Annotated in this window: 47 protein-coding genes and 2 pseudogenes; 29 read left to right on the top strand and 20 right to left on the bottom strand. The window is 68.9% G+C overall.

All coding sequences use genetic code 11. The annotated features are described in order from the left end of the window. The first annotated feature begins 194 nt into the window (after window positions 1-194). Window positions 195-581, top strand: a complete 387-nt coding sequence (locus ACFP2V_RS08085; protein WP_381207663.1) for a hypothetical protein — start codon at window positions 195-197, stop codon at window positions 579-581. A 224-nt stretch (window positions 582-805) separates the two neighbouring features. Here ACFP2V_RS08085 and ACFP2V_RS08090 read toward each other — a convergent pair whose 3' ends face one another. The 4 genes from ACFP2V_RS08090 to ACFP2V_RS08105 all read right to left on the bottom strand — a co-directional run bounded on the left by ACFP2V_RS08090 (window position 806) and on the right by ACFP2V_RS08105 (window position 4,359). Further along, window positions 806-2,188: an MmgE/PrpD family protein gene (locus ACFP2V_RS08090; RefSeq protein WP_381207666.1), complete on the bottom strand. Its 1,383-nt coding sequence runs from the start codon at window positions 2,186-2,188 to the stop codon at window positions 806-808. A gap of 34 nt (window positions 2,189-2,222) precedes the next feature. Then, window positions 2,223-3,653, bottom strand: coding sequence for an MFS transporter (locus ACFP2V_RS08095; RefSeq protein ID WP_381207669.1), 1,431 nt, complete (start codon window positions 3,651-3,653; stop codon window positions 2,223-2,225). Between the two features lie 170 nt (window positions 3,654-3,823). After that, complete coding sequence (locus ACFP2V_RS08100; RefSeq protein ID WP_381207672.1) at window positions 3,824-3,964, bottom strand: hypothetical protein; 141 nt, start codon at window positions 3,962-3,964, stop codon at window positions 3,824-3,826. Beyond that, window positions 3,961-4,359, bottom strand: a complete 399-nt coding sequence (locus ACFP2V_RS08105; RefSeq protein WP_381207675.1) for a hypothetical protein — start codon at window positions 4,357-4,359, stop codon at window positions 3,961-3,963. Before ACFP2V_RS08105 ends, ACFP2V_RS08100 begins: the two co-directional genes overlap by 4 nt. Before the next feature lie 258 nt (window positions 4,360-4,617). Between ACFP2V_RS08105 and ACFP2V_RS08110 the strand changes: the two genes are divergently transcribed. The 3 genes from ACFP2V_RS08110 (at window position 4,618) to ACFP2V_RS08120 (ending at window position 5,765) form a co-directional block, all read left to right on the top strand. After that, complete coding sequence (locus tag ACFP2V_RS08110) at window positions 4,618-4,845, top strand: hypothetical protein (protein ID WP_206188794.1); 228 nt, start codon at window positions 4,618-4,620, stop codon at window positions 4,843-4,845. A 257-nt stretch (window positions 4,846-5,102) separates the two neighbouring features. Further along, window positions 5,103-5,291 (top strand): hypothetical protein, encoded by a 189-nt coding sequence (locus ACFP2V_RS08115; protein WP_381207678.1) that lies wholly within the window; start codon window positions 5,103-5,105, stop codon window positions 5,289-5,291. Between the two features lie 6 nt (window positions 5,292-5,297). Further along, the gene (locus tag ACFP2V_RS08120; RefSeq protein WP_381207681.1) at window positions 5,298-5,765 is read left to right on the top strand and encodes a hypothetical protein; all 468 of its coding nucleotides are present in this window, start codon (window positions 5,298-5,300) and stop codon (window positions 5,763-5,765) included. A gap of 9 nt (window positions 5,766-5,774) precedes the next feature. On the opposite strand, the gene ACFP2V_RS08125 is transcribed toward ACFP2V_RS08120, so the two are convergent. The 10 genes from ACFP2V_RS08125 to ACFP2V_RS08170 form a co-directional block, all read right to left on the bottom strand. Then, window positions 5,775-6,344 carry a flavin reductase family protein gene (locus ACFP2V_RS08125; RefSeq protein WP_381207684.1) on the bottom strand — a complete coding sequence of 190 codons (570 nt, stop codon included), beginning with the start codon at window positions 6,342-6,344 and terminating at the stop codon, window positions 5,775-5,777. A gap of 82 nt (window positions 6,345-6,426) precedes the next feature. Next, entirely contained in the window at window positions 6,427-7,437 is a 1,011-nt protein-coding gene (locus ACFP2V_RS08130) for an alpha/beta fold hydrolase (RefSeq protein ID WP_381207686.1), read from the bottom strand. 10 nt (window positions 7,438-7,447) lie between these two features. Continuing rightward, window positions 7,448-8,509, bottom strand: coding sequence for an LLM class flavin-dependent oxidoreductase (locus tag ACFP2V_RS08135; protein WP_381207689.1), 1,062 nt, complete (start codon window positions 8,507-8,509; stop codon window positions 7,448-7,450). Between the two features lie 307 nt (window positions 8,510-8,816). Further along, on the bottom strand, window positions 8,817-9,830 hold the full coding sequence (locus ACFP2V_RS08140) for an AraC family transcriptional regulator (RefSeq protein WP_381207692.1): 1,014 nt from the start codon (window positions 9,828-9,830) through the stop codon (window positions 8,817-8,819). Window positions 9,831-10,304: 474 nt separating this feature from the next. Then, window positions 10,305-11,261: an intradiol ring-cleavage dioxygenase gene (locus ACFP2V_RS08145; protein ID WP_145768032.1), complete on the bottom strand. Its 957-nt coding sequence runs from the start codon at window positions 11,259-11,261 to the stop codon at window positions 10,305-10,307. Beyond that, the gene (locus ACFP2V_RS08150) at window positions 11,258-12,313 is read right to left on the bottom strand and encodes a maleylacetate reductase (RefSeq protein ID WP_381207696.1); all 1,056 of its coding nucleotides are present in this window, start codon (window positions 12,311-12,313) and stop codon (window positions 11,258-11,260) included. Before ACFP2V_RS08150 ends, ACFP2V_RS08145 begins: the two co-directional genes overlap by 4 nt. Window positions 12,314-12,372: 59 nt before the next feature. Then, window positions 12,373-14,022 (bottom strand): FAD-dependent monooxygenase, encoded by a 1,650-nt coding sequence (locus ACFP2V_RS08155; RefSeq protein WP_381207699.1) that lies wholly within the window; start codon window positions 14,020-14,022, stop codon window positions 12,373-12,375. A 15-nt stretch (window positions 14,023-14,037) separates the two neighbouring features. After that, window positions 14,038-14,997 (bottom strand): MBL fold metallo-hydrolase, encoded by a 960-nt coding sequence (locus tag ACFP2V_RS08160; RefSeq protein WP_381207702.1) that lies wholly within the window; start codon window positions 14,995-14,997, stop codon window positions 14,038-14,040. Window positions 14,998-15,156: 159 nt separating this feature from the next. After that, the gene (locus tag ACFP2V_RS08165) at window positions 15,157-15,705 is read right to left on the bottom strand and encodes a MarR family winged helix-turn-helix transcriptional regulator (RefSeq protein ID WP_381207704.1); all 549 of its coding nucleotides are present in this window, start codon (window positions 15,703-15,705) and stop codon (window positions 15,157-15,159) included. A 104-nt stretch (window positions 15,706-15,809) separates the two neighbouring features. Next, window positions 15,810-17,135 (bottom strand): winged helix-turn-helix domain-containing protein, encoded by a 1,326-nt coding sequence (locus ACFP2V_RS08170; protein WP_381207707.1) that lies wholly within the window; start codon window positions 17,133-17,135, stop codon window positions 15,810-15,812. 309 nt (window positions 17,136-17,444) lie between these two features. Here ACFP2V_RS08170 and ACFP2V_RS08175 point away from each other — a divergent pair, with 309 nt between their 5' ends. From ACFP2V_RS08175 to ACFP2V_RS08205, 7 genes and pseudogenes are all read left to right on the top strand, one after another. After that, window positions 17,445-18,644: a homogentisate 1,2-dioxygenase gene (locus ACFP2V_RS08175; RefSeq protein WP_145768036.1), complete on the top strand. Its 1,200-nt coding sequence runs from the start codon at window positions 17,445-17,447 to the stop codon at window positions 18,642-18,644. Beyond that, window positions 18,641-19,522: a hypothetical protein gene (locus tag ACFP2V_RS08180; RefSeq protein ID WP_381207710.1), complete on the top strand. Its 882-nt coding sequence runs from the start codon at window positions 18,641-18,643 to the stop codon at window positions 19,520-19,522. Before ACFP2V_RS08175 ends, ACFP2V_RS08180 begins: the two co-directional genes overlap by 4 nt. Next, on the top strand, window positions 19,519-20,760 hold the full coding sequence (locus ACFP2V_RS08185) for a fumarylacetoacetate hydrolase family protein (protein WP_381207713.1): 1,242 nt from the start codon (window positions 19,519-19,521) through the stop codon (window positions 20,758-20,760). The genes ACFP2V_RS08180 and ACFP2V_RS08185 overlap by 4 nt, the downstream gene beginning before the upstream one ends. Window positions 20,761-20,870: 110 nt before the next feature. After that, window positions 20,871-21,593, top strand: a complete 723-nt coding sequence (locus ACFP2V_RS08190) for a CoA transferase subunit A (protein WP_381207716.1) — start codon at window positions 20,871-20,873, stop codon at window positions 21,591-21,593. A 24-nt stretch (window positions 21,594-21,617) separates the two neighbouring features. Next, complete coding sequence (locus ACFP2V_RS08195) at window positions 21,618-22,277, top strand: CoA transferase subunit B (protein ID WP_381207718.1); 660 nt, start codon at window positions 21,618-21,620, stop codon at window positions 22,275-22,277. Then, window positions 22,274-23,461, top strand: coding sequence for an acetyl-CoA acetyltransferase (locus ACFP2V_RS08200; protein WP_381207721.1), 1,188 nt, complete (start codon window positions 22,274-22,276; stop codon window positions 23,459-23,461). Before ACFP2V_RS08195 ends, ACFP2V_RS08200 begins: the two co-directional genes overlap by 4 nt. An 84-nt stretch (window positions 23,462-23,545) precedes the next feature. After that, window positions 23,546-23,787, top strand: a pseudogene (locus ACFP2V_RS08205) (transposase family protein); the annotation flags it as partial. A gap of 19 nt (window positions 23,788-23,806) precedes the next feature. Here ACFP2V_RS08205 and ACFP2V_RS08210 read toward each other — a convergent pair. Beyond that, a pseudogene (locus ACFP2V_RS08210) lies at window positions 23,807-24,253 on the bottom strand (rhomboid family intramembrane serine protease); the annotation flags it as partial. Window positions 24,254-24,616: 363 nt separating this feature from the next. Further along, window positions 24,617-26,056 (bottom strand): aldehyde dehydrogenase, encoded by a 1,440-nt coding sequence (locus tag ACFP2V_RS08215; protein ID WP_381207724.1) that lies wholly within the window; start codon window positions 26,054-26,056, stop codon window positions 24,617-24,619. 995 nt (window positions 26,057-27,051) lie between these two features. Here ACFP2V_RS08215 and ACFP2V_RS08220 point away from each other — a divergent pair. Both ACFP2V_RS08220 and ACFP2V_RS08225 read left to right on the top strand, forming a co-directional pair. After that, window positions 27,052-28,707: an MFS transporter gene (locus ACFP2V_RS08220; RefSeq protein WP_381207727.1), complete on the top strand. Its 1,656-nt coding sequence runs from the start codon at window positions 27,052-27,054 to the stop codon at window positions 28,705-28,707. Window positions 28,708-29,078: 371 nt separating this feature from the next. Beyond that, entirely contained in the window at window positions 29,079-30,014 is a 936-nt protein-coding gene (locus tag ACFP2V_RS08225; RefSeq protein ID WP_381207730.1) for a LysR family transcriptional regulator, read from the top strand. A gap of 218 nt (window positions 30,015-30,232) precedes the next feature. Here ACFP2V_RS08225 and ACFP2V_RS08230 read toward each other — a convergent pair whose 3' ends face one another. Next, on the bottom strand, window positions 30,233-30,760 hold the full coding sequence (locus tag ACFP2V_RS08230) for a flavin reductase family protein (RefSeq protein WP_381207732.1): 528 nt from the start codon (window positions 30,758-30,760) through the stop codon (window positions 30,233-30,235). A 10-nt stretch (window positions 30,761-30,770) separates the two neighbouring features. Then, entirely contained in the window at window positions 30,771-31,973 is a 1,203-nt protein-coding gene (locus ACFP2V_RS08235) for an acyl-CoA dehydrogenase family protein (RefSeq protein WP_381207735.1), read from the bottom strand. Window positions 31,974-32,273: 300 nt separating this feature from the next. On the opposite strand from ACFP2V_RS08235, the gene ACFP2V_RS08240 reads away from it, so the two are divergent. The 12 genes from ACFP2V_RS08240 (at window position 32,274) to ACFP2V_RS08295 (ending at window position 44,199) form a co-directional block, all read left to right on the top strand. Continuing rightward, entirely contained in the window at window positions 32,274-33,071 is a 798-nt protein-coding gene (locus tag ACFP2V_RS08240; protein WP_381207738.1) for an SDR family NAD(P)-dependent oxidoreductase, read from the top strand. 16 nt (window positions 33,072-33,087) lie between these two features. Beyond that, window positions 33,088-33,783: an alpha/beta fold hydrolase gene (locus ACFP2V_RS08245; protein ID WP_381207740.1), complete on the top strand. Its 696-nt coding sequence runs from the start codon at window positions 33,088-33,090 to the stop codon at window positions 33,781-33,783. Between the two features lie 7 nt (window positions 33,784-33,790). Next, the gene (locus tag ACFP2V_RS08250) at window positions 33,791-34,846 is read left to right on the top strand and encodes a maleylacetate reductase (protein WP_381207743.1); all 1,056 of its coding nucleotides are present in this window, start codon (window positions 33,791-33,793) and stop codon (window positions 34,844-34,846) included. Next, window positions 34,843-35,754, top strand: a complete 912-nt coding sequence (locus ACFP2V_RS08255; protein WP_381207746.1) for an intradiol ring-cleavage dioxygenase — start codon at window positions 34,843-34,845, stop codon at window positions 35,752-35,754. Before ACFP2V_RS08250 ends, ACFP2V_RS08255 begins: the two co-directional genes overlap by 4 nt. Before the next feature lie 63 nt (window positions 35,755-35,817). After that, complete coding sequence (locus ACFP2V_RS08260) at window positions 35,818-36,009, top strand: ferredoxin (protein WP_381207749.1); 192 nt, start codon at window positions 35,818-35,820, stop codon at window positions 36,007-36,009. Window positions 36,010-36,023: 14 nt separating this feature from the next. Continuing rightward, window positions 36,024-37,199 (top strand): cytochrome P450, encoded by a 1,176-nt coding sequence (locus ACFP2V_RS08265; RefSeq protein WP_381207752.1) that lies wholly within the window; start codon window positions 36,024-36,026, stop codon window positions 37,197-37,199. Window positions 37,200-37,212: 13 nt separating this feature from the next. Next, on the top strand, window positions 37,213-38,592 hold the full coding sequence (locus tag ACFP2V_RS08270; protein WP_381207755.1) for an MmgE/PrpD family protein: 1,380 nt from the start codon (window positions 37,213-37,215) through the stop codon (window positions 38,590-38,592). Window positions 38,593-38,626: 34 nt separating this feature from the next. Further along, window positions 38,627-39,439, top strand: coding sequence for an HTD2 family dehydratase (locus tag ACFP2V_RS08275; protein WP_381207757.1), 813 nt, complete (start codon window positions 38,627-38,629; stop codon window positions 39,437-39,439). A 4-nt stretch (window positions 39,440-39,443) separates the two neighbouring features. After that, window positions 39,444-40,664, top strand: a complete 1,221-nt coding sequence (locus ACFP2V_RS08280) for an NAD(P)/FAD-dependent oxidoreductase (RefSeq protein WP_381207760.1) — start codon at window positions 39,444-39,446, stop codon at window positions 40,662-40,664. A 281-nt stretch (window positions 40,665-40,945) separates the two neighbouring features. Continuing rightward, on the top strand, window positions 40,946-42,151 hold the full coding sequence (locus ACFP2V_RS08285) for an FAD-dependent oxidoreductase (RefSeq protein ID WP_381207763.1): 1,206 nt from the start codon (window positions 40,946-40,948) through the stop codon (window positions 42,149-42,151). Window positions 42,152-42,181: 30 nt separating this feature from the next. After that, window positions 42,182-43,345, top strand: a complete 1,164-nt coding sequence (locus tag ACFP2V_RS08290; RefSeq protein ID WP_381207766.1) for a CaiB/BaiF CoA transferase family protein — start codon at window positions 42,182-42,184, stop codon at window positions 43,343-43,345. Window positions 43,346-43,356: 11 nt separating this feature from the next. Continuing rightward, the gene (locus tag ACFP2V_RS08295; protein WP_381207769.1) at window positions 43,357-44,199 is read left to right on the top strand and encodes an HpcH/HpaI aldolase/citrate lyase family protein; all 843 of its coding nucleotides are present in this window, start codon (window positions 43,357-43,359) and stop codon (window positions 44,197-44,199) included. On the opposite strand, the gene ACFP2V_RS08300 is transcribed toward ACFP2V_RS08295, so the two are convergent. After that, window positions 44,186-44,344, bottom strand: a complete 159-nt coding sequence (locus ACFP2V_RS08300; RefSeq protein WP_145766198.1) for a DUF1059 domain-containing protein — start codon at window positions 44,342-44,344, stop codon at window positions 44,186-44,188. The two genes, ACFP2V_RS08295 and ACFP2V_RS08300, sit on opposite strands and share 14 nt — an antisense overlap. Window positions 44,345-44,637: 293 nt before the next feature. On the opposite strand from ACFP2V_RS08300, the gene ACFP2V_RS08305 reads away from it, so the two are divergent. From ACFP2V_RS08305 to ACFP2V_RS08315, 3 genes are all read left to right on the top strand, one after another. Beyond that, window positions 44,638-45,009, top strand: coding sequence for a nuclear transport factor 2 family protein (locus tag ACFP2V_RS08305; protein ID WP_381207773.1), 372 nt, complete (start codon window positions 44,638-44,640; stop codon window positions 45,007-45,009). 100 nt (window positions 45,010-45,109) lie between these two features. Further along, window positions 45,110-46,063 (top strand): fumarylacetoacetate hydrolase family protein, encoded by a 954-nt coding sequence (locus ACFP2V_RS08310; protein WP_381207775.1) that lies wholly within the window; start codon window positions 45,110-45,112, stop codon window positions 46,061-46,063. A 13-nt stretch (window positions 46,064-46,076) separates the two neighbouring features. Further along, window positions 46,077-47,282 carry a VOC family protein gene (locus tag ACFP2V_RS08315; protein WP_381207778.1) on the top strand — a complete coding sequence of 402 codons (1,206 nt, stop codon included), beginning with the start codon at window positions 46,077-46,079 and terminating at the stop codon, window positions 47,280-47,282. Window positions 47,283-47,598: 316 nt separating this feature from the next. Here ACFP2V_RS08315 and ACFP2V_RS08320 read toward each other — a convergent pair whose 3' ends face one another. Then, window positions 47,599-48,423 carry a rhomboid family intramembrane serine protease gene (locus ACFP2V_RS08320; RefSeq protein WP_381207781.1) on the bottom strand — a complete coding sequence of 275 codons (825 nt, stop codon included), beginning with the start codon at window positions 48,421-48,423 and terminating at the stop codon, window positions 47,599-47,601. A 132-nt stretch (window positions 48,424-48,555) separates the two neighbouring features. Between ACFP2V_RS08320 and ACFP2V_RS08325 the strand changes: the two genes are divergently transcribed. Continuing rightward, on the top strand, window positions 48,556-48,794 hold a 239-nt coding region (locus ACFP2V_RS08325), incomplete at its 3' end, for a hypothetical protein (RefSeq protein WP_381207787.1).

Here is a 48,794-nt window from a genome sequence, read left to right on the forward strand (position 1 = left end):
GCGCGGTCTGCGCGATCGTGAGATCCGGGTCCGAGTGGAACAGGGCCACGGCGTCGGCCTTGAACTCGGGCGAATAGACCTTCATCACCATAATCGGTCACCCTCTCCCGGCCCCCACCGGGGCCGGAGGTCAGGGTGTCCACCACCCGGGGGGAGGTCCCGTACTGCCTTGCTGACGTCTGCACGCTCGTGGCATGGGCTCCTTCTTCGAGCCCTGTGGCTGCTCCAGGCCCAGCCGGTGCCCGCACGCCTGCACCATCCGGTTTCGCGACGCCCGGGGAAGACAGCGAGAGGAAACCGGGTATCGGACCCAGGACGCGGCGGTCGAAAGGCTGACGGAGCCGTACGCCGACCGGAAGAGGGTTTCCCTCTCGGTGGCGGAGGCGCGCCGGGACCTGGGGCAGCAGACGATGGAGGAGTACGCCCGGACGTGGTTGCCCCGGCAGCGCCAGATGACCGAGTACTCGACCGCAAAAACCCTGGCGAGCCGCTTCAGGGCACAGAGCAACCCGGTGATCGGATCGCGGAAGCCGAATGCGGTGACACTGAACCGCTCCGGGGCACATCAAAGCCTCCACTGATCCCGGAGCGGTTCACCGTGGGCTGCCCCGAGTTACCTGACGTCCGGTCCTGGCCGGGCAGGCGGCTGAGGGGCTGCCCTCCACGTCCGTCAGAAGTCGCGTCACACTCGGCGGATCTTCTACGAAATCAAGGACTGACAGTACCTCGGTCCCGGTACCATGCCCCGGCCGATTCATCGGCCGGGGCATGGTACCGGAGACGACGACTCAAGGAACTTCCGTGCTCAGGCCGTTCTGTCGGCGTCGGCTTCCGGGCTGATCAGGTCCGCGACCAGATCCGTGACGTCGTCGAGTTCCTCGAGGGTCCGCAGAGACCCCATGAGCTTGTCGATCCGACTGTCCGGCAGGGGGGATGCCGCGGCTGCCAGGCAGTCCTGCAACCTGCGGTCGTGATCTTCCTGGGAAAGGGCGTTCTCGGGGAAGCCCGGCGCGATGTCGAGTCGGAAGTGCTGCTCGGAGTCGCCGCTGACGACGATGAGGTCGGCCGCGCTGTGGCCGCGCTCGTCGAGCGCGGAGTCCGCGGTGACGTGTACTCGGGCGGCAAGGTCACCGACCGCCTTCCCGGTCACGGCCGCCGGAGCGAAATGCTCCAGCCGGGAGGAGCCGTTGAGGAATGCGTTGGCGACACAGAATCGAGCGCTGAACTGGCCATTGACCCTCGGGTTGGTGCCGGGTGCGAACGGATGCCCGACCAGCCGGTAGGCGTACGGCGGGAGCACCACGTCGACCCGGTCGATCTGCTCGGCGGAAATTCCCGACCGGCGAGCCTGCAGGGCCAGCTCGGTCACCCCTTGTGTGAGGCCGCAACTGGGGTATTTCTTGAACATCGTCCCCGTCAGCGCATAGTGATCGCCCAGCTCCTCGACGAAGGTGGTTGCGTCGACCTGGCCCCGCCCGTACAGGTGGGTGTACCCGTAGACGCCGTCCAGGAAGTTGTGGGGGCCGGTGAGCCCTCGCAGGGCCCAGAGCGCGCAGGTCACGCCTGCCTCGGCGGCCCAGCCTTGGATGAGTCGCACGGCGAGGGAGCCGTCCACGTTGCTCTGGAAGCTCCCGCCGGCGCGATTGAAGGCCAGGCCGAGGGCCGCCCGTAGCTGGTCTGTCGACAGCCCGAGGATGCGGCCGACCGTTGCGGTGGCGGCGAGCGGGGCGACGACGCCGGTCGGGTCCAAACCGTCGTACAGGGCCTCGGTCAGGTTGAGCCGCGATCCCAGCTCGGCGCCGACCGCGACGGCTGTGACGAACTCCTCTCCGCTGACCCCGCCGCGGAACTCGGCGGCGGCCAAGGCGGCGGGGACCAGTGAGGAGCCGAGGTGGAGGCCTGGTTCCATGGCGTCGCAGTAGTCGAGCGCACGAGCCATGACTCCGTTGAGCAGCGCTGCCGAGGCGGCCGGCAGGCGGTCTCCGTGGACGAGTGAGGTGGCTTGTGGGGCACCACCGTTCTCGAGCAGGAGTCCTCTCAGTTCTCGGCACCCGTCTTCACCGGCTCCGGCCACCGTGGTGCCGAGCACAGTGGTGATCATGGTGCGGACGACGCGTCGGGCTTCGAGGTCGATCTCGTCAAGCCGCGTCGACCGCACGAAGTCGATCAGCTGTTCCGTAGGGGACACCAGGACTCCTCGCTGTGGAGAGTTTGTCGGGCGGTCAGGCCACCGTCGCGACGGACGGCGAACTCGGCCTGTGTTCCTCGGTGATCTCCTCCAGGGACTTGCCTGTGGTCTTGGGGCCGAAGATCCAGACCAGGACGGCCGTGACGACGTAGAGGGTGACGGACAGCAGGACGACGCCTGTGCCTCCGAAGGTGTCCAGGATCGCGATGCCGAGGTAGGGGATCGCGACGGCGCAGAGGCGTCCGGTGCCGTAGCAGAGCCCGATCGCGGTGGTGCGCAGTCTGGTGGGAAAGACCTCCGAGCCGTACATGTTGATGGAACTGGTCTGCACGTTGGAGAGGAACCCGATCGCGAAGCCCGCAGCCATGATCACCAGGCTGCCGATCCCGAAGCCGAAGAAGAGGCCGGCTGCGGCTGTGCCCAAACCGGTGGCGATGCAGACGGTCCGCCTTTCGTACCGCTCGGCGATGAGTGCGGCGGTGAACGCTCCGAGCGGGTATCCGATCGCCATGACAGCCGTGTAGAGCAGGGAGCTCTTCAGGTCGTAGCCCTTGTCGGCCAGCAGGAGCGGGGTGAGCGAGCTGAAGCCGTAGTAGGCGAGAACGTTGAGCGTCCACAGTGCGCCGGCGGCGATCATGGCTCTGCGAGCGCCGCGTTTGAAGAGGTCGGAGACCCGTGCTCGGTCCTCGCCCTGGTGCGCGGGTGCCTGGGACACGGTGACCGGCACGGGCGGAAGCGGCTTTCCGGTGCTCTCGGCGATCTCCTTCTCGATTTTGGTGATCAGCGCGTCGGCCTCGTCGAGGCGACCGACCGAGGCGAGCCAGCGGGGCGACTCGGGCAGACCACGGCGGAACCAGAGCAGGGCGAGGACGCCGCTGGAACCGATCACCAGCAGCCAGCGCCACCCGTCGATGAGGAAGTGACTCCCCGCAAGGGGGGCTCCGATGAGGGTGATCACCGGGTAGGCGAGGAAGGCCATGGTGAAGGCGTAGCCGATGTGGCGGCCTCGACGCTTCGGCGGGATGAACTCCGCGAGGTACGCCGGGATGAGGGCGGCCTCCGCGCCGGCGCCGATGCCGGCGATGAAGCGGCAGGCGACCAGCACCCAGAGGTTGGGGGCGAACGCGGCGACCAGGCTGAAGAACAGGTAGATGGTCAGGTTGATGAGGAACATGCGCCGTCGGCCGATTCGGTCGGCGAGGCGCCCCAGGGTCAGGGCGCCGAAGAACATGCCCAGGAACACCGAAGCGATGAGGCTGGCGGTTTCGAAGCTGTTGAGCTGCCACAGCGGGCCGAGGACCGCGGCGAGCACTCCGCCGAGGAAGACCTCGTAGTACTCGTAGAAGGCGCCGATCCCGACCAGCACGGTGAGTTTCCAGTGCCACCGGCCGACCGGCAGACGGTCGAGCCGCGCGGCCGGCGACGGTGCATCGGGAGCACCCGTGGCATGTGGGGTAGCAGTCACTGTGCGGCCTTTCAGGAGGAGGGGGACGCCGGTCTGCTTGACCGAGGGGTGGTGGGTGACGTGATGCCCCACCACCCTTCGGCGTGATCGTCGTCACCGATGGGCATCACTGTGACCCGGAATGCATTTCAGTGACATGTCGATTGCAGGTGACGTTCAACAGCTCGGTGTCAGACCCGGAATGAGGTCGGCCGGGGCGGCTGCGCAAGCGCGGTGACAGCGGCTCCGAGGCCCCGGGTGAGGGCGGCGTTCACCTCGACCGCGGTGGGACCGGTGAGTGTGGCGGCCAGGTGGGCGTCGGGGCGGATCACCCACACCTCGTCGGGCTTGATGCCCAGCGTCGCGGCGGTGCCCTCGGCCAGGTCCGCGCTGCGGTGCACGGGCACGGGCACGGCACGGCCCAGGTCGAGCAGCTCCTGATGCAGCGTGTCACGACGAGCGGCTGGCCGGCGATCCGCTCGTCGAGCACCTGCTCGGTGCGGGTCTGGGAGATGTTGACGAACGGCGGAAAGACGCTGCCGTCGTCGGTGTACTCGGTGCAGAAGAGTTCGTGCTCGCGGTAGAACGTGCGAGAGCGGTTCCAGGTCAGGCCCTCCTGAGTGATCTGCCGTCCGGCTCCGTCGAGGGTGTCCCAGATGTCGAGGATGTCGCGCTGCTGGGCGATCGCCTTGGAACCGACCGGATCGCGCTCGGGACGTTGGTCCAACACGATGGTGGACAGACCCGTTCGCTGTGCAGACCCCTTTGCCGCTGCCGACACCGAGCAGAAGGGCGCGATCGTCACGGCAGCGGTCTCGGCCGGACTGATGTGGCGCTGCCCGAAGTGGCGGCGGACGAACCCCCGTGCCGCGACGAGCTGAGAGGGCCCCTGACGGCTGCCGCACCGCCGGCCAGCCAGCCAGCCGGAAAGCACGCAGGTGGCCGCTCTGCTCCCAGGGCAGTTCCCCGCGTTGGAGGGACCGCGATGATCAGCACGTACCCTCCCGCACCCCAGCACCTTCGGGCTGCGTGCCTGCATCCCGACGGCCATCTCATAGGAAACGTCAGCGCCGCGACGCTCCAGGTCTACCTGGACGACGACCTGGTCTACCGCAACGACGGCGACCGCTACCGGCTGCCTCCGGGGACCGCCCAGAAGAAGTGGCGTCGGACCGTACTTCATCACCGGCGCGGGGAGGCCGCGCGATCCTGAGCGACGCCCAGCGGGCCGCCGTCGGCTGGCCGACCAGCGCCTCCCTGGTCCGGCTCAGCCTCGTCGAGTACCGGGACGCCGCCGGCAATCCCCCTACCATCAACGGCGACGACGGCCGCACCGGCCCCAGCATCGCCCCCACCTCACCACCGCTGGCAGCTCATAGGCACCCTCATGACTTCGCTCATCCTGTTTGACCACCACCTCGACGAGACCCCGCACCCACCTCGCCGACGCCCTCCCGCACCCCGGCGGACGTGGTAGCCGCGGACACGTTGGCAGCCTTCCGCGCAGCTCCGCACAAGTCGCTCTCCTACGGCCTCGGCCTCGACTCGACAGCCCTACTTCTGACAATCCTCGACGATCCCGCCAGCTTCGGCATCGCCGAGGACTTCTCCGAGCTGTCCGTGGTGACCGGTTTGACCGCTTCGAGATTCCCGACATGATCGCCGATGTCCAGGACCACGTGCTGCCCCGGCTCCGGCAGAAGGGTCGTCCGGTACGCGCAGGTCGCCCGCGCCGGGCGTCGGGAGGGAATCGGCGTCGAGGTCGTGTCCGACACCACGAATCCCGGGAAGGTGTTCAGCCGCGGCCAATGGACGCTCATGGGCGAGCTGGAGGCCAACGGCACGGTCCCCCAATACGCCGGCGGTCACCGGTGCAGCTTAAAATTCAAGGCCTCCCATATTGATCGCTTCCAGCTCGACCAGGCCGGCGGCCAGACGGCCGGCAAGCTCTTCGGCTGCAACGCCGACGAGTACAAGCGGGCGGCCGAAGCCAATAAGCACCAGGCCCGCCGCGCCAAGAAGGCCGGCACCCGGACCTCGGCGGTCGTTCGCAAGGTGACCGTCCCGCCAGGTCCAGCACGGCGTTCGCCGCAGTGGAGACAACGGGGCCCGCGACCGAGACGGGGCTCGTGATGGCTCGTCCTACGAGCACACGGGCGGAAACAACGCCGCACCACCTTCACTGACCAACAGCAACGGGAGTCCCTGAGCAGTGCGGCCGTGGGAGTTGGCCAGTCGTCCCATCTCACTGTGGTGAAACACGAGGGGCAGCCGTGCGCGGTCCGCCCGCAGCGCCTCGATTTTGAGCAAGACAATCACGTGGTCGCCGGCGTCGATCTCCTGGTAGACCGAGCAGTCGAACACGGCCGCGGCACCGTCGATGAATATCGCACCCTCGACGGTCCTCTTCCACCCAACATCGCGGAACCTGTCGCCCCGTCCCGCGAGGGCTCGGCAGGCCGCCGCCTGGTCCTCGGCGAAAATACTGATGCCCAACCGGGGCAGGTCCCGCAGGAAGGGCCACGTCGACGACGTCTTCTGCACGCAGACCGACACCAGGGCGGGGTCGAGGGAGACCGAGGTGAAGGAGCTCACGGCCATGCCAGCAGGCTCGTCCTCGATGCAGCCGCACACAGCCACGACACCGCTGGGGAAGCAGGCGAAGGCATGTCGCAGTTCGGTCGGGTCGGCCGACAACGGGCGCAAGTTCATAGGGATGTGTCCTTCATGGATTCACGGCCCGGCGTGACGGCGTCACGCCGGACGGGGCGGTCGACGCGTGGTCGAGGAAGGCCTAGGGCGTGAGAACGACGTGCTCGCTGACCCACGCGATGACGGCGTCAAGCACCTGGTCGTTGTTGCGTTCAAGCATCATGAGATGGCCGTTGCCGTGGATCCCGAGGTCACCAAGTCGAAGGTGGTCGACGTTCTCGCACCCGGCTTGGCGCAGGAAGGCGACAGTGCCGGCGTCCATGGGCCCGGCGAAGGACTGCTCGCCGGTGACGATCGCGATCGGCGTGTCGGTGAGGCCCGGCAGGCGACGGGGTGGGGCGGCTTGCAGTCGCATCGGAGGCTCCGAGTCGGTGGCCTGGACGTTGATCAGGTCGATTGCGGCGGCCAACGGTGCCGGGTCGTAGTTCATCCGGCAGGCGGCGAGCCCCCACGGCAGCGGGAACGGCCCGCTCGGACCCAGCGGCTCCAGTGCCACAATGGCCCGCACAAGGTCGGGCCGTTCGTCGGCCATCAGCCATCCAGCCGGGCCGCCGGCGGAGTTGGTGATGATGATGGCCGGACCGATCCGATCCAGGAGCTCCGCTCCTCGCCTCCGCATCAGCTCGTGGTCGTGCGCAAGGTCGGGCATTGGTCCTTGGGAGGCCAGGAGCTGGGCGAGTGCGGGGTCGTCCGCGAGGCCGGTGCCTGGCCATTGGGTGTGCTCGGGGTTGTTCGCTCCGGCGAACATGACGCCGAGCGTCTCCACCGAGGAGGGCATCGGCGAGGGGCCGGTGATAGCGGGACGGACCGGGGAACGGCCCTGTCCCGGGCGGTCGAGGGTGTAGACGGAGAAGCCGCGCTGGAGCAGGAGCGTCCGCCAGCCGGGTCGGCCATCGGGAGTCGACATCCAGTCCAGGCCCTGGCCCCCACCACCGTGGATCAGGACGACCGGGTAAGCCTGCGTCTGCTCCTCCGGCACCTGGAAGTCGACAAAGAGTTGCGTGCCGTCGACAAGCGTCTGGCCCTCGCTCTCCTGGTACGTGACGCCGACCCAGAAATACCCCTGCTGGGCGAGGCGCACAGCGCTCGTCACGGGCTTGGACTCAGCCTGCATTGCGCGCTCGCAGGACAGGCATGACCTCCTGCGCGAACAGGCGGGTCTGGTCGGGGGTGAAGGTCTCGATGAGCAGGCGGCGCGCGCCGGTTGCGTCGAGTGCCTCCTGGAGCTGGTCGATGATCTGGTCCGGCGTGCCGACTACCGTGAGTGCAGGGCGGTCCTTCTTCTTGTCAATCGCGAACTCGCCGTCGCTCTTGGGGACCGAGCGGCCGTTGGAGGCGTAGTGCGCCATGAACTGATTGAACGTGTTGGCGAAGACGTCACAGTTGGCTTCAGCCTCGGCCTCGGTCTCGCCGATCGCGATGAAGCGCTCCACCATCATGTTGGCCGCTGATCGATCGTGACCGTGCTTCTTGGAGACCTGGAGGTAGTAGTCAAGCGCCTCCTTGTGGGACTGGTCGGTGCCGAAGTTGCGCATCACGCTCCAGCCGTACCCGCCGGCGACCGCCATGCTTTCGAGGCTGCCGGATGCCAGCCAGATCGGGAAATCCTCCTGGAGCGGGCGGGTGGCGATCGTGGTCGGCCTCGTGACCTTGAAGTACTTGCCATCGAAGGTGACGTCGTGCTCGCTGAGCAGGAGTCGGACGAGCTCGAGGGACTCCAGCCATGCCTCCTTGAGATCCGCTTCGCTGAGGTCGCGCCCCAGCGCGATGCGTGCCTCGCCCGGCGCGCCTCGTCCGATGCCCAGCTCGAACCGACCGCCGCTGAGCAGGTCGAGGGTGCCGGCCTCCTCGGCCACCCGAATGGGGTTGTACAGCGGCAGGATCGTGACTGCCGTGCCGAGGCGGATCGTGCTGGTCTTCACGGCCGCCGCCGCGATCAGCAGGTGCGGCGAGGGACAGGTCATCAGTGGCGCGTGGTGCTCGGTGACGGTCAGACCATCGAATCCGAGCTCTTCGGCGAGCTGGGCGAACTCGACGAAGTCGTCGATCTGCCGCTTCTGCCAGGTGGGGTTGTGCACATCCGGCACCCGGTCGGTGGTGTGCAGACCTAGACCGTACTGGTGTACGAACTTGATGCCGTTCATGTCGTCGCTGATGGCGCCCATCGATTGTGCTCCATTGTTTCTGGGATGTGTTGGGTGTCTCACGCTAGGAGGGTCTGGACGAACCTCCGATCCGCGTTGCGACGTGCCGATCCGTAATGCGACCCCAGTTGTGGGGGCGATGACACTGCCCGTGGGCCGGAACACAGTGGACTTGCCAGGGACAAGACCGCAGGACCTGCCCTGGTCAGGGCAGGTCCTGCGGTCTTGTCCCTACGACTTGCTGCCTGCTGATCAGCAGAGCGGCTCCGCGGTCCCCCATGCGACTCACCCGCTCAGTACGCACTGCCGCGCATGCGCGGGGGCTGTCCTACCGGGTCGCAGACTCACGCAGAGTCACCAACGGCGGGACGCCATAGCGCTCCCGGTATGCGCCGGCGAAGCGAGGCACGTGGGTGAAACCCGAGCGGTAAGCGATCTCGGCGACCGTCTTCCCCGCCCCCGCAGCCAGGTCGTTGTGCGCATGCTCCAACCGAACCCGTTGCACGTATTCTCGCGGCGACAGGCCGACGTACTCGCGGAAATGTCGCTGCAGAGCCCGCGCGCTAACCCCCGCCACCGAGCAGAGCCGACTCAACGACAGATCGCCGGCAGGCTCTTGCTCGATGAGTTCGACCGCGCGCTTCAGTGACTGGGGGCGAAATCCATTGACCTGCCCTTGGTTGAGCCACTCCGAGTAGTTGTTCGGCTGGGCCAACAGCAGCCCCGTCATGAGGAAGTCTGGCCACGGGTTGGCTTCTGCTCCTACGGCGCTGAGGCCTGAGGCTTCATCCAAATCCTCCAGCAGCACCTTGACCCCCCTGACCCAGGATGCGAGGACGGGTCGGGTCAGGTCCATGTCTATCTGGAACCGGATCGGCTTGGTGACCGGCCTGTCGAGCATCCGTTCGAGGTTCCGGTCCAGGGCGAAACGCTCGATGCTGACGTGCACTTGCGCGTACCCGTCGCTGAGGTGCATGCCGGCGACCATCTGCGGCGACAGAATCACCGCTCGCGTGGCCGAGCAGAGCGCCTGCTCATTGGCTACGGTCACCTGGTTGGTGCCTGCAAGCGCGAAGCTCACGACGTAGTTGGACTCTTGCCGAGTGAAATCGACGGCCAACTCGCTGCCGACGGTGTGGGCGTAGACGAGCTTCACTGGTCCGAGCGTGGTCGCCGAAAGCGACGCTCGCGTGATGGCGGCAAGTTGACGGCGAGGCGTCTTGAACTTGCATTCGGTGAGCCAAACCGGGGCGCTCGCCTCGAGGGCCTCCAGCTCGGCGTCTTCCATCACGCTGAATCGGCGTAGCGGTGTCCTTGTCAGCAATCCTGCCCTGGTCGCCATTGGCAATGCTCACCTCTTCCGCCAACGCTCGGAGCCCGATCGTCAACGCTTGTATGACATGCATCGTAGAATAGCAAGGGCTTGTGGTCGTGTCGCGGGATCAAGGGTGCCTCGTGTGCCGAGGGCCTGGAGGCGCGAGGCGCTCAAACAACGGCCTACATCCTTCATCCACGCTGTGACGCACGCGTTGCAGATCGGACGCCGGCCGACCAGTGCAGGGACACGGGCGTTGACGTGGACCCACAGGAACACCACGTCGCCAACCGAACTGGCACCGACCTCCGTCGAGGACATGTCGAGGTATTCCATCGCTCAGTTTGACAAGGCATTCGGTTTTGGTGTCCCACAAGCCTCTGGTGAGTCTGTAGCGCAGGCCGGCGTGAAGTAGGTCTGTCAGCGCATAGATGTCGCCCGCGGCTATTGCGGCACAACGAGCGGCTTCGGCGATTCGGACCTCGGTGAGGGAAGGAGCGTTCACGACCCAGTGGGGGCAAGGACGATGTCGAACCGGGTGCGGGTCCAGGTGCCCTCGACAACCCGTCCGTCAGGTGTGGGCGTGCCGGCCGACTGCTCGACGAAGTCCTTGATGAGGGACTCCTTGACCCCGAAGACGCTGTCCTTGTCGAGCAGATCGTCACCGGCGACGAAGATGTGGGTGACCAGCCGGCGGCACCCAGGTGCGGTGACCATGAAGTGGAGGTGGCTCGCCCGGTACGGCGAGCGACCGACGGCCTGCAACATCTTGCCCACCGGGCCGTCATACGGGATCGGGTACGGCGTCGGCGTGCCGCCCCAGAAGCGATAGGCGCCGTTCTCGTCGGCGAACAGGTGGGCGCGGGCGGCGACCCGGCCGTCCGCATACTGGACGTCATACAGGCCGTCCGCGTCGGCCTCCCACACTTCGATCCGAGCGCCGGGGAGGCGGTTGCCCTCGGTGTCGGTGACGGTGCCCTCAACCCAGCACGGCTGGCCGGCGGCTCCGAAGGACATGTCCTCGCCGTTCTGAATTTCCGGGGAACCCTCGACGAAGAACGGGCCCCACACGGTTGACTCGGTGGCGTCCTTGTACGCCTCGTTGTTGATCGCGATGGTCTGCATCGAGGCGCCCAAGGTGTCGGAGAGCAGAATGAACTCCTGGCGCTTGTCGTCAGTGATGTGCCCGACCGCGGTGAGGAACTTGATCGCTTCGCCCCACTCCTCCTCGGTCAACCGCACGTCGCGCAGGAACGCATGCAGGTGCTCTACCAGCGAAACCATGACTCGCTTCAGGCGCGGATCTGCACAGCCGTCGAAGGAGCGGATCACGCGCTGAAGTACGTCCTCCTCAATCTCCGCCTGGCGCGCTTTGACTGGCCGGCACGGGGTCTGTTGTTCGGCCTCGGCGTATTCGATCCGCTGGACAGCAAGGTTTTGGGCGTCGGTCGGGCTCATGCGGGTTCGCTTCCTTCCCAAGCCGCCCGCAGAAGGGCGGTGACGTTCTCGTGAGTGACTGGGGTCGGGTTGTTGACCGGGATCGCTCTGAGGAGCGGCGCAACCGCCTTCTCGATCCCGCTCTCCGGCATGCCGAAGTCCTTGAGCGCCCTTGGTGCGTCGAGGGTCTTGCGCAACGCGGCGAGGCCCGCAGTGGCGGTCGGCGACCCAAATGCGGTCGCGATCCGGACATCAGCGTCAGCTGCGTTGGGTGAGTTGAAGGCCAGGACATACGGGAGTACGACAGCGTGCGTCTGTGCGTGCGGCAGGTTGAACATCCCACCCAGCACATGACAGATCTTGTGATGCATCCCCGACCCCGCGGAGGCGAAGGCGACCGCGGCCAGGTAGGCGCCGTAGAGCGTCTGCTCGATCCCCGCCATGCTCGCCGGGTCAGCTGCCACCACCGGCAGCCCCTCCGCCAGGCCGCGAATGCCCTCCTGCGCCAACGCCCGATCGATCGGGTCCGACCGCGGCCCCCACATCGAGTCCACACAATGCGCCATCGCGTTGAGCCCACTGGCCACAGTCATCTTTCCCGGCAGGCTGGTCAACAGCGAGGCGTCGTAGACGATCGAGGCCGGCAAAACCTTGTTGTCCACACCGGTGGTCTTCGTCTCACCCTCGGTCAGGCCCCACACGCTGGTCGCCTCACTCCCGGCGTACGTCGTGGGAACGGCAATGATCGGCAGACCGGTTGTCATGGCCACCGCTTTCGCCAAGCCCGTTGTCGATCCGCCGCCAACCGACACCAGGACATCAGCTCCCGAGGTCTCTGCGGCCTCGCGTGCCCGGACAGCCACCTCGACAGGCACATGCATCACGACGTCCTCGTGCCGGAGCACGACCGGGAGCTTCTTCGCGATCGGGTCGACCAAGCCGGCTTCCCGCCCGGAGGCGATGAGCATGACCCTGCTGCATTTCAGTGCCGCCACCTCCGCCGCTACGGCCTCTGCGGCCGAGCCGGCGGCGAAGACGACACGCTGCGGCAGCGTCTCGTGAGTGAAGTTCATCAGTTTCTTTGGCTTCCTTCTTGTTTTGCGTCGTCCTTATGGCGTTCAACAGCTCGGTGTCAGGCCCGGGAGGATGTCGGCCGGGGTGACTGCGGAAACGCGGTGACAGCGGCTCCGAGGCCCCGGGTGAGGGCGGCGTTCACCTCGACCGCGGTGGGACCGGTGAGTGTGGCGGCCAGATGGGCGTCGGGGCGGATCACCCACACCTCATCGGGCTTGATGCCAAGCCTCGCGGCGCCGCCCTCGGCCAGGTCCGCGCTCCGGTGCACAGGCACGGCACGGCCCAGGTCGAGCAGCTCCCGGTGCAGCGCGGCGGCGTCCACCCCGTCGCCGGTGACCACCGTGAAACGCCTGCGCGCCAGCAGTCGCAGGCGCGTAGCCCTGGCCGTGGCGGGATCGGCGACCGGGATGTCAGGTACCAGTACGCCAGGTCCGGGTGCCGGCACGGATCCCTTCGGCGGGCGACCGGCGAAGGGGCGCGCAGGGTCGGTGGTGGTCAGTGGCGAGTCGACGTACCAGAACGGCTCTGCCAGCCGCCCCGAGTCCACCTCCGCCCGGGCGGCCGGATCCGCCACCGCACGCTCCAGCACGTCGAGCCGCCGGGCCTGTTCCGTGGGGGTCTGGGGCACCAGGAACTCCATCGTGGCTCCCGTGATCGCGAGATTCTCCAGGGCCGCGGCGTGCCGCTCGTGGTGATAGCTGTCCAGCAGGCCCTCCCCAGCCATGCCGTGCAGGACCGCGGCGACCTTCCATGCGGCGTTCTCGGCGTCCTGCACCCCCGAGTTCAAGCCCCGGCCGCCGAACGGGGAGACCAGATGGGCGGCGTCGCCCGCCAGGAGCACCCGCCCCACCCGGAACCGGTCGGCGACCCGGGAGTGGAACCGGTAGACCGACTTCCAGACGATCCGATACGCATGGTCGCCGATCACAGCCCGGATCCGGCGGTCGAGCCGGCCGTCGCTCTCCTCGGCCGCCATGTCGAAGTCTTCGGGCACCTGCCAGTCGATCCGGTACGTCGAATCGGGGCAGGGGTGGATCAGCACCTGGCGCCCGGGGTTCCACTCCGGGTCGAAGTAGAAGCGCCGCTCCCGTTCCCAGCCGGGCAGATCGGCTTGGATGTCGCAGATGAGGAACTGGTCGCCGAAGGTGCGGCCGCCGAACCCCACTCCGAGGTGGTCGCGCAGGTCGTGCCCGCGGGCGCCCACGCAGGCCAGCACGTAGGCGGCGTGGACCGTGACGTTCCCGTCGGCGGTCTCACAGAGCAGCTCGACGTGGTCCTGATGCTGGATCAGGTCGGTGACCCGGTGTCCCCAGCGCGCCTCGATGAGCGGCTGGTTGGCCATGCGTTCGTCGAGCACCTGCTCGGTGCGGGTCTGGGAGATGTTGACGAACGGCGGAAAGACGCTGCCGTCGTCGGTGTACTCGGTGCAGAAGAGTTCGTGCTCACGGTAGAAGGTGCGAGAGCGGTTCCAGGTCAGGCCCTCCTGAGTGATCTGTCGGCCGGCTCCGTCGAGGGTGTCCCAGATGTCGAGGATGTCGCGCTGCTGGGCGATCGCCTTGGAGCCGACCGGATCGCGCTCGGGACGCTGGTCCAACACGATGGTGGACAGACCCCAGTGGGCCAGGAGCAGGGCGGCGGTCTGGCCGACCGGGCCGTTGCCGATGACGACGACGGGGGCGTCGATCCGGCTTCTTTCGGTGGTGGTCATGGTGTCGTCACGTCCTCAGTGCTGCAGTTGGGCCCAGACCTCACGGTCGCGCTCCGCGGTCCAGATCGTCGGGTGCTCGCTTCCCGAGAGCTCCTCCCAGAGCCGGGCGACGTCGAAGGGCAGGCAGTGCTCGAAGATCGGCCAGCCGCCGTACTGCGGCTCGAGTGCGCCGTGGGCGGCCTCGAAGGCCTCCTTGAGGCCGCCTCCCCGGGCCTGGACGCCCTGGACGGTGTCGATCAACGTGGTGAGGAAACCCCGCGTCTGGGCGATCGCCGCCGAGACCTCGTCCCGGCCCCGGGCGATGACGCCCCGGCCGCCCACCAGCACCTCCGCGCCCAGGGCCGCGACCCGGTCGAGGGTGTCGGTGGCCCATTCCCGGTGGTAGGCGTCACCGGTGTACAGCGCGGCCTGGGTCTCGACCAGGTCGCCCGCGAACAGCACCTTGTGGCGCGGGAGCCAGGCGACGATGTCACCGGACGTGTGCCCCCGGCCGAGGAAGAGGAGTTGCAGCTCGCCCCGGTCGCCGCCGAGGTCGATGGACAGCCCGTCGGTGAAGGTGACATCCGGCCGGGTGAGTCCGGGGATGGAGTCGGGGTCCTCGAAGAGCACCGGGAAGCGTCCCTGCTCGGAGTCCCAGTCCTGCTTGCCGCGCTCCTCGATCAACGCCTTGGTCTGGGCGTGGGCGATGATCACGTCGGGCTCGAAGGCGCTCGCTCCGAGGACGCGGGCCGCGTGGTAGTGCGACAGGACCAGGTGGCGCACCGGCTTGTCGGTGTGCTCCCGCACCATCGCCAGGGTCCTGCGGGCGACGGTCGGTGTGGCGAGTGCCTCGAAGCAGACGAGGAAGTCCTCTCCCTCGACGGCGCCGAAGTTGGGGTCGCCCTCGGCGGTGACGGCGTAGACGCCGTCGGCGAGTACTTCCAGGGTCTGCTGCTTGACCCTGGTCTCACCGGTGGAAGCGAACGGCTTGGACATGGCGGCTCCAGCGCGTAGAGGTCATGAGGTCCGGAAGGTCATAAAACCTTTGATGACCTTGGATGGGAAGACCGTAGGGGGAAGCGTCACGTCCGGCAAGGGGCTTCGGAGAGCTTTTCGCCGGCGCCTCGTCGCCGGGACGCGTCGCGGCAGGGCGGGTCAGTCGGCGCGGCGACGTACTTCGAGGTCGTCGGCGGCTGCGAGCAGCTTGCCGAGAGCGCTCACGACCGCGGCACGCTCCTCGGGGGTCAGGAGCCGCGCCCACAGCCGTTCGCGGTCGTTGTGGGCGCGGTAGACCTCTCGAACCCGCTGTTCGCCCTCGGCGGTGAGCGCATAGGTGATCAACCGGCCGTCGTCGGGCCGGGGGGCACGGGTGAGCAGTCCATGGCGTTCGAGGGTCTTGGACAGCGTCGAGGTGCTCTGCCGGCTCATGCCGGAGAGGCGGGCCGCGTGCCGGGCTTCGAGCGGCCCCGAGACCCAGAGCACGTACAGCAGGCGGAAGCCCGACCAGCTCCACCCGGCGGGCCGGTGGACGGTCGACTCCAGGTCGTAGACGACTGTGCCCGCCGCGCGGTGGAGAGTGAGCACCAGCGATGCGGCCTCGAGATCGGCGTCGTCGACGAGCTCGCTGGTGCGCCCGTGGGCGTACTCGGCGAAGGACTGGAAGTCCAGGTCGGTGACGTCGGGCTCCGGCTTCTGGGGCATCATGTGCCCAGCATCGCAGAGCCCACGACCGCGCCCGGGTGCGGCCAGGTGGGATCTCGGCCTCGCCGGCTCTCCGGCAAGGGCGGATCGGGAAGGGTGAGCCGGTATCAGGTGGAAGTGGTACGCCAGCGTGCGCTCAGGCACACACCGCACAGAGCCGCCACCGCCTTGAGGTAGGTGATGCTCAACGGGCCGAAGGGCTCGGAGGAGTGACGGTGCAGGCCCATCGCCCCGACCACCGAGGAACCGCTGCGCAGCGGGACGAAGAGGTAGGTGCCGGGCAACTCCACGTGAGCCAGCGCCGCCGTGCGGGCATACCCCGCCTTGGTCGAGAAGCGGCGCAACTGCACCGGTTCCTCCGCCGTGAGCGTGCGGACGGCGGCGAAGCCGGAGTCGGCAAGACGCAGTTCCTGGGCAGCCTCCTGCCAGGCGGCGCTGAACCCGTGATGGGCGACCAACTGCAGTCGATCACCGTCCAACAGGTGCAGGCCGACCGCATCGACCGTCCCTTCCTGGACGAGGGAGCGGGCGACCAGGCTCGCCGCGGACCTGGCGTCGGGTGCGCTGGCGAGCTCCTCGCAACGTCGGGCCAGTCGCTCGGCCAGGAGCAGGTCGCTGCCCGTCTCGGACGTGCGCCGCTCCTCCTCCCTGGCCCCCACTTCGGTGACCTGACCACCGAACCGATAGCCGGAGCCTCGCACCGAGAGGACGAAGCGCGGCTCGTGGACGGTGTCGCCCAGCTTGCGCCGCAGACGCCCGACTCCGATACGGAGTGTGTTGAGTCCGTCGTCACCGCCGGCCCACCCCCACACACGGGAGGTGAGACGACTGGCCGGGACCACCTGTCCTCCGGCCTCCATCAGACAGACGAGCAGCTTGAACTCCGTGTTGGTCAGCCGTACCGGCTCGGTGTCGAGGGTGGCTTCTCGCTGCCACAGGTCGACGCGCAGCGGCCCGGACAGAAGGTAGCGGGCACCCGCGTCGGAGCCTTCGGCCGCCCGCCGCACCAATGCCAGTACCCGAGCGCCCATCTCCTCCTCCCGGGTGCTGGTGGGCAGCACGGTGTCCGCTCCGGCGGAGATCAGCGCGACGCTCTGGGGCCCGGTGACGTCGGCGAGTACGGCGATGGGTGCACGCGTGGCCCGGCGCACCCGTGCGACGGTCGTGGGGTCGGGCGGCAGGTCCGCGGGGATGATGACGAGCACGGCAGCCGGGCGGTTGACCGTGAGCGCCCAGCCCAGTTCCTCGGCCTCGTGCAGGTGCAGCACGCTCCAGTTCAGTCTCTCGGACATCGCCCCGACGTGGGGCCTGGTGTGCAGCTCGTTCCCCAGGTCGACCACTGCCAGCCGCTGGGCCGGCACCGGGAAGACCGAGGCGGCGCCGGTCCGTGCACGGCGCGTCCGGGGATCGTCGCCGATGTCACGTGTCCTCACGGAATCGGCCTCCTCTCCTGGCATTGCGGCAGCGATGAGCGCTGCGGCCCTGGTCACGAGGGCCCAACGTCGACTCTGGCACGCCGAACATTTCATTTCCATGTCAACGTGGAAGCATCTTGCCCGGCCGGATCGGGATTCTCGCCGACGCGGCATCCCGCGCCTCACCCGCTCGGAGAGCGGGAAACCGGCTCGAAGAGGGCGTCGCGACCAAGGCGTCCAAGGGGCCCGGGCCGGCTTTGCGTCTCGAGGAGACCCCTTCACAAGATCGGGGCACATCACAGCTCGACGATCACCAAGGAGCGCCTGATGGCGTACTACCGCTCACTGGGCGAGGTGCCGCCGGTCCGGCACACCGTGTTCCGGTCGGACACCGGGGACCTGTACTACGAGGAACTCATGGGTGAGGAAGGCTTCTCTTCCGACTCCTCCCTCCTGTACCACCGTCATATCCCGTCAGCGGTCGTGGGCGCCCGACGCTGGGAGCTTCCCGACCAGACGCTCACCCCCAACGCTCCCTTGCTGCCCCGGCACCTGAGGCTGCACGACCTCGCGGATGCCACGACCCTCGCCGAGACCGACGCCGTCAGGGGGCGTCGTCTCGTTCTGGGTAACGAGGACGTGCGCATCTCCTACGTCGTCGCGGGCGGCACCTCACCGCTCTACCGCAACGCGCTCGGCGACGAGTGCGTCTACGTGGAGGCCGGCGAGGCCGTCGTCGAGACCGTCTTCGGTGCCCTGCCGGCACGCCAGGGCGACTACGTCGTCATCCCCCGCGCCACCACGCACCGATGGGTCGTGGAGGAAGGCCGGGAGGTCCGGCTCTACGCCATTGAGGCGAACAGCCACATCGCGCCGCCCAAGCGCTACCTGTCGCAGTACGGGCAGCTGCTCGAGCACGCTCCGTACTGCGAGCGCGACCTGGTGGGCCCGTCCGAGCCGCTGCACGTCGAAGAGACGGACGTCGACGTCTACATCAAGCACCGGAGCCCGGCGGGGGTCACCGGCACCATCCACACGCTGCCCCACCATCCGTTCGACGTCGTGGGCTGGGACGGCTGCCTGTATCCCTACACGTTCAACATCGCCGACTTCATGCCGATCACCGGAAAGGTGCACCAGCCGCCGCCGGTCCACCAGGTCTTCGAGGGCGACAACTTCGTGATCTGCAACTTCGTGCCGCGCAAGGTGGACTACCACGAGAAGTCGGTGCCGGTGCCCTACTACCACTCCAACGTCGACTCCGACGAGGTCATGTTCTACGTCGGAGGCGACTACGAGGCCCGCAAGGGCTCCGCCATCGGGCTCGGCTCGATCTCCTTCCACCCGGGCGGCCACCCCCACGGGCCACAGCCCGGCGCGATCGAGGCCAGCCTCGGCAAGGACTACTTCGACGAAACCGGCGTCATGGTCGACACCTTCCGGCCGCTGCAGCTGGGCGAGGCCGGCCTCGCGACCGAGGACAAGGCCTACGCGTCGTCCTGGAGCGGTGGGCGGTGGCTCGCGTGACGACGACCGCCCCGGTATTCGCCGGCTTCTTCGACGACGCCGCGATCTTCCCGCCGGGATCCGCCACCTTGCCGGACGCCGTACGCGCGCACCTGGCCCGCCGTTCCACGCCCCTCCTTCCGCTGGTCGGACCGCTCCTGCTGACGGTCGACCGGGTCCCCGAGGCCGCACGAATCGCCCGGGCCACGAGCACCGAGCTCGGCCACGACCTCGGAAGTGAACCGCTTCGGACCGGACTGGTCGTGGCCCCCGGCGCACTGGACACGGCGCGCCGCATCGCCGACGACCCCCCGGAAGGGCTCGTGGTCTGCGGCCTGGAGGTGAAGACCGACGAGCGATGGCCTGAGCAACTGCGTGCGGCGGTGGACCTGGCGGCGACGTCCCCCTACACCGTGCATGTCGAGCTCTCCGGTGGTGCTGTCGGAGAGGGAGGGGTCGCGTCCCTCGGCGGAACACCGGCCCGGCTGAAGTTCCGGACCGGTGGCCTCGACGCCGCGCTGTTTCCCACTGCCGAGCAGCTCGCCGCGGTCATCGACGCGGCCGTCGCGGCTCGGGTGCCGTACAAGCTGACGGCCGGACTGCACAGGGCCATCCGGTACGTCGGGCTGGAAACGGGCTATCCGCATCACGGCTTCCTCAACATCGCCCTCGCCACCGCCGCAGCGCAGCAGGGCGCGCCCCTGGCAGAGGTCGTACGGATGCTGTCCCTCACGGACCGTGGCGAGGTCCGCCGCGCCTACCTGGAGGCCGGCGCCGGATGGCGCGGCACGTTCGAGTCCTTCGGCACCTGCAGCATTCTCGAGCCGGTCGAATCCCTCATCGATCTCGGCCTTCTGGACCCAGCCCTTCTCCCCGCCCCTGATGGAGGCACCGCATGAGTACCCCGTCCCCCACCAGCGCCGCCGCGGCACTGGGCACCGTCGGCAACGGCGTCGAGCACCTTCCCTACGGATCGTTCACGGCAGGGGACGCGGCACCTCGGCTCGGCGTACGGCTCGGAGATCACGTCCTCGATGTGGCGGCCGTGCTCGACCTCGCCGGAGGGAACGTCAGCGCCGCTGCCCGGGAAGCCGCCGACTCCCCCTCCCTGGACGGGCTGCTGGCCTGCTCCAAGGCGGTGTGGGACGAGGTGCGCGGCGCGCTGCAGGCAGCGTTCCTGGACCCCGCCCGTACCGACGCGATCCTCGCGACGGCGGTGCCCCTGAGCGACGTGACGCTCGGCCTGCCGTTCACCGTCGCCGACTACGTGGATTTCTACGGCAACGAGTTCCACGCCCGCAACGTCGGCAAGATCTTCCGCCCGCACATGGAGCCGCTCACCGCGAACTGGAAGCACCTGCCGATCGGCTATCACGGCCGCGCCGGCACCATCGTCCCCAGTGGGACGGACTTCCCCCGTCCGCAAGGGATGCGGCCCGAGCCCGAGGGGGCGCCCAGCTTCGGCCCCAGTCGGCGCCTCGACATCGAGGCCGAGGTCGGTTTCGTGCTCGGCTCCCCGGTGCCCGGGGGACGTGTGCCGCTCGCCGAAGCCGAACAGCACGTCTTCGGTCTCACCCTCGCCAACGACTGGTCGGCGCGGGACATCCAGAGCTTCGAGTACGTTCCTCTCGGCCCCAACCTCGGCAAGTCCTTCTGCACCACCATCTCGCCGTGGGTCACCCCGCTCGCCGCCCTGGCGGGATCCCGTGTCGCGCCGCCGCCCCGGGACACCCCGCTCGCTTCGTACCTCGACGACAGTGATGCCGACCCGTGGTGCTTCGATCTGCAGATCGAGATCTCGCTCAACGGTGAGGTGATCTCGGTGGCGCCCTTCGCCGAGACGTACTGGACCGCCGCCCAGATGCTGGCCCACATGACCGTCAACGGGGCGGGCCTGCGCGCGGGCGACTTCTTCGCCGGCGGCACCGTCTCGGGACCGGAGCGGAACCAGCGAGGATCGTTCCTGGAGCTCTGCTGGGGAGGCGCGGAGCCGCTCACCCTCAAGGACGGCAGCGAGTTCACCTTCCTCCGGGACGGCGACGTGGTCAGCATGCGGGCCACCGCCCCCGGCCCCGACGGCAGCGTCATCGCGCTCGGGGAGTGCGCGGGCCGGGTCCTTCCTCCCGCCAACAGCTGACGCTAACGGCGTCGGGCCTGTCGGCCCCCGCCGGGGCCGTAGTTGCTGCATGCCAAGACCAGATGCTTCATGCGCGGCCTCGCCGCGCCCCTCGAAGGATGGGAAACATCATGTCAAAACTCTGGACGAGCGCCGCGGAAGCACTCCAGGACGTGCTGCACGACGGAATGACGTTGGCAGTGGGCGGGTTCGGGCTCAGCGGAGTTCCCGTCGATCTGGTCGACATCGTCCGGGACTCCGGAGTCAAGAACCTGACGATCGTCTCGAACAACATGGGTGTCGACGGCAAGGGCCTGGGCGTTCTGATCGAAGCCGGGCAGGTCGCCAAGGTCGTGGCCTCGTACGTGGGCGAGAACAAACTTTTCGCCGCTCAGTTCCTCTCCGGGAAGCTGGAGGTCGAGTTCAATCCGCAAGGGACGCTCGCCGAGCGTCTGCGCGCGGGCGGGGCGGGCATTCCGGCCTTCTACACCAGGACCGGTGTGGGCACGCCGGTGGCCGAAGGAAAGCCGCACGCGGAGTTCGACGGCGAGACGTACCTCCAGGAGCGGGCCATCGTCGCGGACGTGTCCTTGGTCAGGGCGCATCTGTCCGACACGGACGGCAATCTCGTCTACCGGTGGACCGCCCGGAACTTCAATCCGGTGGTGGCCACTGCGGGGAGGACGACCATCGCCGAGGTGGAGCGGGTCGTCGAGGTCGGTGAGATCGACCCGGACCACATTGTGACCCCCGGGGTCTACGTACAGCGTGTCGTGCGGGCGGGCGACCGGCCCAAGGACATCGAGCAGCGCACCGTCAGGCCCCGGCCGACGGCGGCGGCCGCAGCCAAGTAGCGAGAGACGAAGGAGGAGTACGCCATGCCATGGACCCGCGCCGAGATGGCCGCGATCGCGGCCAGTGAGCTCAACGACGGTGACTACGTCAACCTGGGCATCGGTATCCCCACCCTGGTGGCCAATCATTTGCCCGAGGGGGTACGCGTGACCCTGCACAGCGAGAACGGCCTGCTGGGCATGGGACCTTTCCCCTACGACGGCGACGAGGACGCCGACCTGATCAACGCCGGCAAGCAGACCGTCACCATCCTGCCCGGCGGAAGCATCTTCGATTCCTCGGAGTCGTTCGCCATGATCCGGGGCGGCCACGTGAAGGTCGCCGTCCTCGGCGCCCTGCAGGTCTCCGGTTCCGGTGACCTCGCCAACTGGAGCATCCCGGGGAAGCTGGTCAAGGGGATGGGAGGAGCCATGGACCTGGTCGCCGGAACCCCCCGCGTGGTGGTGCTCACCGACCACGTTGCCAAGGACGGCACTCCCAAGATCGTCAAGGAGTGCACCCTTCCCTTGACGGGGCGCAAGGTGGTGGACCGGATCATCAGCGACCGTGCCGTCTTCGACGTGACCGAACGCGGCCTGTTGCTGCGGCGCATTGCCCCCGGCGTCACGATGCGCGAGCTTCGGGACCACACCGACGCCGAATTCGATGTGAGTGACGAGGTCGAGGAGACGTTGGCGGCATGAGCCTGACAGAACAGTTCGGCAAGGACGTACTGATCACCGGATGGGGGCACTCCCGGTTCGGTAAACTGACCGACGACACCCTGGAATCGCTGATCGTCCAGGTGGCCGCGGAGGCCATCCGCAACGCCGGTGTGGAACCCGGCCAGATCGACGAGGTCTTTCTGGGCCAGTTCAACTCCGGTATGGTCCCGCTCGGTTTCGCCTCGTCCCTGGCGCTCCAGGTCTCCGACGAGCTGGCGGGCGTCCCAGCCACCCGGGTGGAGAACGCCTGCGCCTCAGGCTCCGCCGCGTTCCACCAGGGTGTCAAGTCCCTGCTGGCCGGGACCGCGCGCACCGTACTGGTCATCGGCGCCGAGAAGATGACCCACGCGACAGCGGACGTGGTCGGCGCGGCCCTCCTGGGGGCCGATTACGAGATGGCCGGGCAGCACTCCACAACAGGGTTCGCCGGACTCTTCGCCGACGTGGCCAACCACTACGAGAAGCGATATGGCGCGGTCGGTGACGTCCTCGGATCCATCGCGGCCAAGAACCACCGCAACGGCATGCTCAACCCGTACGCCCAGCTCCGCAAGGACCTCGGCGAGGACTTCTGCCGGACCGTCTCCGACCGTAACCCCGTGGTGGCCGCACCGCTACGCCGCACCGACTGCTCGCCCGTATCCGACGGGGCTGCGGCCCTGGTCCTCACCACCGCCTCGTCGCCGTCCGCCGCGACCCTTCCGGTCCGGCTTGTCGGCTTCGGCCAGGCCAACGACTTCCTGCCCGCCGGCAAACGCGATCCGGTGGCCTTCACCGGAAGCACCACCGCCTGGCAGCGGGCCACGGCGATGGCCGGCGTATCCCTGGACGACCTCGACTTCGCCGAGGTGCACGACTGCTTCACCATCGCCGAGCTCGTGCTCTACGAGGTCATCGGCCTGACCGAGCGGGGCGCGGGCCGCCGCGCGGTCGAGGAGGGTTGGGTGTACCGGGGAGGCAAGCTGCCGGTCAACCTCTCCGGAGGTCTCAAGGCCAAGGGCCACCCCGTCGGGGCCACCGGGGTCTCCCAGATCGCCCTCGCAGCCATGCAACTGTCCGGCGCCGCCGGCGACATGCAGCTGCCCGGCGCCCGGCGCGCCGCCGTACACAACATGGGCGGTCTGGCAGTGGCCAACTACGTCAGCGTCCTGGAAGCCGTCTGAGCCGGGTCGTGATGGGCGCGCGGGGGCAGAAACGGGGCGGCTTCGTCCAGAACCTTCCCGCGCGCCATCCCACCGGCTGACTACCGCATCGCCACTGACCGGCCGTACTACCCCGGAAAGCACCGGAAGCACGGGGTGAACGTGCGGGTCCCCGCCGACCCGTTCGGCACCTGCTGTGGGCCTCGCCGGCTCTGTCCGGCGCGGTCCACGACGCCCGCGCGGCTCGTACCCACGGCGTCATCGACGTCCTGGCCGAGGCCGGCATCCGTTGCTGGGCCGACAAGGGCTACCAGGGAGCCGACGGTACGGCACGCGCGCCGTACCGTCGGCCGCTGGCGTGTGGCCCTACCAGCCCCGTCGCGCCTGTCGTCCGAAGAGGGCGCCGCCCGGTTCGGGCGGTGGGGGAGTGCCCGGCTTGAGGGGCCAGGCGAGCAGCATGCCCACGACGAAGCCGACCACGTGGGCCGCGTACGCCACCGTCCCGGCGGTGGTGACGCCCGCGCCGGACGAGTACACCGCCTGCAGCACGAACCACATGCCGAGCACGATCCAGGCCGGCAGCCGCAGCGGCAGGAAGATCAGGAAGGGGACGAGGACCCAGATCCGGGCCTTCGGGTAGAGGACCAGGTAGGCGCCGAGGACGCCGGCGATGGCGCCCGAGGCGCCGATCAGGGGGGCCCCGGAGCCGGAGTTGAGCAGCGCGAAGCCGTAGGCGGCCGCGTACCCGCAGACCAGGTAGAACAGCAGGTACCGCACGTGCCCCATCCGGTCCTCGACGTTGTTTCCGAACAACTATGTACCGGACATACGTGCTGGTCACAGCCGTGATGACCGGGCTCGGGTCAGCAAGGCCTCAGCAAGAGTCGTCGTTGCTGACCTCTGGGCGTGACCGTGGGGACCGCGACCAGCGCTGTCCCTTAGTAAGCTTCTTCAGCGGTGGTGCTCCAGGGTGAGGACGGCTTGGACCATTGACGTGGGCCGGTTCGGACTGCAGCGTGCGTGACGAAAGATCCGCTCAGACTTCTTCGTGAACGTTCTTACCGGTGCTGCCTCGGGCAGTGCCTCCTTGCCCGGGGCAGCACGTTGGCCGGCCTGCCTCACGGCCGACCGGCCAACGTGCCCTTCCGTAGCCCGGCTAGGGGGAGCCCAACGGACTCAGGCCGACAGGTACTTGTCGCTCGCGTAGACGGACTTGTACTCCAGGTAGGCATTGAGGCCTTCGGGCCCGAGCTCGCGGCCGATGCCGGAGTCCTTCATGCCCCCGAACGGCGAACCGAGGTCGAGGGTGTAGTAGTTCAGGCCGATCGTCCCGGTGCGCACCCGGCGGGCGACGGCCAGGGCCCGGTCCTCGTCGGCGCTCCAGACGGAGCCGCCGAGCCCGTAGTCGCTGTCGTTGGCGATTCTGATGGCGTCCTCGTCGTCGTTGAACGGGATCACGGCCATGACCGGGCCGAAGACCTCCTCGCGTGCAAGGCGGTCGTTGTTGTCGACGTCGGCGAAGACGGTGGGCTGCACGAACCAGCCCTGCTCCAGCCCCTCGGGCCGGCCACCGCCGGAGACGAGACGCGCATCGGAGTTCCGTGCCATGTCGATGTAGCCCAACACACGGTCCAGTTGGTTGCGACTGGCCATTGGCCCGCAGGTCACGGACGGGTCGAGAGGATTGCCCAGGACCATGTCCGAGGTGTACTGCGCGAGGGCGTCGACGACTTCGTCGTAACGGGAACGCGCGACGAGGATACGGGCCTGAGTGGTGCACGTCTGGCTGTTGTTGAGGAAGCACGCGCCGTCCAGCCCGGCCAGGAACGTGTCCAGAACCCCGTCGTCGAGGAACACCGCAGCGGACTTCCCGCCCAGCTCGAGGGTGCAGCGGCGGATCAGGCGCCCGCACTCGGCGCCGATCGCGCGGCCGGCCTCGGTGGATCCGGTAAAGGCGATCTTGTCGACCAGCGGATGCGACACCAGCGCTGCTCCCGCGTCGCGGTCGCCGAGCACTATGTTGAGCACACCGTCCGGCAGCCCCGCCTCCAGCGCGGCATCGGCGAAGACGTACGAGTCCAGCGCCGTCTCCGGCGAGGGCTTCAGCACCACCGTGCAACCTGCTGCCAGCGCAGGGGCGATCTTGAACATGGCCAGGGCCTGCGGGAAGTTCCACGGAGTGATCGCGCCGACCACTCCGACCGGCTCCCGGCGCACGATGGTCGACCCTGCCTGGCTCGGCCGTATCTCCTCCAGTTCGAGGTTCTCCACCAGGTCCGCGTACATGCGGAGCAGGCCGGCCGGAGCACCACCGTTGAGCATGTGGGACAGCCCGATGGGCATGCCGTTCTCCCGGCTGACCAGCACGGCGGTCGACTCGGCCCGCTTCTCCAGGGCGTCGGCCATGCGCCGCATGACCGCGGCGCGCTCGGGGGCGGTGGTGCGTCCCCAGACGCCGTGGTCCAGGGCGTTGCGGGCGGCGAGCACGGCCGCGTCGACGTCCTGTTCGTCCGCCAGGGCGCCGCGGGCGAGAACATCACCCGTGGCGGCCTCCAGGGCCTGGTGAGAGCGGGCACCGTGGGGGGTGGCCCACCGCCCGTCGATGAAGAACCGCATACGGTCCTCGGGTGCTTCGAGTGAGGCGACAGAAGGCACAAGTCCTCCAACACGGACGATGATGGGAAGAGTGAAGCGGGGGAAGGTGGCGAAGGCCGGCAGTGGCCCCCCGCGTTCGCCAGCATGCGGAGGGTCTCCGCCCGAGGTAAAGACTCAAAAACTTGCATCCGGCCATGCGTGAGGTGGATGACGATCCGGCCGGCGGGAACTCCCGTACGCCCGGCAGCTGTTCGTGACCGCGGGCAGGGGGTGGCAGCCGTGCCCGGGGACGGGCCGCACGCCGGTTCCTTCAGTTTGTGAGGGCACCATCCCCCACCGGGTGCTCCCGACAGGACGCGGACGGCCACGCCGCGGACGTGGTGGCGTGACCCGCCGAGAAGCACGGAAGCACCGGGGCCGCCGCACAGGGGGTCGCTGCCGGCCGGGTCCGCCGACCGGCCGTGGCCGCACCGTCGACACCGCGTCCGAGACCGGGCGCGAGGGGGGGGTGTCCCGGGGCCCATGCGGCAGGCGCATGAGCAGCCCCAACATCGTGTGTGTATACAGCCCATGGCTCCCCGGCCACCATGAGCCCACAACACACCAGCCGACCGCACGAGGACGTGGCCGTACTCCGGGCAGCCTCGCGCGGAGGCTGCGGAAGAGTTCGTGGCTGCGAGCGCCCTTGCGACCCAAGGGGCTCGAACCGTGTCCGGCCACCGGCCACGCCCCCCGGGCAGCAAGCCGTGACACGGGACGCGTCGCCGCCCCGGACGCCGTCCGTCCGACCGTCCACCTTCCGTACGGGCGCCCCTGGACGCCTCCGGCCCAGGTCGGCACCCGTCACCGCGCCTGCGTAAGCCGGCCGTGGCTTCCGCCGCCCGTCGGCACGAGTCCGCCGCCCGGCCGCCGACCTGCCCGATGACACCACCACCGGCCGGACCGCCCGGCAGCCAGGGGTGGCCCGTCGGACGGAAGCACCGTCACCCCAACCACTCCGCGACAGGGATACCCCTATGTCTGTTTCCCCGACTGCAACCGCCCACGACCGTGAGAGATCCGGTAAGGGCCCACGTACCCGGAGTTTCCTCGGCACACTGATCGCCGGCTGTCTGGCGGTCTTCGTGGCCCAGCTCGCCACGACGATACCCGCCACCCTCAACGGCCTGTTCCAGGCCGACCTGCAGCCTCTGGGATCCCAGCTCACGTGGATCACCGCGGCGTTCCTGCTGCCGATCGTCGTCCTGGAACTCACCTTCGGCGTGCTCGGTGACCTCTTCGGACGCCGCAGACTGCTGGTCGGCGGCGCCCTGCTGATGGTCGCCGGTGAGGTCGTCGCCGCGTCCGCACCCGACGTCATCCTCCTATGCGTCGGCCAGGCCCTGTCCGGCATCGGCGCCGCCGCCGTCATCCCGACCTCGCTGACGGCGATCGCGGTCAGCACCGACGACGGCCCCCGGCGGGCACGCGTCATCGCCATCTGGGTCACCAGCCTGGCGGTCGGCAACACCCTCGCGCCCCTGCTCGGCGGCATCACCGCCAACTTCGGCAGCTGGCGCTGGTCGTTCGTCGTCCTTGCCGCCCTCGCCGCGCTCAGCGCACTCGTCAGCGCCCTGTTCGCCGAGGAGTCCAGCGCCCCGGAGGGCCGGAAGCTGGACGTCCGGGGCCAGATCACGATCGCCGTCGCGCTGATCGCCCTGCTCTACGCCGTGGTCCAGGGACCTGCCGACGGCTGGGGCTCGCCGCTCATCGTCGTCGCGTTCGTCGTCGCGGCCGTGTTCCTGGCGCTGTTCGTCCGGATCGAGAACACCGCCAAGGCGCCGCTGCTGCCGCTCGACATCTTCCGCAACCGCTCCTTCACCATCGCCGCGGTCGTCGCCGTCGTCGGCATGTTCGCGTTCCTCGGCGCCGGTTACGCGACCAGCATGCGCATGGGCCCCCTCCAGCACCAGAGCCCGATGCGCATCGCGGTCGCGTTCCTCGTGTCGAACTGCTGGGTCGCCGTGCTGACACCGGTGACCGGACGCATGCTGACGCGACTGGCACCGCGCTGGCTCCTCGGTTTCGGCCTGGCCCTCATCTCGGCCGGCGGATTCTGGGCGGCCACCCTGCCCATCACCGACACCTCACTCCTGTCGATCACGCTGCCGCTCGGGCTGATCGGTATCGGGTTCGGCTTCACGGTCTCCTCCATCACCGCCACGGCCGTGAACACGGTGCCCGCGCACCTGGCGGGCATGGCCAGCGCCACCACCAGCCTGCTGCGCGACCTCGGCTTCGCCCTCGGCCCCGCCGTCGTCGGCGCCATCGCGCTCAGCCGCGCCGACTCCCTCTTCAGCACCGGCCTCGCGCAGGCCACGGACCTGAGCCCCGCCGCGCAGGCCGCCGCCGGACAGCTCGCCGAGGCGGCGGGCCCGCTGGCCGTCAACTCCGCTCCGGCCGGCTCGCCGCCTGCCGAGGCGGCGGGCCTGGCGCTCGAGTCGCTCAGCAACGGCTTCTCCACGGGCTACCTGGTGTGCGGTATCGCCGCTCTCCTGTGCTGCGTGCTCGTCGTCGGTGCCCTGCGCGACAAGGCCGGGGACGACGGAGCGGCAAGCACCCCGGACAGCGGGGAGGCGAGTACTCCGGACAGCGGGGCGGCGGAGGCTCCGGCCGAAGGGACCGCCGTCTGATCGGAGGTTCCGGCGTGCCGGAACGGTGGTGGGGGCCCTGAGACGGACCCCGGAGCTCAGGGGCGTACGGGCCGGGATTCTTCTCCCGGCCCGTACGCCGTGCTGCCCGGGGACAGCCGACCTGGACCGCGTGCCCGCAGCGGCACCGAAAGCAAGCGGGACTATCGCCGGGCCGCCCGGAGAGAGGCTCAGAAATGTCGAGCCGATAATGCACCCCGTGCATAAGGGGCCCCCGAGGTGCTGTAAAGGACCGGAATTCGCCGCCCGGACGTGGGTTTTTCCAGATCTCCGGATAATGCGCGACGTGCATATTGAGCAAGCTATGCACGGGAGGTATGTTGCAGGTCAAGACCGCAAGACTGGGAGCACCAATGGAGCTGCGCGAACTGGAGTGGTTCAATACCCTCGCCGAAACCGAGAACATGACAACCGCCTCCGCGCGGTTGAACGTCAGCCAGCCGACCCTGTCACGGGCCCTGGGCCGACTCGAGCGCAAACTCGGCGTGAAACTCTTCGACCGGCGCCAGAACAGGCTGCGGCTCAATCGATACGGTGCGGTCTTCCAGGCGCACGCCATGCGGGCCATGAACGAACTCGCCAAGGGAGAAGAACGGATCGCCACGATGGTCGATCCGGACCAGGGCCAGGTGTCCCTCGGCTTTCTGAACTCCTTCGGGGAGTGGCTGGTCCCGGACCTGGTGAACCGCTACCGGGAACTGACCCCGCGTGCGGTTTTCGAGCTGCGCGGCGGCGCGTCCGACGCGGTGGCGGACGACGTACGGCAGGGCCGCATCGACATCGGCTTCGTGGCTCCGGAGCCGGCCGCGGAGGACCTGGACTGGATTCCACTCGGCAGCCAGAGACTGTGCGTAGGGGTTCCCGAGGGCCACCGGTTCGCCGAACGCGAGTCCGTCACGCTCGCCGACCTGGAGGACGAGCCGATGGTCTCGCTCAAGGTCGGTTACGGCCTGCGGCACATCACCGAACGCCTGTGCCGACAGGCCGGGTTCACCCCGCGGTTCGTCATCGAGGTCACGGAGCTGTACACCCTGCCCCCGTTCGTCGCGGCCGGATGGGGCGTCGCCGTCGTTCCCGAACCGCAGCCGGGACAGCAGACACTGACTCCTGTCATCCTCATCGACGACCCTTCCGCGGTCCGGCCCTACGGAATGCTGACGCGCCGGGGCGGGCCTGCCGGGCAGGCCGCGCGTCGCTTCCTGGCATTCGCGGCGGCGCAGTCGAAATGCACGGGACTCGCTCAGGAGGCCGTCCCGCAGGCCGCCGGTGTCGCAGAGCTGCCCGGCTGACGAGCGGGCAACGGGAACGAAGTGGTGAAGGCACACAGCCGGGGACGGCTGTGTGCCTTTGCCGCGTCGGGGGCCGCATGGTCCGCATGGTCCGCATCTACCCTCCGTCCGGAAAGGCCGGCCACGACGGCGAGTCCGGCGGCACCACCGGGAGGCGGGAACCCCGCGAGGGACTGCCGTCCGATCGGACGGCAGTCCCTCGCGGGGCGGAGCGTGTTTCAGGAGGCGTTGCGGTCGGCCATGTCCACGAATCCGCCCTGCAGGAAGATCAGCGGGGGGTTGGGAGCGCGCAGCTCCATCGCCTCGACACGGCCGACGACCTGATAGTGATCACCGATCAGGTCGATCTTGGCCCGGGTGCATTCAAGGGTCACGATGGCATCCGACAGCAGTGGGACGCCGAGGTCGGACATGTGCCAGTCCACCCCTTCGAAACGGTCCTGGGAGCGGCGGGAGAAGGCCCGGCACAGCTCGCTCTGGGCATGCCCCAGGATGCTCACGCCGAAGTGGTCGGCCGCGTACAGGTGGGGCCAGGTCGACGATGCCTGATCGACGAAGAAGGCGATCAGCGGTGGGTCGAGGGAGACCGAGGTGAACGATCCGACGGTCATGCCCACCGGTCGTCCCGAGCGGCCGGTGGCGGTCACCACGGCCACGCTGGTGGGGACGTGCCCGAGGACACGCCGGTAGGCTGCCGCGTCGCCGATCGCCACGCGGCCGCTCGCGATGGGGGAAGTCTCAGTCATGGCAGGCATGTCACAGCTCGATCAGGTGGTCGTTGTTGCCCAGGAGTATGCGGCCGTAAGCCTCGCGGCCGATGCCCGAGGTGACGTGCGCGTGCCGGTTCGCGATCTCCGAGTCGCGCCAGATCCGGCTGATGACGTTGCCCTCCGCGAACGAGCCGGAGCCGTTGGCCGTCAGCAGGAGGCCGATGGCCTCCTTGCAGAGGTCTGCGATGACGCCCGTGTCGTTGCGGATCCGGGCGCGGGTCTCGACATCGAGGCGCCGGCCCTCGGCGCTCGCCGTGTCGATGTCGTGTGCGACACGCTGCATGGCCAGTTCGGCGAGATGAAGCTTCGTCGCGGCATCGGCCACGTTGAGCTGGTGGGTGGGGGACAGGCGGGCCTGGCGGTAGGCCGTGTTCGTCACCGGCTTGTCACCCAGCTTGGCGCGGGTGATCTCCAGTGCGTGGCGGGCCATCCCGAGTTGGGGAGCGGCGAGGATGATCGACGCCATCGAGCTGAAGGGCCAGGTGGCGATCCTGTCCTCACGGTGTGAGGACAGCAGTTCGCCGTTGAACATGTTATGCATGGGCTGGATCCGGTGGTCCGGGACGAACTGGTTGTCCACGACCACGGTGTCGCTGCCCGTGCCCTTGAGGCCGGTCACGAACCAGGAGGGCTCGATCCGGCAGGCGTCACGGGGGAAGAGCGCCATGGAGACCGGGTTCTCGTCGGGATTTTCACGCGGGATCAGGAGTCCCAGGGTGACCCAGTCCGCGGCGAAGGAACCTGAGGAGTACGGCCAGCGGCCGCTCACCACGTAGCCGCCCTCCACACGCTCGACCTGCGCGGTGGGGGCGAACGTGCCCGAGACGCGGGCGCGCGGGTTCGCACCGAAGACGTCCTGCTGGGCCTGGTCGGGGAAGGTGGACGCATAGCCGGCGGCCGACGAGAGCAGCGTGGTCACCCAGCCGGTGGAGCCGTCTCCGCGCGAGACCTCGGCCAGTGTCTCGAAGATCGTCGCTGCCGAAGCCTCCAGGCCGCCCAGGCGGGCGGGCACGAACAGTCGGAAGAGGTCGGCCCTGTCCAGCTCTTTGATCACCTCGGGCGCGATTCTTCTGCCCTCGGCGCCCTGATCGGCGTATTCACGGATCACTGGCACCAGAGCCGTGGCGCGGGAGACGATCTCCGGATCCGGCCCAATGGTCGTGCGTGATCCGAGAATTGATTGTGTCACGGCTTCCTCCACAGTGTGCGGCGAGGCTGATGTCCGGGTAACGCCGGTCACCCAGCAGCATGCGGACTGATGGCGGCCCAGGGAAAGACCAGGAAGTTGGTGATGGCCATGCAATAGGCACATGGCATGGTGCGCCGCCCGTAAATCCAGGGGCACGGGCGTTATACGGGAAACGCATTACCGGGCGAATCTTTGCGTCATTGATGTGTGCGTTTCCCTGGGACACGCTGTGCGCAGCAGGTCACACCGACCTGTGCGGCTGCCGATGGTTCAGCCGGTGGAACGTCCTGGAGGAGTCCGGTGCTTTCAACGCAGGGGACGGAGACGAAGGTCGCCGTGGTGACCGGCGGAGCCGAAGGGCTCGGCGCCGAGATCGCGCACCGTCTCGCAAGCGAGGGGTTCGAGATCGCGCTGTTCGACCTCAACGGCGAGGGCCTCGAGTCCACAGCCGCCGTCATCCGCTCCGCGTTCCCCGGGCTTCGGGTACTGACCGTCGAGGCGGACCTCACGGACGCCGCACTCGTCTCGGACGCCTTCGCCGAGGTGGAACGTCACTTCGGCCGGGTCGATGTGCTGGTCAACTCGGCCGGAGGCAGCGGCACCAAGTCCGTCCACGACATCGAGGACCTCACGCCGGACATGTGGTCGAGGGTCCTGGACGCCAATGTGACCAGCGCGTTCCTGTGCAGCAGGATGGCAGTGCCGCTGATGCGCCGAAACGGCTTCGGACGCATCGTCAACTTCTCCTCGGCGGTGGCCGACGGCCTTGCCGGGCCTTCGGGCACGGTCGGAGCGCGCCTGCCGTACGCGGCGTCGAAGGCTGCGATCAACGGGTTCACGAAGCAGCTCGCGAAGGATCTGGGCAGCAGCGGCATCACGGTCAACGCGGTCTCGCCCGGACTGATTTTGCCGGAGTACGGCCGCGTGCGGCGCGTGTTCGAGGCGCTGCCGGAGGAGGCCCGGGCGGCCACCCGCACGGCGATCCCGGCGGGACGTACCGGCACCGGTGCAGAGATCGCCGGCACCGTCGCCTACCTCGTTTCCGCAGAGGCGGGGTTCACCTCCGGCTGCATTCTCAATGTCGACGGCGCTGCGTGAGCCGGGAGGAATGAAGATGCAGAACTACCCGCTGGTGCTGGTCCCCGCGCTCGGCGCGGACGAGAGCCTCTGGCAACCCGTCGTCGAGCGACTGTCCGGACACGTCGAATGCCAGGTGATCCGGGGCGAAGGCGCCTCGATCAAGGCGATGGCCGACAGTGTGCTGGAGAAGGCGCCGGAGAAGTTCCACCTCGCCGGTATTTCGATGGGCGGATACGTCTCGCTCGATGTCGTACTGCGCAACACCGGCCGGGTCCAGGGCCTCGCGCTGCTCAATTCCTCCGCGATCGCCGCGGAGCCGAAGCGCCGGGAGAACTCGCTGAAGGCCATCGCACTGGCGGAGTCCGGCGAGTTCGAGAAGGCGGCCGACCTGATCGCGAGCGCTGTGGCGCCCAACCGGCCCGACATCACTGCACTGGCAGGTCGGATGGTCCGCTCCCTGGGCGTGGAGGTCTTCAAGGACCAGCAGCTGGCGGTTGCCGAGCGACTCGACCGGCGTCAGGAGCTGTCCACGATCGCTGTGCCGACGACGGTCCTGGTGGGAGACAGCGACGCGATCACCCCGCCGCACCTGGGTCAGGAGGTCGCCTCCGGGATTCCCGGCGCGCAGCTGGTGACGCTCGAGGGCGTGGGGCACTTCTCCGCCCTTGAGGATCCCGACGGGGTCGCCTCCGCACTGCTCGGGTGGCTGCCGCGGAACGAAGGAGAGTGAGCCGCAGATGAAGTTCATCCATGAGACGCTCCCGCAGCGCGTCGTCTTCGCCCCCGGCGAAGCCCCGTCGGCCGTGGCGGCCGAGGTCGGGGCGCTCGGTGGCGCGAAGGTGATGCTGATCGCCTCGGAGCAGGAGGCGGCCCTGGCCGACCCGATCGCCGCGGCGGTTCCGGTCGCGTTGCGCCACGAAGACGTCGTGATGCATGTGCCGGTCGAGGTGGCCGCCCGCGCCCGTCAGGCCGCTGCCTCCTGCGGGGCGGATGTGATCGTCACGGTGGGGGGCGGCTCGACCACCGGACTGGGCAAGGCGGTGGCACTGACCACGGGACTGCCCGTCGTCGCGGTGCCGACGACGTACGCCGGCAGCGAGGCGACCGACGTGTGGGGTCTGACCGAGGGCGAGACCAAGCGCACCGGGGCCGACCCGAAGGTGCTGCCGCGCTCCATCGTCTACGACGCCCACCTCCTCACGACCCTGCCCGGCGAGCTGACCGTGTCCAGCGGTCTGAACGCGCTGGCCCACTGCGTGGACTCGATGTGGGGGCCCCGCGCGGACCCCATCGACCGGGTGCTGGCACAGGAGGGCATCCACGGCCTCGCCGCGGGGTTGCCGCAGGTGGCGGGCGACTCGGCGTCGATCGAAGGGATCGAGAAGACGCTGTACGGCGCCTACCTGGCAGCGGTCGCGTTCGCCTCCGCCGGCTCGGGCCTGCACCACAAGATCTGCCATGTGCTCGGCGGCATGTTCAACCTGCCGCACGCACAGACCCACGCGGTCGTACTTCCGTACGTGCTGGCCTTCAACGCTCCCTACGCGCCTGAGGCCGAATCCCGGATCGCCCACGCGTTCGGCTCGGCGACGGCACGGGAGGGGCTGGCTGCACTGCGCGACGCCCTGGGCGCGCCACGGGCGTTGAGGGACTACGGCATGCCCGCCGACGGCATCGCCAAGGCCGTCGGCCCCATTCTGAAGGCCGTCCCGGCCGGCAACCCCGCGCCGGTGACTCAGGCGGACATCACCGCCCTGCTGCAGGCAGCATGGTCCGGAGAGGAGCCGGCATGACCGGCACCGGCGAGTCCTCGGCCACCGAGGGCGTCGGCGTGGAGCAGAGCCGGCGCGAGGAAGAGCTGATCGAGCGCGTGGTGCGCTCCTTCGACACCTGTGCCGATCCGCGGCTCAAGGAGCTCATGACCGCGCTCGTCCGGCACGTCCACGCCTTCATCCGGGAAACGCGCCTGACCGGGGCCGAATGGAACAAGGCGATCGAGTTCCTCACGGCCACCGGCCACATCACCGATGACAAACGGCAGGAGTTCATCCTGCTCTCCGACGTGCTCGGCGCTTCGATGCAGACCATCGCGGTCAACAACGAGGCCTACCGGAACGCCACCGAGGCGACCGTGTGGGGCCCGTTCTTCGTCGAGGGCTCCCCGGAGATCCCGCTGGGCGGCGACATGTCGTTCGGCGCGGTCGGGCAGCCGTGCTGGGTCGAGGGCACCGTCACTGACACCGACGGCACCCCGGTTCCCGGCGCGCTGGTGGAGGTGTGGGAGGCCGACGAGGACGGCCTGTACGACGTGCAGTACACGGACGACCGCACCGCCGCACGCGCCCACTTCCGCACCGACGTCCAGGGGTCCTACCGCTTCTGGGGCATCACGCCGACTCCCTACCCGATCCCGCACGACGGCCCGGTCGGACGGCTGCTGCAGGCCGTCGGCCGGTCCCCGATGCGCGCTTCCCACCTGCATTTCCTCGTTCGCGCACCCGGTCACCGGGAGCTGGTCACGCACATCTTCGTGCGCGGTGACGAACTCCTCGACAAGGACAGCGTCTTCGGCGTGAAGGAGTCGCTGGTCAAGGACTTCGAGGAACAGCCGGCCGGAACACCCACGCCGGACGGCAGGGTCGTCGACGGCACCTGGTCGAAGGTCCGCTTCGACATCGTGCTCGCGCCGGCCGAGGCCTGAGCAAGCGATCCGCCCGGGGCCGGCACCCCGGGCACGAACGAAATGACAAAGGAGTCTCTCGCCATGATCAAAGTGACAGTCGATTTCGACCGGTGCGATGCCAACGGCACGTGTGCCGCACTGATGCCGGACGTGTTCCGCATCGGTGACGAAGGCCTGCTCGAGCAGCTGACGACCGAGGTGGACCCCGGGCGTGAGGCCGAGCTCGAAGAGGTCATCGTGTGCTGCCCCGTCGGTGCGATCGCCCGCGGATGACTGCCATGACTCCCATGAACGCGACAGCGACCTTTGATCCGTTCTCGCCCGACGCCGGCACGCACCAGGGCGGTGCGCTCGACGGACATGCCCTCGTGCAGGGCGACTACGGCACCGCCGTCCTCGGCTACGACCTGGCCTCCCAGGTGTTGCGCGACAAGCGGTTCCAGAACTCCGCGCTGCGGCTGATGGAGGAGTTCGGCATCACCGCCGGCCCCGTCCACGACTTCCGGGCCCGCAGCATCATCATGCTGGAGGGCGACCCGCACCTTCGCCTGCGTGTGCCGCTCGCCCGCTTCATGAGCCCGGTGACGGTCAGGAACACACGCGACGTGCTCCGCCGGATCGTGGAGTCGATCAACGCCGATCTCGACGACTCGGCGCCCGTCGACTTCTACCGGGGCGTCGCCCAGCGCATCCCGTCGCTGGTCTACTGTCACCTCGCGGGCGCGCCCGCGAGCGACGCGCCCCAGGTGCAGAGCCTGTCCGAGCGCACGCTGTCACTGCTCACCAGGGACCGCAGTCTGACCCCGGTGATCGTTGAGGCCTACGACGAGCTCTTCGCCTACCTCGCCGGCCTCATCGCCAGGAAGCGCGCCGAGGGGCTGGGCGACGACATGCTGTCGTACCTCATCTCCCTCGGCGACGAAGGCAAGCTGACCGAGCAGGAGGTCCTGACCGAGGCGACCTCGATGCTCGAGGCGAGCTCCGTCAACACCGCGCACCAGGTCGGCCTGGTCGTCTGGACCCTGCTGCGCGACCGCGAGGCCTGGCAGCGGATCGTCGCCGATCCGGAGCTGATACCCGCGGCGGTCGTCGAGAGCCTGCGGCTCTTCCCGCGCACCGGCGTGGTGAGCAAGATCGCCGTCGAGGACGTCGAGCTGGAAGGCACCGTCATCCCCAAGGGGAGCGACGTGCACGTGGCGGTCTGGTCCGCCAACCGTGACCCGGGGAGGTTCGAGCGCCCCGAGGAGTTCGACCTCGACCGGGAGCGCAACCAGCCGCTCACCTTCAGCACCGGTTCCCACAACTGCCTGGGGCAGGGGCTGGCCAAGGCCGAGATGGAAGAGGTGGTGCGCCACCTGGCCGAGCACTACCCGGACGCCCGGGTCGTCGAGGACGCCACACGTATCGGCCAGGCGGGCGGCCGGTGGCTCGTCGACAGACTCACCGTCCATATGAAGCCGTGAGGTGGCCGGATAAATGACCAATAGCACATCCTCGTTGACGGAGACGTTCGCCGCCCACTGGGCGGACATCACCTTCCAGGACCTGCCCGACGACGTGGTCGTGGGAGTCAAGGACCACATCCTCGACACGCTCGCCGTCGCGATGCTCGGTGCGACCACCGCCGAGGCGACCAGCGTGATCGACGCGCTGGCGGGGATCCAGGACACCGCGTCGGGCTCTCTCGTGTGGGGCACCGGCATCAGGCTCACGCCTGCCCAGGCAGCCCTCGCCAACGGCACGTCGGCGCACGCTCGCGACTTCGACGACGGAGGCGGGCCCGGACACGCCGGCTCGACCGTGCTGCCGGCTGCGATCGCCACGGCCGAGGCGGCGGGTGCCTCCGGACGTGACCTCATCACGGCCACCGTCGCCGGGTACGACATCGGCTACCGCGCCCTGGGGGCCCTGGGCGGTTTCGCCGCGCACACCGACCGCGGCTGGCACTCCAGCGGCACGATGGGCAGTATCGCAGCGGCTGCAGCGGCTGCGAAGTCCCTCGGGCTGGACGCGCAGCAGTTCGCCGATGCGCTCGGCATCGCCGGCTCCTTCACGGGTGGCGTGTGGGCCTTCAAGGACGACGGGGCGATGACCAAGCGACTCCACCCCGGGAAGGCCGGCGAGACGGGCGTGGACGCGGCCGTCCTCGCTCGTGGGGGAATCACCGGTCCGCGTCGGCTCTTCGAGGCGAAGTGGGGCGGACTGTTCGCCACCTACAACGGCGGGGAGGGGTTCCCCGATGCGGCGCTGAAGGACCTGGGCACCGACTTCAATGTCGCGAGCTCCTACCTCAAGCCGTACGCGTGCTGCCGAGGTTGCCACTCGGCCATCGACACGGTGATGGACCTGCTGGCCTCGCGGCCGATCCAGGCGGAGGACGTGCGGAGCGTGCGCATCACCGCGGGCGAGACGGCGATCAACATGCTGTCGGTCGACCCGGTGGAGACCGTGTTCGACGCCCAGTTCAGCCTCCCGTACTCGGTCGCCCTGGCGCTGTGCGGTGGTCGGCTCGGCCTGGACGAGTACGAGCCGCCCCGGGTCGACGAGCCGCGCATCAAGGAGACGATGGACAAGATCTCCCTGCACGTCGACGCGCGTATCCAACTCGAGGACGGCCCTCGCTTCGACATCGAGTTCATGGACGGTGAAGTGCTCACCCGCGAGGCGGGCAACCCGACCACGGCCAAGGGTTCGGCGCAGAACCCGATGTCCCACGAGGAAGTCGTCGCCAAGGCACGGGCCCTGGTCGAGCCGCTCGGCGCCGGTACGGCCGCGCAACTCATCGACGCGGTGGAGCACCTCGAGGACGCACCCGATCTCTCGGAACTCCTGCACGCCCTGCGTGCACGGGCATGAACGAACACGCATGGGCATGAACGGAACGGATGGCATGACGAATCAGAAAACGGTCGAGCGCACCGAGGTGATCGCCGCCGAGCCGGCCGAGGCGCTGGCAGCGATGCTCGATCTCGACATCCCCCACAAAGCCGGGGACCGCGTGCTGCCCTTGTGGCACTGGATCTACCTGCTTGAGCGCAGCCGGGAGAGCGAACTGGGTGAGGACGGGCACCCGGTCGTGGGCATCCCGGCGCCCCCGGGCCCGGGCCGTCGGCGCATGTTCGGCGGCGGGCGGGTCACGACCCACGGGCTCCTCGAGATCGGCAAGCCGGCGACCAAGGTGACCTCCGTCGCCCGGTCCATCGACAAGCAGGGACGTACCGGTCTGCTGACCCTCACGACGGTCGCTCAGGAGATCTTCCAGGACGGGCAGTTGGTGATCCGCGAGGAGCAGGACATCGTCTACCGTGCCCCGGGCGCGAACGCCCTGCCGACGCCCCCGGCGCCGCCCGAGCCCCCGGCCGGCCCGCAACTGCGGCTCTCCGTCGACGAGCGGATGCTGTTCCGGTTCTCGGCGCTGACGTACAACGCCCACCGGATCCACTACGACCTGGACTGGTGCCGTCAGGAAGGCTACGACGGGCTGGTGATCCACGGCCCGCTCCTCGCCTTCATGATGGGCGAGCACATGCGCCGCGAGGGCATCGACCTGGTCGGCCGGACCTTCGGCTACCGCCTGGTCTCGCCGATGACCAAGGCGCAGACCTTCTCGGTCGTGCCGGGCCCGGACGGCCTCGCCCAGGGCGCCGAGGCACGCAGCGCCGCTGGGACGGTGTGCGCCGTGAGCACCTTGACGGAGGCGTGAGGCCATGACCGTGCGCGTATCCGACATCGTGGTCGTCGGCGGCTCCGTCGCCTCTCTCCGCGCCGCGGAGACCGTCGCCCGCCAGGCACCGCACCTCAGCCTCACGGTGGTCAGCGACGAGGCCCATGTGCCGCACGAGCGTCCACCGCTGTCCAAGGTGGGACTCGAGGAACCCTTCGACCGCGAGGCGCTGACCTACCCGGCGGTGGCACGCCTGCGCGAGCAGGGCGTCACCTTCGTGCTCAACACCCGGGCCGAGGGCCTTGACGTGGCGAACCACCGGCTGCTGACCACGGCCGGCTCCCTGGAATACGGCGCCCTGGTGGCGGCCACCGGATGCGAGCCATTCGTGCCGCCGGTGTTCGCCGGTCAGCCCGACGTGTTCACGCTGCGCCGCTATGAGGACGCGGTCGGGCTGCGCGCGGCGGTGTCGCGGCCGGGCGTACACGTCGCCGTCGTCGGCGCGGGATTCATCGGCGGGGAGTTCGCGGCCACCCTGGCCAAGGCCGGCCACCGGGTCACCGTGATCGACCTGGCGAAGCAGCCACTGGGCCGGTTCGGCGACGCTGTCGCGCAGGAGTACCAGGCCCTGCACCGGGCCGCCGGCGTCCAACTGCGGTTCGGCGCGGCCGTGACCGGTCTCGGCGAGGACGGGGGCCGGCGGTTCCTACTGCTCGACGACGATTCGCGGGTGCCGGCGGACGTCATCCTGGTCGGGGTCGGCGTACGGCCGTCGACGGCCTGGCTGGAGGAGTCCGGGGTCCTGCTCGACAACGGCATCATCTGCGATGCGACGCTCAAGGCGGCCGAGCGGGTCTTCGCCGCCGGTGACGCCGTGCGCTGGCCCAATCCGCGTTGGGGCGCCACGATGCGGATCGAGCACTGGACCAATGCCGCCGAGCAGGGGCGCGTGGCCGGCATCAACGCCGTCAACACCGTCTCGGGCGAGGGCTTGGTCGTCTGCGGCAGCGTGCCCTACTTCTGGTCCGACCAGCACGGTGTCCGCATCCAGTTCGCCGGCTACCGCACCGGAACAGAGGAGATCGTCGAAGACCGGAACGCCGACGGGCTTCTCGTCGTCTACCGCACGGGCGATCTCGTCACGGGTGTGCTGGCCTTCGAACGCCGGGCCCAGTTCGTGAAGCTCCGCGCCATGCTCCGCAACGAACTGCCGTGGCAGCAGGCCCGGACGGTCCTCACTCCCGGACCGGCTCCGGTCGGCTGAGGAGACCTCAGCCGGACGCCTCCGCCCCATGATCCTGGCCGTCAGGTGCAGGCAGGGGCGTCCTCGGCGTAGGCCTCGAACGTCCGGCGGGCTTCACGGTCTCGGCAATCCTCCGGCATTCGCAACGGCGCGGAAAAGCCGACAATCCCGATTCCATGCGCGAAGTGAATCGCCCGGGCAAATAGGTGGCATTGGCGGTCGGTCCCATTCTCGTTCATCGTGAAGCGCGGGATTCCGAAGCCGAAATCCCCGAAAAAAATAAGGAATTGTGGAGGGTGACGGTGAGCGAAGAGCAACAGGTCGTGGTGGTCGGCGCGGGACCGACAGGGCTCCTGACCGCACTCGGCCTCGCCCAGCAGGGAGTCGAGGTCACTGTCGTCGAACGTGCCCCCGGTCTTCAGGACGCGCCCCGGGCGATCGTCTACCACTGGTCGACCCTGGACGGCCTCGACCGGCTCGGCCTCTTCGAGGCGGCCCGGACGGCAGGCTTCCTCAAGCAGGATTACGCCTACCGAGTGCGCAGGACCGGCGAGATCGTCGAGTACGGACTCCAGCCGCTCGCGGGCCGGGTCAAGCACCCGTACAACCTTCACCTCGGCCAAGGGGCACTCGCCCGCATCATTCTCGACGAGGTGGAGAAGTTCCCCAACGTCCGTGTCCTGTGGGGCCATGAGCTGGTAGGCGTCTCCCAGGACGAGTCGGGCGCCGACCTGCGCCTGAGCTCGGACGCCGGCGAGACCACGCTCCGCGCTCCCTGGGTGGTCGGCGCGGACGGCGCACGCTCGGCGGTCCGCGGCGCGCTGGAACTCGGGTTCGACGGTATGACCTGGTCGGAGCGGTTCGTGGCCGCCAACATCCGCTTCCCCGACGACCGGGAGGGCTGGGCCCAGTCGACGTTCTACGTCGACGAGAAGTACGGCGCCATCATCGCCAAGATCGACGAATCCGGTGAGCACGGCCTGTGGCGCTACACCTACATGGAGGACGCGGCGCTCCCCGCCGAGACGGTGACCGAGCGCCTGCCGGGGTTCCTGGCGAAGGTCTTCGGCGAGGACGTCGCGGAAAACGTCGAGCTGGACGCCATCTCGCCCTACCGGATGCACCAGCGCAGCGCGTCGACCTACCGCGCCGGCCGGGTGCTGCTGGCCGGTGACGCGGCGCACGCCACGAACCCGTGCGGCGGGCTGGGCCTGACCATGGGCCTCTTCGACGCGTACGCGCTGATCGAGACGCTCGGCGCGGTCGTCGTGAAGGGCGTCGACGACACCGCCCTTACCAGTTACGCCGATGCCCGCCGCGCGGCCTTCGTCGACAAGGCGAGCCCGCGCGCCACCGCCAACAAGCAGCTCATCTTCCACTCCGGCGATCCCGCGAAGCTCGACCAGGACCTGGAGGTCTTCCGCCGGATGACTCGCGAGCCCGAACTCGCCGCCGATGTCATGTACTTCACCAAGACGCTGGAAAGCCCCTCCCTCCTCGCCCGCTGAGCCCCCGGCCCCTTCTCCAGGAGCACGCACATGCATCCCCTCCAAGGCCTGACCGTCGTCGCGCTCGAACAGGCGGTGGCCGCCCCGTTCGCCACCCGGCAGCTCGCCGATCTGGGCGCCCGGGTCATCAAGATCGAGCGGCCGGGAGTCGGTGACTTCGCCCGCGGCTACGACGAGACCGTGCGCGGTCTCGCCAGCCACTTCGTCTGGCTCAACCGCTCCAAGGAATCGGTCTGCCTCGACCTCAAGAGCGAGGACGGCCAGGCGGCCGTCCGCGAACTGATCCGGCACGCCGACGTCTTCGTCCAGAACCTCGCGCCCGGCGCAGCCGAGCGGCTGGGCCTGGGCGCCGACGAACTGCGAGCCGTGAACCCGGGACTCATCCACGTGTCGATTTCCGGATACGGCGCAGGGGGCCCGTACTCCGGCAAGAAGGCCTACGACCTCCTCGTGCAGTGCGAGGCGGGACTGGTCTCGATCACGGGCACCGAGGAGGAACCTTCGAAGGTCGGCATCTCCATCGCCGACATCGCGTCAGGCATGTACGCCTACACGGGGATCCTGACCGCGGTCATCCGACGCCGGCAGAGCGGGGAGGGCGCGACCATCGAGATCTCCATGCTCGAGGCGCTCGCCGAGTGGATGGGCTACCCGCTCAACTACGCCGCCTACGGCGGCACCGCGCCCGCCCGTACCGGCGCCCGCCACGCCGCCATCTACCCGTACGGCCCGTTCCGCTGCGGAGACGGCAGTCTGATCTTCCTCGGCCTCCAGAACGAACGCGAATGGCGCGTGTTCTGCGAGGAGATCCTCGACAAGCCGGAGCTGGCCGAGGACCCGCGGTACCTGCGCAACTCCTTGCGTGTGGAGAACGCGGGCGACCTGCGCGACGAGATCGAGCGGGCCTTCCTCGGCAGCACGGCGCCCGATGTCGCGGCGAAGTTGGAACAGGCGGGCATAGCCAACGCCCTCCTGCGGGACATGCACGGGCTCGCCGCCCACCCGCAGCTGAAGGCGCGAGGCCGGTGGAAGACGTACGAGTCGCCCAAGGGAACGCTGCGGGCGCTGGTGCCGCCCGTCACGATGGACGGTCTCGACCCGGTCATGGGGCCCGTTCCCGACGTCGGTGAGCACACCACCGCCGTGCTCGCCGAATTCGGTATCGTGGCCGCTGCCGAGCAGGCCCGGGCGTGAGGAGCAGCGACATGGCCGGACTGACGGCGCCGGAAGCGAGCGATGTGCTGCGATCGGCCGTCTCCTTCCTCTTCGTGCCGGGTGATCGCCCCGAGCGGTTCGCCAAGGCGGCCGCGACCGGGGCGGACGTCGTCGTCATCGACCTGGAGGACGCCGTCGTCGAGGAACGCAGGGACAGCGCCCGCGAAGCCGTCGCGGCGTACCTTGCGTCCGGCGGCCGCGCCTGCGTCCGGGTCAACGCGGTCACCAGCCCGCACCACCATCGCGATCTGGCTGCGCTCGCGGACCTGCCGGGCCTGCTCGCGGTGATGCTCGCCAAGGCCGACACCCGCTCCTCGGCGGCGTCGGTCGCGAGCCTCATGGACGTCCCCGTGATCCCGCTCGTCGAGTCGGCGGAGGGAGTGGCGCATGCGTACGAGCTGGCGGCCACCGCCGGTGTCGTCCGGCTGGCCTTCGGGCACCTCGACTATGCGCTCGACATCGGAGCGGAGCCGACCTGGCCGGCGATGCTCCACGCCCGGTCGAGGCTGGTGCATGCCTCACGGCTGGCGGGTCTCCCGGGACCGGTCGACGGCGTGACCACCGCCTTGGACGACGAACTGATCCTGGCCGACGACCTAAAGCGAGCGCAGGAAGTGGGCCTCGCGGGCAAGCTCCTGATCCACCCCCGGCAGGTGGCGCAAACCCAAGCCGCGTTCCGGCCGAGCGCGGAGGCCGTCGGCTGGGCCCGGAGTGTGCTGGCGGCCGCCGGCGGGGGCGAGGCGGTCCGCGTCGACGGGCACATGGTCGACGCGCCGGTCCTCGCCCGGGCCGAGGCGATCCTGCGCAGGGCCGAAGACGTCAGCGGGCCATGAGCAGGATCTGCTCGCGGTCGTACGTCAAATGAGGGTGGACCGCGCGTAGGTGAGCCTGGACCGCAGCCACCAGGGTGTCGTCGTCCGTCCCCTCGAGCAGTTCGCCGCAGGGGCATTCAAGGTATTTCTTCCGCTGCTTTTCCATGGCATTCAACATTAGCGGTGGAAGGACGTGCGCGGATGGTTCCGGCCACGTCTTTTCATGCGCGTTCTGCATCGGTGCACGCAACTTCCCGGCATTGTGCGGGCCGCCGCCGGACAGCACCCTGGAGGCAGTGGTGCGGTTTCCTGCAGCTCCCGCATTCAGGAATATTCCTGTCGTCACCACCAGGTCTCGGGGAAAAGGAATGCCCGCCTCGCGGGCAGCGCCGCCGAGTCCCGGCGGAGTACCTCACGGCCTGACCCGGCGACCGTTGATCCGAGTACGGAGACAAGACCATGACCCATGCATCAGCCGTCGTCGACGCCTATTTCGCCGCCGTCGTTGCGGGCGACCCTGAGGCCGTCGTGGCCCTGTTCGCTCCTGACGCGGTCCTCCAGAACGCCGCCGGCACCCTCAACGGGAGGGAGGCCATCGCGGCGATGTACCGCGCCGGCGTCGCTCCGGGGGCGATGAAGCCGAGCCCCCGTCCGTACGTCGTCAACGGAGACACCGTGGCAGTGGAGATTGACCTCTCCGCCAACGGCAAGGCCGTCGCCCTGGCCGACTTCTTCACCGTCCGCGAGGGCAAGATCCAGCGCTTGGCCATCTACAGCCTCACACCGGCCGACGCGCGCTTCTTCGACGACAAGACCGGCGAGCAGTCCTGACCGACATCACCCGCGACCACCCACTCAACGACAAGGCGCAGACATGAAGGTTGCAGTTTTCGGATCGGCCCACCGGGTCGGTGTAGTGCAAGACGACCGCGTGATCGACATCAGTGCCGCGTACGCCAAGTACCTGGCCGAGACCTCCGACGCACCCCGGCCGCAGGCCAGGGCCGCGGCCGAGGTGCCGTCCGAGCTGGGTGCGTTCATCGAGGAAGGCGACGGGGCCCTCGCGGGAGCCCGGGCCGCGCTCGACCACCTCCGTGACAACACCGCGGACCAGCGTGGCGTGGACGGCGAGCAGATCGTCTTCCCCTTGGAGGACGTGCAGCTGCATGCCCCCGTCACCGACCGCGCGCGTATCTTCTGCGCGCTGGCGAACTTCGCCGCCCACATGCAGAGCGCGGCCGAGAACACCCAGGACCCCGAACGCGAAGCCACGATCCAGCGCCTTGTTGCCGGCGGGCCGAAGTACTTCCTCAAGGACTCGCGTGCCGTCTCCGCGCACGGCGAGCAGGTGCGCTACCCGGCTCGCACCGAACGCCTCGACTACGAGGCCGAGATCGCCGCCGTCGTCGGCAGGCGCGGCCGTGACATCGCCGCCGACGATTTCGAGCCGTACATCTGGGGCTACACCCTCTTCAACGACTGGTCGGTGCGCGACAACGTCTCCTTCGGGCCGGACTTCGCCTACTCCAAGAACTTCGACACCTCCGCGACCGTCGGTCCGTGGATCGTCGTGGACGAGGGCCTGGAGCCGCAGGACATCCCGGTGGAGTGCCGCATCAACGGAGAGGTGCGCCAGAGCGGCAACACCAGCTCGATGATCCACACCTTCGCGGCCCTCGGGGAGTACCTCTCCCGCGACACCACCCTGTGGCCCGGTGACCTGATCGCCAGCGGCACGCCCAAGGGCACCGCGGTCGACTCCACGAAGGAGCAGGCCGACGGCTCGCACCCCGACGCGCTGTTCATCAAGCCGGGTGACGTCGTCGAGGTCTCATCCAGTGCGATCGGTGTGATCCGCAACGAAGTAGTCAAGCCGGACAACTGAGCATAACGGGGCCATGACCATGAAGAAATTCAACGTCGGGGGCATCCTCTACGACCGCCCGTTCAAGATCCGACGGCTCAACCACTTCGGCATCAGCGTCCAGGACACCGGTGCCGCCCTGACCTTCTACCGCGATCTGCTCGGCTTCAAGGTTTCGGACGTCGTCGACCTCCAGGAGGCTGATCCCGGACCGTGGCTCGACGGCCTTCCCGACACACGGCTGTATTTCCTGCGGCACAACAGCGACCACCACACCTTCGTCCTGATGCCCAGACCCTGGGTCGACAAGAACGACGACCCGGACCGTGACGACATCACGATCAATCAGATCACCTGGCAGGTCGGCACGTTGCGCGAGGTCGTCGAGGCGCGTCTGTGGCTCGAGGAGCAGGGCACGAAGATCGACCGCTACGGCCGTGACCCGGGATCGAACTGGCACACCTACTTCCCGGACCCGACCGGCCACACCAACGAGCTGGAGTACGGGATCGAGCAGGTCGGCTGGGACGGCCTGAGCAAGCCGACCGCGCTGTGGCCCTGGGTCCAGGAGCACCCGGAGCTCCCGACCAAGGCGGAGGCCGACGAGCTCATCGAGGCGGTCGCCCGGGGCATCGACCTGAACTCCGGCCATCGGTGGCTCGACGACGCGGAGAAGACGTACGACCTGGGCGGCGTACGCATGGCCCGGCCGTTCGCGCCGGTGCGCCTGGGCCCCGTCAGCCTCTTCGTCGAGGACGTGGCGATCGCGGAGGCCTTCTACACCGGGACGCTCGGCTTGGTGAAGAGCGAGGAGACCGTGGTCGCGGGGCATCGGGCGGTGTTCCTGCGGGCCAACACCGAGCACCACAGCATCGGCCTCTTCCCGCTGGAGCTGCGCGAGACGCTCGGCCTCGGCGACCACAGCACGCTCCTCTCCTTCGGCATCCAGATGGGATCCTACGAGCAGCTGCGCGCGGCGAAGACCTACCTGGAGGAGCGCGGCGTCACGCTCATCGACCTGCCCCAGGAGATCCACCCGGGCATCGACTACGTCGTGCATGCAGTGGACCCCGAGGGCCATGTGATGCAGCTGTACTACTACATGGAGCAGGTCGGCTGGGACGGCTCTGTCCGGCCCGCAGCCGAGCGGCGCCGCGTCGAGCCGGGCGTGTGGCCCGAGACGCTCGAGCCGCTCCCCGACACCTACCACGGAGAGACGTTCTGGGGGCCGATCGGCTGACCGGAGCGAAGCCGCGACCGAAGCCTGGGTCCATCGACGCAGAGCCGCCGATGGACCCCGGCTTCTTCTTGTTCGGGCGCGCCGCCCACAGCGGGATGCCGTCCGGCGCGACTCCTGCGGGGGTGCTTCCCGCCTGACGTGGAGTCAGGAAAGTGGGCAATGGGTCAGCGTGAGCCCTGTCAGAGGCTCGAAGATCCGGCAAAACATGCAGGTGGTTGAAGCATTCAACAATCGTCGGCCGGCCCGGGAATGCAAATATCACTTATGCAAAGCTGTTCAGGTTCTTCTTGCGCCGCCCGTTTCCTGGCATGCGGCCCTACCAGGGCCCCCGGGTCTGCCGTCCGTAGCGAACGCCGCCCGGTTCGGGGGGTGGGGGAGTGCCTGGTTTGAGGGGCCAGGCGATCAGCATGCCCGCCACGAAGCCGGCGACGTGGGCCAGGTAGGCGACGCTGCCGGCCTCCGAGACGCCGCCGCCGGAGGAGTACACGGCCTGCAGAACGAACCAGGAGCCGAGCACGATCCAGGCCGGCAAGCGCAGGGGCAGGAAGATCAGGAAGGGGACGAGGACCCAGACGCGTGCCCTCGGGTAGAGGACCAGGTAGGCGCCGAGGACGCCGGCGATGGCGCCCGAGGCGCCGATCAGGGGGGTGGTGGCATTGGGGTTCGTGAGTGCGAATCCGTATGCGGCCGCGTAGCCGCAGACCAGGTAGAACAGCAGGTACCGCAGACGGCCCATGCGGTCCTCGATGTTGTTGCCGAAGATCCACAGGAAGAGCATGTTGCCCAGCAGGTGCAGCCAGCCGCCGTGCAGGAACATCGCCGTGAGCACGCTCAGCTCGGGCGACTTTTCGTACGACGGCGGCCCCACCACGCACCCCGGCCCCTGCGGTCCCACCCCCGTGGCGCCCGTGGGCACCAGGTGGGGCACCTGGTGGTGGATCAGCTCCCGCGGCACGGCCGCGTACCGGTCCAGGAACGCCTGGAGATCGCACAGCTCCGCGAGACTGCTCCCGCTGCCTGTCAGGGAGCCGACGACACCGGGCGTGAAGAACACGAAGACGACGATGTTCGCGGCGAGCAGCGCGTAGGTGACCCACGGGGTGCGCCGTGCCGGATTCACGTCATGAACGGGGATGACCACGTTCCACTTGTGCCCTTGCCGCCGCCGGTGAATCCGCCGCCCCGCTGAACACCGCCATCCGGTCCTGCGTATCCCTTCCCAACTGCCTGCGGCGCGGGGAAGGGGCCGCGGGGCCGACGGGAGGAACGGGCCATGAACGACCGAGTGACCGCTGCGATGCAGGCGCTGCCCGACGGGGAGGCGGAACTCACGCTCGTGGTGCGCCTCTCCTGGGAGGACATCGCCAGGCTCGGCCAGGAGGCGGGGCGGCTCGCCTCCCGGATGCAGCGGCCGGTGACGCTGGACGAGGCGGTGAGCCACCGCCTGCGTTCGGCGCGGGCCACCGCCGCGCACGCGAAGCCGGCGGGGGAGCAGCCGCCGGCGGCCGTGAG

The sequence above is a fragment of the Streptomyces incanus genome (assembly GCF_042656345.1).
Lineage (GTDB): Bacteria > Actinomycetota > Actinomycetes > Streptomycetales > Streptomycetaceae > Streptomyces > Streptomyces incanus.

Bases quoted from the DNA above. Each gene is read 5' to 3' on its own strand.
- ACFP2V_RS08135 (WP_381207689.1), bottom strand. From the start codon at position 8,509: ATGGGCGCCATCAGCGACGACATGAACGGCATCAAGTTCGTACACCAG.
- ACFP2V_RS08150 (WP_381207696.1), bottom strand. From the start codon at position 12,313: ATGAACTTCACTCACGAGACGCTGCCGCAGCGTGTCGTCTTCGCCGCC.
- ACFP2V_RS08295 (WP_381207769.1), top strand. From the start codon at position 43,357: ATGGCCGGACTGACGGCGCCGGAAGCGAGCGATGTGCTGCGATCGGCC.
- ACFP2V_RS08145 (WP_145768032.1), bottom strand. From the start codon at position 11,261: ATGAGCCCGACCGACGCCCAAAACCTTGCTGTCCAGCGGATCGAATAC.
- ACFP2V_RS08250 (WP_381207743.1), top strand. From the start codon at position 33,791: ATGAAGTTCATCCATGAGACGCTCCCGCAGCGCGTCGTCTTCGCCCCC.
- ACFP2V_RS08120 (WP_381207681.1), top strand. From the start codon at position 5,298: ATGTCCAGGACCACGTGCTGCCCCGGCTCCGGCAGAAGGGTCGTCCGG.
- ACFP2V_RS08165 (WP_381207704.1), bottom strand. From the start codon at position 15,705: ATGATGCCCCAGAAGCCGGAGCCCGACGTCACCGACCTGGACTTCCAG.
- ACFP2V_RS08290 (WP_381207766.1), top strand. From the start codon at position 42,182: ATGCATCCCCTCCAAGGCCTGACCGTCGTCGCGCTCGAACAGGCGGTG.
- ACFP2V_RS08265 (WP_381207752.1), top strand. From the start codon at position 36,024: ATGAACGCGACAGCGACCTTTGATCCGTTCTCGCCCGACGCCGGCACG.
- ACFP2V_RS08315 (WP_381207778.1), top strand. From the start codon at position 46,077: ATGACCATGAAGAAATTCAACGTCGGGGGCATCCTCTACGACCGCCCG.
- ACFP2V_RS08140 (WP_381207692.1), bottom strand. From the start codon at position 9,830: ATGGCGACCAGGGCAGGATTGCTGACAAGGACACCGCTACGCCGATTC.
- ACFP2V_RS08190 (WP_381207716.1), top strand. From the start codon at position 20,871: ATGTCAAAACTCTGGACGAGCGCCGCGGAAGCACTCCAGGACGTGCTG.
- ACFP2V_RS08270 (WP_381207755.1), top strand. From the start codon at position 37,213: ATGACCAATAGCACATCCTCGTTGACGGAGACGTTCGCCGCCCACTGG.
- ACFP2V_RS08160 (WP_381207702.1), bottom strand. From the start codon at position 14,997: ATGTCCAAGCCGTTCGCTTCCACCGGTGAGACCAGGGTCAAGCAGCAG.
- ACFP2V_RS08110 (WP_206188794.1), top strand. From the start codon at position 4,618: ATGATCAGCACGTACCCTCCCGCACCCCAGCACCTTCGGGCTGCGTGC.
- ACFP2V_RS08175 (WP_145768036.1), top strand. From the start codon at position 17,445: ATGGCGTACTACCGCTCACTGGGCGAGGTGCCGCCGGTCCGGCACACC.
- ACFP2V_RS08225 (WP_381207730.1), top strand. From the start codon at position 29,079: ATGGAGCTGCGCGAACTGGAGTGGTTCAATACCCTCGCCGAAACCGAG.
- ACFP2V_RS08230 (WP_381207732.1), bottom strand. From the start codon at position 30,760: ATGACTGAGACTTCCCCCATCGCGAGCGGCCGCGTGGCGATCGGCGAC.
- ACFP2V_RS08155 (WP_381207699.1), bottom strand. From the start codon at position 14,022: ATGACCACCACCGAAAGAAGCCGGATCGACGCCCCCGTCGTCGTCATC.
- ACFP2V_RS08255 (WP_381207746.1), top strand. From the start codon at position 34,843: ATGACCGGCACCGGCGAGTCCTCGGCCACCGAGGGCGTCGGCGTGGAG.
- ACFP2V_RS08275 (WP_381207757.1), top strand. From the start codon at position 38,627: ATGACGAATCAGAAAACGGTCGAGCGCACCGAGGTGATCGCCGCCGAG.
- ACFP2V_RS08200 (WP_381207721.1), top strand. From the start codon at position 22,274: ATGAGCCTGACAGAACAGTTCGGCAAGGACGTACTGATCACCGGATGG.
- ACFP2V_RS08245 (WP_381207740.1), top strand. From the start codon at position 33,088: ATGCAGAACTACCCGCTGGTGCTGGTCCCCGCGCTCGGCGCGGACGAG.
- ACFP2V_RS08195 (WP_381207718.1), top strand. From the start codon at position 21,618: ATGCCATGGACCCGCGCCGAGATGGCCGCGATCGCGGCCAGTGAGCTC.
- ACFP2V_RS08185 (WP_381207713.1), top strand. From the start codon at position 19,519: ATGAGTACCCCGTCCCCCACCAGCGCCGCCGCGGCACTGGGCACCGTC.
- ACFP2V_RS08125 (WP_381207684.1), bottom strand. From the start codon at position 6,344: ATGAACTTGCGCCCGTTGTCGGCCGACCCGACCGAACTGCGACATGCC.
- ACFP2V_RS08215 (WP_381207724.1), bottom strand. From the start codon at position 26,056: ATGCGGTTCTTCATCGACGGGCGGTGGGCCACCCCCCACGGTGCCCGC.
- ACFP2V_RS08305 (WP_381207773.1), top strand. From the start codon at position 44,638: ATGACCCATGCATCAGCCGTCGTCGACGCCTATTTCGCCGCCGTCGTT.
- ACFP2V_RS08220 (WP_381207727.1), top strand. From the start codon at position 27,052: ATGTCTGTTTCCCCGACTGCAACCGCCCACGACCGTGAGAGATCCGGT.
- ACFP2V_RS08280 (WP_381207760.1), top strand. From the start codon at position 39,444: ATGACCGTGCGCGTATCCGACATCGTGGTCGTCGGCGGCTCCGTCGCC.
- ACFP2V_RS08300 (WP_145766198.1), bottom strand. From the start codon at position 44,344: ATGGAAAAGCAGCGGAAGAAATACCTTGAATGCCCCTGCGGCGAACTG.
- ACFP2V_RS08085 (WP_381207663.1), top strand. From the start codon at position 195: ATGGGCTCCTTCTTCGAGCCCTGTGGCTGCTCCAGGCCCAGCCGGTGC.
- ACFP2V_RS08260 (WP_381207749.1), top strand. From the start codon at position 35,818: ATGATCAAAGTGACAGTCGATTTCGACCGGTGCGATGCCAACGGCACG.